Raw genomic sequence first — 57,671 nt, forward strand, 5'->3', positions numbered from 1 at the left:
GCCCGCTCGCCGGTGTCGGTCCCGTCCCGTTCGTCCCAGCCCGCACCCCGTCCGGCGCCGGCAGCTTCCGGCGGGTCGGACCTGGCCATGCTTTTTCAGGAATTTGACAAGTCGAGTGAAATGTGGCCGATGATCACCGACATGCGCATCAAGATGCTGGTGGTGGCGCGGTATGTCGATCTGTACCGTCAGTTCAACGTCGAGATCCGGAAGCCCGCCATTTATTACGTCAATCTCATCAACGCCATGTCCCGGAACAATCCCGAGATGCTGCGCCAGCCGTTCGACCAGCTCTTGAGGGTCGTGGCCATCGTTGAATACGATTATGACAGCGGGGAGAACAAGGACGCCTTGGCCAGGACGATCCTGACGGACGAAACTGCGTTCCGGGCGAATAAGCGACGGGTGGGGATGAAGTGATGAGCGAAAATCGAGAATTGGAAATGGAAGATGGAAAAGGGCATGATGGTGTGGACTTGAGGGTTGTCGCTTTTTTTTCGATTTTCCATCTTCTGTTTTCCATCTTCGTGTCTTTCACTCACGCCGGCGGGGCCGCGGCGCAGATGAAACAACAGAGGGGCCGCCAGCAGAGCATTCAGCAACAGCAGCAGATGATCCTTCAGAAACAGAAAATGGAAAAGGAGCTCCGGCAGAGAGCCCATGAGGAAGAGCGGAAAAAAGCGAGGGCAGATGCCAGGGCGGTGGACAGCGAGGTGGTTGAGGAAGCGGATCTGAAGGACATCCTGGCGTCCTTCGAAATGTCCAGCCGGGCCTGGCCGTTGGTGATCGACCGGGAAGCCAAGGCCGTGGTGGTCTCCTATTATATTGAACGGTTCCGCCGTCAGGGCGTGACGATCAACAAGTCGTCTTTTTTCTACGCGGACATGGTAGATTCCATGGTGCAGGCCACGCCGGACATGCTGACCCAGCCGCTGGAGAACATCATCCGGGTCCTGGCGGTTCTGGAATATGACTTTAACAACGGCCAGGACAAGGACGGGATGGCGTTCAAGGTCCTGGGGAACCGCGAGGCGGTCAAAGCCAACCGTCAGCGGCTGGGGTTATAACGCAAAGGAGCGGATGATGCGATTTTCCATGAATTTTTGCCTGATGGTTACGGTGGCGCTCCTGTCAGGGTGCCTGTATACGTTTCATCCCGCGTATGACCCTGCGGACGTTGTGTCTGATCCACAGGTGGCCGGGTCTTGGCTGGAGGTCAAGGAAGGGGATCTCCAGTGGACGTTTGAAGTTGTGGATGAGAAAACGTATCGGGTGACTGCGAGAGAGAAGGACGAGGAATCGCGTCCGTTCACCGGCCAGTTGTTCAAGCTCGGGAAGGACACGTTTTTGGACATGTTCCCTCAGGAACGCGAAGGTGAAAACTTTTTTCAGGATCAGGTCGTGGCTTTCCATACTGTTTACCGGTTGTGCCGGAACGGCGATGATTTGAAACTGCAGGCGCTGGATCCTGACTGGGGCAATAAAATGCTGGAAGAAAAGAAGATTGATGTGGAGTTCCTGCAGGTGGATGACCACATCAAGATTATCTCTTCTTCCCAAACCAAGAATCGTGAACTATTGTTGACGTATGCCGACGAGGCGTTCACCGGCAAGGTGGACATTGATTTCAAACGGGTGAAAAAAGAGTAACGCATTTGATCTGGAGGCTGTCTGCGATGAAGCCATGGGTGTTGGCCATTGACCAGGGAACGACCGGTTCCCGCGCCGTCCTCATGGACGCGTCGGGACGCGTGGTGGCGAGCGCGTATCAGGAATTCCGGCAGTATTATCCGAAACCCGGCTGGGTGGAACATGATGCCGAGGAAATATGGAAATCCTGTGTGAACGTCATCCGGGAGGCCCTTCGCCGTTCCGGCGGGGGCGCGGACCGGATCGCCGGCATCGGCATCACGAACCAGCGCGAGACGACCGTGGTCTGGGACCGGAAAACCTCCCGCCCCGTGAGCCGCGCGATCGTCTGGCAGTGCCGGCGGACTGCGGAGATGTGCCGTGAGAAACGTTTCCAGTCCCTGCGTCCGGTCCTTCGCCGCAAGACAGGGCTTGTTTTGGATCCGTATTTTTCCGGCACAAAAATCAAGTGGATGCTGGACCATGTCCCCGGCGTCAGGTCCCGGGCGTTGAAAGGGGACCTCTGCTTCGGGACGATCGACAGCTGGCTGATTTGGAAATTGACCGGAGGCCAGTCCCATGCGACCGACGTCACCAACGCCTCGCGCACGCTCATTTTCAATATCCGCAGTCTGGCCTGGGACAAGGAATTGCTCAAGGCCTTCGGGATTCCGGTTTCCTTGTTGCCGCAGGTGCGAAATTCCGGCAGTATTTTCGGCTGCACGGCCCGCGCGGCCGGGCTTCCCGACGGGATCCCTATTACCGGCGTCCTCGGCGACCAACAGGCGGCCCTTTACGGGCAGGGGTGTTTTGAACCCGGTTCGGTCAAGAATACTTACGGGACAGGATGCTTTCTGGTCCTCAACACCGGCCGGAAACCGGTTTATTCGAAGAAAGGATTGCTGACTACGCTGGCCAGCGACGATCTGGGCCGTCCGGTTTACGCGCTGGAGGGATCTGTGTTCGTCGCCGGGGCCGTGGTCCAATGGCTGCGCGACGAACTGAGGGTCATCCCGTCGTCCGCAGATTCGGAAAAAGCCGCGGCAGGTCTCGTTGATTCCAACGGCGTGTATTTTGTGCCTGCCTTTACCGGGCTCGGGGCTCCGTACTGGGACGCCGAGGCGCGCGGGATCATTTCCGGGCTGACACGCGGGGCCAACGTCCGCCACATCATCCGCGCGGCGCTGGAGTCCGTCGCGTATCAGACAAAGGATGTTTTTGATCTTATGCAGGAAGAATACGGCCGGCGGATCAGCGAACTGAACGTGGACGGCGGCGCCTGTCAAAATAATTTTCTCATGCAGTTTCAGGCCGACATGCTCAACTGCCGGATCGTCAGGCCCGCGATGGTGGAATCCACAGCCCGCGGCGCGGCGTTGCTGGCCGGCGTCACAGCCGGCGTGTGGGCCGGGAAAGAAGCTCTTTCGCGCCTGGTGCGGCCGGACAAGGTCTTTGCCCCCCGGATGTCCCCGACGGTCCGGCAGCGCCTGTATGACGGATGGAAGAAAGCCGTCCGGCAAGCCCGTTCCCGATGAATTCCATCGATACCTTCTCCGGTCCTTATGATTTTCTCGTCATCGGCGGCGGCATCAACGGCGCGGCGATCGCCAATGTCGCGTCCCGTCAGGGGATGAAGGTCGCGCTCGTGGAGAAAGGCGACTTCGCCAGCGGCACGTCCAGTAAGTCCAGCAAGCTGATCCACGGCGGGTTGAGGTATCTGGAAAATTTTGAGTTCGGCCTTGTCCGTGAAGCTCTTCACGAGCGTCTGATCCAGCTCAACGCCGCGCCCCATCTTGTCAAGCCGTTGTCCTTCCTGATTCCCGTTTATCGCGAAGACCCCCGATCCCTGTGGATGATGAAGGCGGGGGTTTGGCTTTATGACGCCCTGAGCGGGCGTTACCGCGTCGGCCGGCATCAGGCCCTGTCCGCTGAGGATATTTTGAGCAGGATCCCGGGGATCAAGCGGGAAGGGCTCATAGGCGGAGTCGAATATTTTGACGCGCAGACGGATGATGCCCGGCTGTGCCTGGAAAACGTTCTGGCGGCGCGGGCCGCAGGAGCGCACGCGGCCAATTACACGGAAGTGACCGGTTTTGTCAAGGAATCCGGGCGGGCCGTGGGCGTGAAGGCCAGGGATGTGTTGCAGAACAGAAATTTTGAGATCCGCGCCGGAAAAATCGTTTGTGCCGTCGGGCCATGGACGCCGGGCGTCTGGGGGATGGACAGCCCGGGCGGCGGGCAGAAGGTCAGGACCACCAAAGGCGCGCACATTATCTGCCGGCGCAAAGTCAGCGATTCAGCGCTGTTTGTCCAGACGCGGGACAACGGCCGCATTTTCTTCATTATTCCCTGGATGGGCCGGTCCCTGATCGGCACCACGGACACGGATTATCACGGGGATCCGGACCAGGTCGCGGTTGCCGAGGATGACATCGAGTATCTGCTCAAGGAAACCAACCGGCTTTTTCCGGAGACGCCGTTTGGCCGGACAGATGTCGTGGGGTCGTTCGCGGGCCTGCGGCCGCTGGCCTACCGCGCCGGCGCTCCGTCCAGGGTGTCCCGCCGGCACGCGTTTGAAGAGTCCCCGTCGGGAATTGTGTTCGTGACCGGCGGGAAATACACGACCTACCGGCGGATCGCCCTGGCGTGTGTCGCCCTTGTCGCCGGCCGGCGGACCGGGCCGGATTCGGATGATTACGCGGTCTACGGCGGCGGCAAAATCACGGAAAGCCCTTTGGAGGCGGCCCGAAAGTATGGTATAGATAGGGAAACTATTGAGCATGTGATGGGAAAGTACGGGACGCGCTACGCGGCTGTCCTGGATTTGACCCGGGAAGCCCCGGAGCTCAAAAACAGAATTTGTTCCTGCCATGAACATATCGGCGCCCAGGTCTTGTATTCGATCCGCGTCGAAATGGCCCGCTCCCCGAAAGACATCCTTTTCCGCCGGCTGGGGGTCGGATACGACGGTTGCGGGGAGATCGAGAAATACCGGCAAGTGATTGACCAGTATTTATCGTCATAAAAACAGAAAGTAAAACCTCGGAGGTTTGATTTTTTCAACCTCCGAGGTTGAAAAAGGTCCTTAGATGGTTGAAAAGCACCTTTTGAATAAAATGCTGGATATGGTCAAGCGGGGCGGGGAGATCGCCCTGTCTCTGATCGATGACAGCGCACCCAGCGTCAAGCCGGACCAGTCCATCCTGACCCGGGCGGACCTCGAGATTTCCGCTTTTATCCGTCATTCTCTGCAGCCGGAGATCGCGACCACCAAACACCTTTTGATTGATGAGGAAGACAAGAACCTGGCGCATTATTTCGACCAGGCGATCCTGGAGTCGTTCCCCTATGTTTGGGTCGTTGACCCCATCGACGGCACACGCAGCTTCGCCAACAAGATGCCCATGTTCGGCGTTTCTATCGGCCTCCTGAAAGATCTTCAGCCGTGGATGGGGGCGGTGTATTTTCCGATGCTGCACGAGTTGTTTTATTGCGACGGCCGGGACTCGTATTTTGTGAAGAGCGCCTTCACCGGCCAGGCGGCGGCGGTCCGCATCCGGCCGGTGGACCAGGAGATCACGGTCCAGTCCATCTTTTTCGGTTCGGACGATTATTTCAAGGATTATGAGTGGGATGAGCGGTTTTGCACGGTCATGCTGTCCAACAGCGCGGTGGTGGACCTTTGCTGGCCTGCGGTGGGCCGGGGTTGCGGGTCGTTTTTTAATTCCAACATCTGGGATTTTGCCGGCTCATGGCCGATTTGCCAGTCGGCGGGCCTGAAAATGCGGTCGTTCACCACGGGCAAGCTGCTGGACCGCATCGAAACAGGGCTGTTCATCGGGCAGGGAGATATGACCTGGCGCTGCAAGGATTTTTATATCTTGTCGTCGGAAAGAAATTATCCGTTGATCAAGGGCCAAATCCGCCCAAAACGATAATTGGGGGCCGGGCGGACCGGGATATCCCTTGACAAAAAAGTTTATGGTGATATATTGATGCAGGTTTCGAATTTATCTTGCCCACGGTATTATTCTCTGATTACCCCATGAAGGATGCGATTTTATATTTGGAAGACGGGACTGCGTTCCACGGCCAAAGTCTCGGCGTCACGGGAGAAACTGCAGGCGAAGTTGTCTTTAATACCGCGATGAGCGGTTATCAAGAGGTCCTCACCGACCCTTCCTACGCCGGCCAGATTGTCGTGATGACGTATCCCTTGATCGGGAACTACGGCGTCAACGACGAGGACGTGGAGTCTTCGAAAGTCCACGTCAAATCGTTCGTCGTCAAGGAATTCTGCCGCCGCCATTCCAATCACCGCGCCACCCGAAGCCTCGTCGAATACCTCAACGACAATAAGATCATCGCCCTGGAAGGCATCGACACCCGCGCCCTGACCCGTCATCTGCGGGTGTTCGGGGCCATGAAGGGATACATTTCCACGGAAGACTTTGACCCCAAGAGCCTGGCGGCCAAGATCGCGGCCGTGCCGTCCATGGAAGGCGCGGACTGGGTCAAGACCGTGACCGCCAAAGACAAATATGTGTGGCCCGCCGAAGGCCAATACCTCAACGCCCCGCGTTTCCGCGTGGCCGCGATCGACTGCGGGATCAAACTTAACATCCTGCGTATCCTGGCCAAGCTGGGCTGCGAGATCCACGTGTTCCCGGCCACGGCCGCGGCCGACGAGATCAAGGCCGTTCGTCCGGACGGGCTGTTTTTATCGAACGGTCCCGGCGATCCGGCGGTGGTCAACTACGTCATCGAGACCGTTCGCAAGATGTTCGGCGTTGTCCCGATCTTCGGCATCTGCCTCGGTCACCAGATCCTCGGGCTGGCCCTGGGCGGCAAGACCTACAAGCTCAGGTTCGGCCATCACGGCGTCAACCATCCGGTCAAGGACCTGCTGGACAACCGGATCGGCATCACGTCCCAGAATCACGGCTTCTGCGTGGACATCAACAGCTTGAAGTCCCAGGATGTGGAGATGATTGATGTCAACCTCAACGACCAGACCGTGGAAGGCCTTCGGCACAAAAAGTTTCCGATCCTCTCGGTCCAGCATCACCCCGAAGCGGCGCCGGGCCCGCACGACGCGCAGTATCTTTTTAAGCATTTTATTGAGATGATGAAAAAAAATAAAGAGTCAGAAGTCGGAAGTTAGAGGTCAGATGAAAGAAGTGGCTTCTGACTTCTGACAATCAAACCTATGCCGCGTCGAAATGACATCAAGAAAATCCTGATCGTTGGTTCCGGCCCCATCGTCATCGGCCAGGCCTGCGAATTCGATTACTCTGGGACCCAGGCCTGCAAGGCCCTGAAGGAAGAGGGGTTTGAGATCGTGCTGGTGAACTCCAACCCCGCCACCATCATGACCGACCCCGAATTCGCGGAGCACACCTACATTGAGCCGCTCACGCCGGAATACCTCGAGGCCATCATCAAAGAAGAGCGGCCGGACGCCATCCTGCCCACCGTCGGCGGCCAGACCGCGCTGAACCTTGCCATGAAACTTTCGGAGCGCGGTACGCTGGAGAAATACGGCGTGAAGATGCTCGGCGCCAATTACGAAGTCATCCGCAAGGCGGAGAACCGGGAAGAGTTCAAGAAGGCGGTGCTCCGGGTCGGCCTGGAAGTGCCGCGGAGCAGTTTTGCCTATAACCTGGACGACGCCCGGAAGGTCGCCCTCGAGATCGGGTTTCCCCTGATCATCCGCCCGTCATTTACCCTGGGCGGCACCGGCGGCGGGATCGTCCGCAACGACGAGGAACTGGAACGCATCGCCTCGCTCGGCATCGAAAGCAGCATGATCCATGAAATTTTAGTCGAGGAATCCATCGAGGGCTGGAAGGAGTACGAGCTGGAGGTCATGCGCGACAACAAGGACAACGTGGTGATCGTCTGCTCGATAGAGAATCTCGACCCCATGGGCGTTCATACCGGCGACAGCATCACGGTGGCTCCGGCCCAGACCCTGACGGACGCCGAATACCAGCAGATGCGCAACGCCTCCCTGGCCCTGATCCGCGAGATCGGCGTGGAAACCGGCGGGTCCAATATCCAGTTCGCGGTCAATCCCGAAGACGGCCGCATGGTCGTCATCGAGATGAATCCACGCGTGTCGCGCAGTTCCGCCCTGGCGAGCAAGGCGACCGGGTTTCCCATCGCCAAATTCGCCGCCAAGCTGGCCGTCGGGTATTCGCTGGACGAGATCCGCAACGACATCACCCGTGAGACGCCGGCGTCATTTGAACCGACCATTGATTACTGCGTTGTGAAGGCCCCGCGGTTCACTTTCGAGAAATTTCCAGAGGCGCAGGATATCCTCGGCGTCCAGATGAAATCCGTGGGCGAGACCATGGCCATCGGCCGGACCTTCAAAGAAGCCCTGCAGAAGGCCCTGCGCGGGCTTGAGATCGGCCACGTCGGCCTGGACAACAAGATCGATTTTCGCGACATCCCGGACGAGAAGATCCGCCTGCGTTTGAGCCAGCCCAACGCCTCCCGCATTTTTTACGTCAAATACGCCCTGCAGAAGGGGATGACGATCGAGGAGATCGCCGGGATCAGCAAGATCGACGTGTGGTTCCTGGCCCACATGGAGGAAATCTTTAATTTTGAGAACGCCTTTGTGAAGGCCTACCAAACAACCAAGATGATCGACCTCAAGTTAATGCGCCGGGCCAAGGAAATGGGATTCGGCGACGCCCAGTTGGCCCGCCTGATGGACATCCCGGAGACGGAAGTGCGCCGGATCCGCAAGGACATGGGCGTCATCGCGACCTTCAAAATGGTGGACACCTGTGCCGCCGAATTCGAGGCCTACACCCCGTATTTTTACAAAACGTATGAGACCGAAGACGAAGCCCTGGCCTATAACAAGAAACTCGACGCCGAGGCCAAGGGCCCGCGCCGGAAGATCATGATCCTCGGCGGCGGACCCAACCGCATCGGCCAGGGGATCGAGTTCGATTACTGCTGCTGCCACGCGTCTTTTGCCCTGCGCGGGATGGGATTCGAGACGATCATGGTCAACTCCAACCCGGAGACGGTCTCGACCGATTACGATACGTCCGACCGCCTTTACTTTGAGCCGCTCACCTTTGAAGATGTCATGGACATCATGGACGTCGAGAAGCCGGGCGGGGTCATTGTCCAGTTCGGCGGGCAGACGCCCCTGAACCTGGCGCGCCGGCTGTCCCAGGCGGGTGTTCCCATCATCGGCACGTCGGTGGATTCCATCGATCTGGCCGAAGACCGCAAGCAGTTTGCCGCTTTCATTCAGAAGCTCGGCATCAGCCAGCCGGAGAACGGGTCGGCCGTCAGCGTCGAGGAGGCGGTCGAGATCGCGACCCGCATCGGCTATCCGGTGCTGGCGCGGCCTTCGTTCGTTCTCGGCGGGCGGGCCATGCGCATCGTCTATGACAAGGAATCCCTGCTGGCGTTCATCAACGAAGCCAAGGACGTCTCGGAAGGCCATCCGGTCCTGATCGACAAATTCATCGAGTCCGCCATGGAGATGGACGTGGACGCGATCTGCGACGGAGAGGACGTCTACATCGGCGGCATCATGGAGCACATCGAGAACGCCGGGATCCATTCCGGCGATTCGGCCTGTGTTCTTCCCCCGCACACGATCAGCGAGGAGCTGGTCGGCCAGATCCGCCGCCACACCCGGGACATCGCGCTGGGGTTGAAGGTCATCGGGCTTCTCAATATCCAGTTCGCTATCAAGGGCAGCAAGATCTACGTCCTGGAGGTCAATCCCCGCGCGTCGCGCACGGCGCCGTTCGTGAGCAAGGCCACGGGCGTTCCCCTGGCCAAGATCGCCTCGCAGGTCATGGCCGGCAAGAAATTGAAGGATTTCGGCCTCCCGGAATATCTGGAGCCCCAGCATGTTTCCGTCAAGGAATCGGTCCTGCCGTTCTCGCGGTTCTCGGGCGTGGACATCGTCCTTGGCCCGGAGATGAAATCCACCGGCGAGGTCATGGGAGTGGCCGCGACCTTCGGCGAGGCCTTTGCCAAGTCCCAGATTTCGGCTAATCAGTCCCTGCCGAAATCCGGGAAGATTTTCATCAGCGCCAACGACGAGGACAAGCGCCACATCGTTTTTCTCGCCAAGCGGCTGGCAGACCTGGGATTTAAACTCGTGTCGACCCGGGGCACCGCCAAGGTCCTGTATTCCAGCGGTGTCGAGATCGAAGTGGTGGAAAAACACGGCGAGGGGAAAAACAATATATTGACATATATCAAAAAAAATGAGATAAATTTGATTATCAACACGCCGTCCGGGAAAAAGAGCCAATCGGACATGCGGACCATCCGCGCGGCGGCCATTTTGCACAATGTTCCCTGTATCACAACCCTTCAGGGCGCCTGGGCGGCGGTCAACGGAATTGAAGCTACGCTGGGCAAGGCCATTTCCGTTAAATCTCTTCAGAATTATTACCACCAGAAGACCAATTTGGTGTCATCGTAGTTAGAAAGGTTAAATCCTGTGTGCGGTATCATTGGCATTTCCGAGCATAAGGATGCGGCCAAGATTGCTTTTTTGGGATTGTACGCGCTTCAGCACCGGGGCGAGGAATCGGCGGGCATCGCCACCTTCGACGGCAAAGATATCCATGTCAGCAAAAACCCCGGCCTTGTCGCCGACGCCTTTGATGAGAGAAGCATCGAAGACTTGAAGGGCTCGGCCGCGATCGGGCATTGCCGCTATTCCACCACCGGCTCCAGCAATTTCAAAAACATCCAGCCGTTTCTCGTCATCCACAAGGGCCGGCCCCTGGCCGTCGCCCACAACGGCAACCTCACCAACACGGAAGCCCTGTATCGGCAGCTTGAGGACAGGGGTTCCATCTTTCAGACCTCCATGGACACCGAGCTGGTGATCCACCTGCTGGCCAAGGAAAAGAACGGCGAGTACAAAAAGTGGTTCACCGAGGCCTTGTCCCAGCTGGAGGGGGCGTTTTCCCTTATTTTTCTTGTCGGCGATACGATCGTCGGCGCCCGTGACCCGCACGGGTTCCGGCCTCTGTGCCTGGGGAAACTGGACGATGGGTATGTCCTGGCGAGCGAGACCTGCGCCTTTGACCTCATCAAAGCCAAATTTATCCGGGAGCTTGAGCCCGGTGAAATTGTCATCATCAAGAAGAAAAGAATCGAATCCTGCTTCCTTCCGTCCAAGCCCAAGAAAAAAGCTCACTGCATTTTTGAGAACATTTATTTCGCCCGGCCGGACAGCCATATTTTTGACGACAATATATATCAGGTCCGCAAGCGCCTGGGCGCCCAGCTGGCCGTGGAACATCCGACGGATGTGGATTTTGTCATGGCAATCCCGGATTCCGGCAATTACGCCGCCCTGGGGTATGCCCAGCAGCTGAAGCTCCCCTTTGAGGTCGGGATGATCCGCAACCATTACATCGGGCGGACGTTCATCCAGCCCAGCCAGTTCATGAGGGATTTCCGCGTGCGGGTCAAGCTCAACCCCATCCGCGACGTGCTCAAGGGCCAGCGGGTGGCCATCGTCGAGGATTCGATCGTGCGCGGAACCACCAGCCGCAGCCGCGTGCGGGCCCTGAGGAACGCCGGCGCCAAGGAAATCCACATGCGGATCAGCTGTCCCCCGATCCGGTATCCCTGTTTTTACGGCATTGATTTTCCAAGCCGCGCCGAACTGATCGCCGCCCACCGGACGGTCCAGGAGGTGGCAGATTTCATTGAGGTGGATTCATTGCAATATCTGAGCCTCGAGGGGATGCTGAAGGTCATGAAAGAACCCGGCGATTTCTGTCACGCCTGTTTCACCGGCGAGTATCCGGTCAAGATTCCGCGCAACACGAGCAAGTATCTCCTGGAGGAAAAGGGATCATGAGTAAGTTCATTTTCATCACCGGCGGCGTTGTTTCGAGCCTGGGAAAAGGGATCGCGGCGGCATCCATTGGGAAACTGCTGGAGACGAGGGGGCTGACCACGACCATCATCAAGTGCGATCCGTATCTGAACGTGGACCCCGGCACCATGAACCCGTTCCAGCACGGCGAGGTTTACGTTACCGACGACGGGGCCGAGACCGACCTGGACCTGGGGCACTACGAGCGTTTCACCAACTCCGTTCTGACCAGCGACAGCAACATCACGACCGGCAAGATCTATTATTCCGTCATCACCAAGGAGCGACGGGGCGATTATCTCGGCAAGACCGTCCAGATCATCCCGCACATCACCGACGAGATCAAACGCTGCATCACCAAGGTGTCCCGGGACCGCAGCGTGGACGTGACCATCGTGGAGATCGGGGGGACGGTCGGCGACATCGAAAGCCTGCCGTTCCTGGAGGCCATCCGCCAGATGCGCTGGGAATTGGGCAGCGGATACGCCCTCAATATCCACGTCACGCTCCTGCCCTTTATCAAGGCGGCCGGCGAGCACAAGACCAAGCCCACCCAGCACAGCGTCGGGCGCCTGCGCGAGATCGGGATCCAGCCGGACATCCTCATCTGCCGCACCGAAAAGCACATTTCCAAGGAACAGAAAGACAAGATCGCCCTGTTCTGCAATGTGGACAAGGAGGCGGTTGTCGAGGGCGTGGACGTGAAGCACATCTACGAAGTCCCGGTATTCTTTAAAAAAGAGGGCGTGGATGATTTGATCCTCAAAAAACTCAATCTTCACCGCGAGGACCGGGGCCTGGACGAATGGAATAATTTTGTCATCAAGCGGCTGAGGACCCCCGAGCACGAGGTGAAGATCTCGGTGGTGGGCAAATACATCGCCCTGCCGGACGCGTATAAATCCATTTACGAAGCCCTGGTGCACGGCGGGATCGCCAACAACGCCCGCGTGATCATCAACAAGGTGGACTCTGAGGAGATCCGGAGCCTGGACGATGTCACGCGCCACGTCAACGGATCGCACGGGATCCTGATTCCCGGCGGATTCGGGTCGCGCGGGATCGAGGGTAAGATCAAGACCGTCCAGTACGCCCGGGAGAGGCGCGTTCCCTATTTCGGGATCTGCCTGGGGATGCAGGTGGCCACGATCGAGTTCGCCCGCAATGTCTGCAGTTTGAAAGGGGCGAATTCCACGGAATTTGACAAAGAAACCCCTTATCCGGTCATCAGCTTGCTTGAGGAACAGAAGCATGTGCGCAACTTCGGCGCGACCATGCGTCTGGGCGAGTATGCCTGCCGCGTGTCCAAAAATTCCTTGAGCTTCCAGGCGTATAAAAAGGAAAATATCGGCGAGCGCCATCGGCACCGGTATGAGTTCAACGACAAGTACAAGAGGGCTTTTGAAAAAAGCGGTATGGTGTTTACCGGCATTCATACCGCCAAGGGGCTCGTGGAAATCGTCGAGCTCAAGGATCACCCGTGGTTCGTGGGTTGCCAGTTCCACCCGGAGTTCAAGTCCAAGCCGGACCGCGCCCATCCGTTGTTCAGGAACTTTGTGACCGCCGCCCTGGCGCATTCCCGATCCTCCCAAAAAAGTTCGTGAAAAAACATCCGCCGCGGATATAATAGATTAGCTTTCAACCCCTCTGAAGGAAGAATTTTGGTTGCTTTGGGATTTGCGCGCGGGTGGCGGCAATCGCGGTTGCCGGAAGGCAGATTCCCGCTGCCCTCGCAAATCGTTCGGCGGTCAAGCGCCGGTTTGCTCTAAAGATAATTGTGATTTTGCGCGCGGGTGGCGGAATTGGTAGACGCGCACGTTTGAGGGGCGTGTGCCGCAAGGCATGGAGGTTCAAGTCCTCTCCCGCGCATGATTTTAGCGGATAGCGTAGAGCGGTTAGCGTTTAGGAAGTATTGGGAGGGAACAACTATCCGCTGAACGCTTTACGCTGACCCTTTTGCATATGCCCAATCCCATCAAAGTCTCCGCCAGCATCCTGTGTTCGGATTTCACCAACCTTGGCGCCGAAATCCGTAAATGCGAACAAGCTGGCGTGGACATGATCCACGTCGATGTCATGGACGGCCAGTTCGTGCCCAACCTCACCATCGGCCCATTGATCGTTTCCGCGATCCGCCCCCTGACCCGTTTGCCCATTGAGGCCCACCTGATGGTTGAATACCCCTGGCGATTGATGGAGTCATTCATCGATGCCGGGGCGGACATCATTTCTCTGCAGGCCGAATGTTACGGCGAGCGCCGGGCCGCCTGCCGCGGGTTGGACCAGTATCCCAAAGAGGTGGACGCGATCAATGCCGCAAAAGTCCTGGGAGACGTCAACAAGATCCGGGCGCGGGGCAAAAAGGCTTTTCTGGTGCTTAACCCCGGGACTCCGGCGTCGTGCCTGGCCCCGGTCCTGGGGGACATTGACGGCGTCCTGGTGATGTCCGTCAATCCCGGTTTTGCCAAGCAGAAATTCATGCCTGCCGCGGTTCCCAAGATCCAGGAACTCCGCCGGGGATTCAAGGGCGACATCGCGGTGGACGGCGGGATCAACGCGGAAACAGCGCCGGCGGCCGTCAAGGCGGGGGCCAGCATTTTGGCCACGGCGAGCTATTTCTTCGGCGCCGGGGATCCGCAGGCAGCGGTCAAATTTTTGAAAGGGTTGAAGTAGGGCCGTTCCGGAGGGAATTCTTCGGAAAAGAGGGTTGCGGGACCGCGATGGGGAGTGCTATAGTTGAGGTAGGCGGACTTTCCCGCCCAGCCGCGAGTGAGGAGAAATATGTCCAGGAAAACGAAGGAAGCTCAAAGCATCGTAGAATACGTGATCTTGCTGGGCACGGTGACGGCCATTATCCTGTTGTCTTTCCAGTCTTTTATGCCTAAGGCCTATAATCAATCCGAATATTTCTTTAATCAAACCGCCCGCGGGGTCATGGGCGACCCTCCCCACAACGAAGTCGGGGGTCTGCGGACTTGGACAAAGACCAATTATCCCTGATCTTCGTTGTTGCTGTCCTGCCGTTTCCGCTTGTCTCTCACGTAAATGCTCTGCTGAAAACTTTTGGCGTATTTCTTCAGCTCCGCTCCGATTTCCGCGATCTGCGCCACATGGGTGATGGGCTGGTTGACGTTGCTGACGATGCCGATGGAGATGGAGATCAGCCCTGTCTTGATCTCGTTGCCCTGCCGGTCCTTCCCGATGATAAATCCATTTTTCCTGTCTTTTTCTGAGTAAAACTGCGGCGCGATTTTGTCCAGCTCATCGATGATCTGCTGGCAGGCCGGGTCCATCACGGCGTCATCCGTGATGAACACAAAATCATCCCCGCCGATATGGCCCACAAAGGCGTTCTCTCCGGCCTTTTCCCGCACGGCGGCGATCAGGATCCTGGCCACCTCGCGGATGATTTCGTCCCCTTTTTCGAATCCGTATTTGTCGTTGTAAATCTTGAATTTATCCAGGTCGGCATATCCGACGGCGAACGGCCTTTGGGAGGTGATGTGGTTCTGGATCTCCTCCATGATCGAGGTGTTGCCGGGCAGGTGGGTGAGCGGGTTGGCGTCGAGGCTGCGGATCGTCCGGCGCAGGATCATGCGGATTCGGGCCAGCAGGGCGTCCGGCTCGAACGGTTTGACGAGGTAGTCATCCGCGCCGGCCTCAATGCCTCCGACCATGTCCTTGACCTCGCCTTTGCCGGTCAGCATGATGATCGGGATGTGCTGGAGCAGGATGTCCTTTTTCATCGTGCGGCAAAAGTCCTTGCCGTTCATGACCGGCATCATGTAGTCGCAGATGATGAGGTTGGGGTTGCAGGAATGGACCATCTTCAGGCCCTCCTTTCCGTTGGAGGCCTGAAACACGTCGTAGTGTTCGGACAAGGTCAGGGCCAGGACATCCAGGATGTCCGAGTCGTCGTCAATGGTCAGGATGCGTTCTGTTCGCATGGGCGGTTTGAGGTCGTGTTTGTGGTTTGTTTATCCTCATGGACCCCAGCAGCCCTTGGCGCTTCGCAGGGCTGGCGGCTGGGGTTAATTCCGGCAGCAATTTATGTTCACTTCGTTCCATAAATTACGCCGTTATTAAATCTATCCCCTTTTCTCCGTCTGCGCAAGGGGTAATCTGAAATAAAAGGTCGAGCCGGCGCCGGGCTTGCTCGTCACCCCGATTTCCCCCTTGTGGACCTCGATGATCTTTTTGCACAGAGCCAGCCCGAGCCCGGTGCCTTTGACGTTCTGGTTGATCTCGTTTTCCACCCGGTAAAATTCATTGAACAATTTTTTGATGTCTTCCTCGCTGATCCCAATTCCCGTATCGGTCACCGAAAGGGTGACGATGTCACCGTCCTGGCGGGCCGTGACGGTGATGGTCCCGGCCGGGGGGGTGAACTTGACGGCGTTGCTCACCAGGTTGATCAGGACCCTCTCGATCTGGGTGGCGTCCATCTGGATCTCGGGGATTTCCGGAGCCGTTTCCGCTTTGAAGATGATATTTTTGTCTTTGAGATGGGGAGTGAGCAGGTCGTGCACGTTTTCAATGATCTTGGCCAGGGACTGGTGGGTGTATTGCATCTCCACGCGGCCGGACTCGATGCGGGACATGTCCAGAAGGTCATTGATAAGTTTGACCAGGTTGTCGGAATGTTTGTTGATCTTGTCGAGCCGTTCCTTGACGTTGTCGGGGATAGCGCCGATTTTTCCGGTCATCAACAGGGAGGCATAGCCCTTGATGGAGGTGAGCGGCGTGCGCAGCTCGTGCGAGACGGCGGAAATGAATTCGGATTTCATCTTGCTGATGTGCTGGACCTCCCCCAGGGCGGTGGCGAGCTCTTTGGTGCGCTCATGCACTTTCTGCTCGAGCACCTGGCTGGAACGGTAGGCCTTTTCGAAAAGCCGGGCGTTTTCCACGGCCTGGCCGATCTGGTCGGCCAGGATGGAAATGAGCTCTTCGTCCCCGGCGGTGATCACGTAGGCGTCGCTCAGGTTCCCGGCGAACAAGAGTCCCAGCATGTTTTTCTGGGCGAGGATGGGTGTGAGGATAAAATATTTGACGCCGAAAATCTTTGTCACGTCTTCCTTCACGTCCTTGGGCGCGTGGATGGAGGAATAGGTCTCCCCGCGGCGCAGGGTGGCTAACAGCGGCGTATCGGCTGTGAACTGGTCGATGATGTTTTTTGTTTCCATGTCGCTGAATCCCCGGTTGACGCGGTTGATCAGGCTGTCGTCCTCGTCGTAGGTCATGATGAGGAGCTTTTCAAAACCCAGCTCCCCCAACAGCGGCTGGTTGAGCCGTTGGAAGATTTCGCTTTCATCCAGGGTCGTGCTGACCAGCCGCGAGGTTTTTTGCAGGGCGTCCAGCCCGTTCAGGCGTTTGTCGAGTTCCTCTTGGGCCTTGTTGAGCTCCAGGTCGGTTTTGACGATGAGCTTGGCCTGTTCGTCCAATTCGTTGAACGAGTCCATCAGCTTTGTGAGGGCCGTCGTGAGGGTCTTGACTTTTTCGTTGCGTTCGATGGCAAACAGGATGAAGAGGACGGAAAGCAGAAGGAATCCGCCGCCTATAAAGTAGAGAAGGATTATGGGATTTTCGAGAGAGAGAGCATTCATCGGTTTTGCGTTATCCCAGGGCCATAAGAACAATGCTGCCGTTGTTGAGATACGTTTTAAAGGCGTTGTTTTCTGTCGGCCAGGAGAAGATCTCGCCGTAAGAATACATCCCGAAGACCGGGATTGATGGGCCGATCGCCTCGCGGACGGCCTGGATTTCCTCGGCCGCGGACCGGCCCAGGATTTTCAGCCGTGTCAGGGATTCAAAAATCAGGACAACGCTGGGTTTCCGGCCGTCCAACTGGGACTTGACCTCCAGGGCCGCCTGCTGGGCGGCCTGCACGCAGGTTTCCGTGTTGCCGATCATCACGTGCACGACCGAGCCGGGCGTGACGTTATCTTGACAGACAACGCTGCCGTCGTCAAGTGTGCCCGCGACGTTCCGGAGCATATATTCGCTTTTGTCGTCCAGATAAATCCCCAGCGGATAGCGTATGTTGATCTGTCCCAGCCTCGAGACGTTGAGCCCCTTGGCTTCCTGGTCGAAAAATTCCTCATAGAGATTCAGCGCGCTTTTGCCTTCGATGGTCTTGACCACGGGGCCCTCCGCGCTGTCCACGGTCCGCGGTTTTCCCAGCGGCTTCCAGCCATGCCGGCTGCTGGCGCCGAAGATCACGCGTCCTCCCAGCAGAAGCCCGGCCGCTCCTTTGAGAAAAAACTTGTCGAGGTGGAACTGATGGCTGTGGTGAAAGCGCATATCGTCGATGCTCCCCAGACCGTAGATGGGGAAGACCTGGCCGAATTTCTCTTTCACGCCGTCTGTGAAGGCGCCGATGCCCTTGGCCATGCCGTCGATAAAAAAGAGAAAAGCACGCCGTTGGTGGGTTTCGAATTCCGTCATGACGTTCTGTCCCAGGGCTGTGCCGGCGGAGCGCATATCCTGCAGGTCCATGTGACTCACGCTGCCGGTTTCGAAGGTGACGGTGTCGGAGTGGATCGCCAGCACGCCGATCCCGCGGGTCTCGGCCCGGTCCGCGAGGATGACCCCGCAGGTGGAACAGCCGACGATCTTTGTGTGGTCCAGATGTTCGTAAAGGGCGGGAACAAATTCCTCCGGATCATATTGGGCCGTGGCAAAAACGATGGCACAGTCGATTTTGGTCTGTTTCAGCTGGACCCGGGCCGCAAGGGCCGCTTCTTGAGCCGCTATCGCGGCTTCCTGATTGGCGCTGAACCCGATCCCGACATGAGTGGCCAAGGCGAAACTCCTTTAATTGGAAAGAGATATGACCAATACAAATATAGCACGGCGTGTGAAAAAGTGTCTATGATTAAGGGCATTTTTTGTCTCCGGGGAACGGCGAGCAGGGAGCGATAAAAGTAAAAGCCCATCTTGACGATGGGCTTATTATTTTTGGTAGCCCCAACCGGATTTGAACCGGTGTTTGAAGACTGAGAATCTCCCGTCCTGGACCAGGCTAGACGATGGGGCCGAATGGCTGTGGATAATATTACCATATTTCATTTCGGGGTCAACAAAAATTCTAAAGTGGGGATAGGGATTTGGGGCAGGGATGGTAGAATCTCATCAGGGGCCGCGGTGCTTATGGATGGTAACATCGCGTGGCCCGGGAGGCGCTTATGGGATTAACATTCGAGAAAGAGTTCCTGTGCCCTTGCTGCGGCGGCGGAAACAGCATTTGTTTGGAGGGTGGACAGGGGCGGACGTGCCAATTGGTCATCGACTGTGAAGTCTGCTGCCGCCCGCTTCGGATCGAGGTCAGGGCCACCGGGCGGGACTGTGAGATCGAAGTCCACGGGGAGAATGAGTAAAGAGGGCATGTCCCCGGCGGCGAATTTTCCTCCTTGCATTTCCCCCGATTCCGTAGGATAGTAATTCCTATGCGGTCCCCCATCGTTTTATCCTCGTTATTCTTATCCATCATCCTAACCGTTTCCGGCCCGGTTCGCGCCGACGACTGGCCTTCCCCCCGGGAGAAGGACGTCCTTTCCGAAAACGGGATGTTTGCGGTGAAAATGGTCCCGCCGAAGTTTCCGGAAAAGACGGCGGTGAAGCCGGTGGTGAGCGTATCGGAAATTGTCAACGGGAAAAAGACGCTCTTATGGGAAACGGCGTTGACCAATGAATGGGCACCGGTAGAATTTTTTGTTTCGGACAACGGCCGCTATGTGGCCACGCTCGACAATTGGCACAAGGTCGGATACGGGGACAACGTTGTGGCTTTTTACGGTCCGACGGGGCTGGCCCGGCAGTATTCGCTGGAGGAGATCGTCCCTCTGCCCGAAGGGAAGGGCTATGGGGATTTGTTCTCTCATTCCAAGTCGTCCCGATGGTGGACGGAAAAAAGCGTCAAGTTCTTTTCCGAATTCGATTCGGAAACGTATTTTTGCCTGTGGCTGGAATGGGACAACCGCTGGCTGGCGTGGGATCCCAAGGACGGGCGTCCGCTTGAGGTGAGCACCGCCATGCGGCCCGCCCTCGATGAAAAGGCCCGGCAGTGGGCGCTGGCGAAAATTGAGAAAAGCGGGGACATGGCCGAACCCTGGGAAATCCTGCCGGCTTATGAGTTTTTGGGAAAATTGCGCCGGCCGGAGGACGCGGCCCTGATCAAGCCGCTCTTGAACAGCAAACAGTTTTTCTTCGGGCTGACTGCGACCAATCAGGAGCTGACGCATTTTACCGCTTATTCGACCCTGCGCCGGCGGGCCGACCGCATCCTTGCGCTGTGGGACAAGCTGACAGACAGCGATTCCGGGGACGACGGTGTTTATTATTTTCTCGGCCAGGTGAAGGGACAGGTGGTTTTGGGACAGGTGCCCGAACCCGAAGGGGGAAAAGTTTTTGTGTATCTTGTCTCCACCGAAGACTCGTCCGGAAACTGGAAGTATGCGCCGGAACGGCTGGTGGCGGACTTGCGTTACGCGGGCACGTACAAGATCGGGGATACAATCCCGTTTGTCATCGAGGGTGTTGCTCCGGGATCCTACCGTCTGAAAGCCGTGTGGGACAGGGCTGAGCCGTATTGCGAGCGGGATGATTTTGCCTGCCCTGGCTCAAACGGAGATTTTGAAAGCGGCGAGAGCGCGCCGGTGGAGGTGACGGCCGGCGGGACGGTGAAAGACATTAGTTTGGATTGCGTGATCCCGGTGACCGGAGAACCGGGGGACTGACCCTGCCAAGGGATGGCTGGGATGGGGCAGGGTTACCCCTTTCAGCACAAAGCAGCGTGCTTCGCGACCCTGCGGGCGAAGGTTTATTGATGTAAGGATTGCGGGTTGTGCCATGCGATTTTTCAGCATGGCACGAAAGGGGTGTGGGGAAATCCTTTGACCCACGCCTGGGGGGTGCTCAGCGACCCCGCAACATTTCTGCGGGGGAGCGCCGAAGGGGGGCTTGCTTCCCTATCGGTTCAAAATGCTCCCCATTTTTGTTTGCCGGGAAGGTAGTTGCTCGGGCAGAGGAAGCGGAAAACGCTGGCGATCTGGCGGGCTTTTTCGAGTTTTTCTTTTTCTTCGGCGGTGATTTTGTCGAGCGTCGCTCCGAAGAGCTCCGTGAAGTACTGTTCCGCGGCCTCTCGGCGCTCCTGTTCGTTCTTAAATTGGCTGCGGATCATGGCCAGTTCCCCCACGTCGAGCCACACCCCTCCGCACTGGCCGCATTCGTCGATCTGGACAAGGCGTTTGACGCTGAAATAGAATTGCCGCATGACGATGCTTTTGCATTTGGGGCAGCGGCGCTGGCGGTCGAATTTGATCCGGATGCCGTCCTTGCGCTTGATCTCGAGCAGGGCTTCTCCTTTGCGCTCCTTGGGCTCGTCCACTTTCCGGAGCTCAAAGGCGTCAAACCATAATCCCCCGCATCCGTTTTCGCAGGTGTCCACCGTAATGTCATCGACCGTTTTGGGCGTGAGTTTGTTGGTGCATGAGGGGCAGATCATGACGGGCCTCCCTTGGGATAGGCAACAGGAATATTATAAAATAAATACGGCTGAAATGCTTTGAGTTTTTCCGGAAATTTTTTTACAATAGACCCAACCATAACGCGTTTGACAAGGAGGACGGACATGAGATATGGATTGGCGGTTTTTCTTTTGGCGCTTTTCCCCTTGACCGCGCAGGCCGCGATCAAGGAAGAAACGGTTGAATACAAGCAGGACGAAACGGTGCTGGAGGGATTTTTGGCATATGACGACGCGGTGGAAGGAAAGCGCCCGGCGGTTGTGATTGTGCACGACTGGATGGGGCCGGGGGATTTCTCTGAAGCGAAGGCGAGGGATCTGGCGCAGATGGGGTATCTCGCCCTGGCGGCCGATATTTACGGTCAAGGGGTGAGGCCCAAGGACGCTGAGGAGGCCGGGAAGCAGGCCGGAATGTACAAATCTGACCGCGCGTTGTTGCGCGAACGCGCCAAAGCCGCTTATGAGCTGTTGAAAGGGCACCCGCTGGCAGAAGAGGGAAAACTGGCTGCCATGGGTTATTGTTTCGGCGGCACCACGGTTTTGGAGATGGCCCGCGCCGGGCTTGACCTGGCCGGCGTTGTCAGTTTTCACGGCGGGCTGCAGACGCCCAGCCCGGCAGAGCCCGGGACCGTCACAGCGGGGATCCTGGTCCTGCACGGCGCCGACGATCCGCATGTCCCCGCCGAGGAAGTCGCGGCGTTTCAGGGAGAGATGACCGCGGCCGGGGCGGACTGGCAGTTGATGTCTTACAGCGGCGCGGTGCATGCCTTTACCAATCCGGCGGCCGGGAATGATAACTCCAAGGGCGCGGCCTACAACGAGAAGGCCGACCGCCGTTCGTGGGAAGCGATGCAGTTGTTTTTTAACGAGATATTTGAGTAAGGTTAGTTGATGGACGGTGTCTTTCATTGACCCCGCCTCTTGCTTCGCAAGAATCCGGCAACCCCAGCTGCCCTAACCGCTAACGCAGGGCAAGGCGGCTGGGGTCAATGGTTTGGCCCCTCTGGGCCAAACCACCCTGAGCGCAGTCGAATGGATTCGGCCACAAACTTATGTCGCCTGCGGCTCCATAAGTTGGGGCCTCATTGAAAAACCTCTTGTTTTTATTTTCTCGCCTAAGCTTTCATACTATAATGAAATTCTGCAAAACTTTTGAATCTGAACGGACATCTCTTACAAAGGGGTGAATCATGTCCTTGCTGAAAAGAATATTTATTCTAATCCTTATGGGGTCCTTGGCGGCTCCGATAGTTGCGCGGGCGGAAGACCCGGGCGCCGATCCCAGCCGGTTGACGATCAATGAAAAGATCGACGCGCTGGTCGCCAAATACGACGCCCTGCTCGAATCCAAGAATGCCGTTGACAAAAAACTGGCTGACATCAGCGCATCGGCAGAGACCTATCGAAAAGAATCGGCGGCCAAAAAACAGGAGCTCTCCGAAGCGCAAGACCGTTATTCCTCCCTCTTGAAAGAAAAGGAATCCCTCTCTCAGAAGATTGTTTCGTTGGAACAGCAGATCAAGAAAGTCCCTGGGGCCCCGGCGACCGATCCCGAAAAAGCCGCTTTGAAAGAAAAAATTTCCGCTCTCGAAGGCCAGCTCAAAGAGGTCAGGGCCGCCTCAACCGCAGTCCGGTCTTCTCCCCAGGAACAGCTGCTTGTTCGGGAGATCGAAACACTGAAAGAAGAATTGAATGCCAAGGGCATGTTCATCAAAGACGGGGAAAGCCAGATCATCATTCTGAGAAAAGAAAAAGAGTCCCTCCAGCAGAAACTTGACCAACTGGCCCGCGAGAAAGATGACATGAGCGCGCGGTTGACTTCGCTTGAAGGCCGGTCACGGCAGACGGAATCGGAGTCCTCCCGGAAAATCGACGAGGCCACGGTGCCTTTGCAGGAAAAGATTTCGGCCCTTCAGAGCGAACTCGAGCTCACACAGGGGGCCATGACCCAAAGGGTCGATGAGGCGAAAGCTCCTTTGCAGAAAACTGTTGATGAGCTGAACGCCCGGATCAAGCAGATGGAAAGCGCCTCCGACCAGAAGTCGGCGGACGCGACGAAGCCCTTGCAGAAGACGATCGATGAACTGAAGACCCGGATCAAAGAGATGGAGCTCGCGTCTGGCCAGAAATCTGCGGATGCGACCCGCCCCTTGCAGAAGACGATTGATGAACTGAACGCCCGGATCAAGCAGATGGAAAGCGCCTCTGACCAGAAGGCGGTGGACGCGGCGCGCCCTCTGCAGAAAAAAATCGATGAGTTGAGCGCCCGTATCCAAGAATTGGAGAGCTCTCCGGGGAAGAAGCCCGCGGAGATAACCCGCCCGTTGCAGGAGAAAATCAAGTCTCTCGAACAAGCTCTCGAGGAGAAAGACAAGACGATCGCCGTCAAGATCGAGGAGTCCCGCGCCGAGGTTAGGGCCGCCAATCAGGAACGCATCAAGTCTTTGGAGGCGCAGGTCAAAGAATTGCAGGGTTCGACCGCTTCCAGGATCGAGCAGGCCAAGGCGCCTCTGCAGGAGGAAATCCGCCAGCTGCAGGAGCGGGTGAAGACTGCCGACAGTTCTGTACCCGGGAAGATTGAGGAGGCCCAGAGACCGCTGCAGGACAAGGTCCGCGATTTGGAAGCGAAATGGAAAGCCGCCCAGGACGAGGCCCGCGCCAAGGACCAGACCATCGCCGGCCTGACGCGCGAAAAGGACCAGACGCAGAAAGACCTGGCGGCCACAATCAGAGATAACGACAATCTGGTGAAGCAGGTGGAGACGGCCCGGGACGAGAAGGCCGCGGCGGAATCTTCCATTCCGCAGAAGATCGCGGACGCGAAAACGCCACTTGAAAAAAAAATTCAGGGTCTTGAGGAGCAATTGAAGACCGCCAAGGCCAACACGCCGAAGGAAATCGAACAGGCCAAAGCGTCTTTGCAGCAGCGGATCGCGTCCCTGGAGCAGAAGTTGGGCGAGCAGGAAAAGCAGGCCGCTCTCAGGACGGAGCAGGCCCAGCGACCGCTTGAGGCCAAGGTCAATGCTTTGCAGGAAGAATTACGCAAAGAGAAGGACGCTGTTGCGCCCCGCATTCAGCAGGCGGAGAAGCCCCTGCAGGACAGGATCAATTTTCTGTTGAAGGAACTGGAGACCACGAAATCCTCGACGGCGGAGAAGATCAGGCAGGGCCAAAAGCCGCTGGAGGATAAGATCAAATCCCTGGAAGACCAGCTCAAGGATTCCCAGGAGTTCGCCAAGGCCAACGCCGAAGACGCCCGGGCCCAGGCCGTTGTCCCTCTCCAGGAAAAGATCGCCAAACTGGAAAGTGACTTGAGCGCTGTCAAATCCGCTCAATCGCAAAAGATCGAGGATGCCAGGCGCCCTCTGCAGGAACAGATCATCTCTTTGCAGGAACGTGTGAGGTCCACCGAAGCCGCGTCGTCCGGCAAAACTGAAGAGGCGCGCCAGCCCCTGCTGGACAGGATCGCCGCGCTGGAGCAGAAATTGAAGGCTGCCGACGGGGCGCAGGGCGCGAAGATCGAGCAGGCCAAGGAGCCGCTTGTTAAAGAGGTTCGTTTTCATGAAGAAAAAGCCAAGGCCAGCGCGGAAGAATTGAAACAGAAAGAAACGGAACTGCGCGAGGTTGCGGCCGCCAAGGCCAGACTGGAGAAGGACCTGGCCGCGTCGCAAAAAACAAACCAGTCTCTGAGCGGCCAGCTCGCGGCGGCGAACGGCGAGTTTAAAGACCTCAAGTCGTCGTTCAATGCCAAAGTGGAGGCAGCACGAAAAAAAGAGCGTACGGAGCTGGAAGGGAAAATCGCGTCTTTGCAGGCGCAGGTGAACGATGCCGAGTCCGCGGCCGCCCGGCAGGTTGCCGAGGCCCAAAAACCGCTGCAGGACAGGATCCAGTCGCTGGAATCCCAGCTGGCGTCGGCGCAGAAAACCGCTGAACAAAAAGTGGCGCAGGCCCAATCCCCCCTGCAGCAGAAGATCGCCGAATTGGAGGGGCAGTTGAAATCCAAGGACGCGTCGCTGTCCGCCGAGGTTGCCAAGGCCAAGTCGCCTTTGCAGGACAAGATCGGCGCGCTGGAAAAAGATCTGCAGGAATCCCGTTCGTCTGTCGCGGCCAGGATCGAAGAAGCCGGCCAGCCGCTGAAAAAAGAGATTGCCGGTCTTCAGGCCCAGTTGAAGGACAAGGATGCCGCGCGCGAGACCGAGATCCTCCAGGCCAAGGCCCCCTTGCAGGACCAGATCAATTATCTTGTAAAGAAAGTGGAATCACATGAGACTGTGATGAAAGAGAGGATCAGCCAGGAGAAGGCGCCGCTTCAGCAGAAAATTTCGGCCCTGGAATCTGAATTGAAAGCCGCTGAGGTGGCCACGGCCAAGAAAGTCGATGCCGCCGAAGCCGTGCTTGAGCAGAAAATCGCCGTTCTGGCAAAAGATTTGCAGGAGGCGCGGGGCGCCACGGACCGCAAAGTGACCCAGGCCGTTTCTCCGTTGCAGGAGAAAATCAAATCCCAGGACGCGGCTTTGAAGTCTTCACAGGAAGCGATCCAGGGCAAAGACCGGGAGATCTCGGATCTTTCCCGCCAACGCGACGGGCTTAACAAGGAGCTGGCGGACGCGGGGAGCGTGAACGCCGCTTTGCAAAGCGACATCAAGTCCGCCGAAGACAGGTTGAAGGCCCAGGAGAGCTCCGTCGGGGAAAAGATCGCCAAAGCCCAGCAGCCGTTGCAGGAGAAAATCCAGACGCTTGAAGGAAAGCTCAAGGCGGCCGACGCGGCTCAAAACGAAGCCGTCGCGCGGGCCAAGGCCGCTTTGCAGGAAGATCTCCGCAAGCTGAATGAGGAATTGGGCGCCGAGAAGGCATCGGTCGCGAAAAAGATCGACGCGGCCAAGGCGCCTTTGCAGGACAAGGTCGCCGCGTTGGAAAGCGATTTGAGGGACGCACAATCCGCAATGGTCGTGAAAGTCGAGGAGGCCAAGAGCCCTCTTCAGCAGAAAATCGCTGCCCTGGAAAACGACCTGAAGTCTTCGGAGGCGTCCGTTGGGAAAAAAATCGAGACAGCCAAGACCCCGCTTCAGCAGAAGATCGCGGCCCTGGAAAGCGAGCTGAAGGCAGCCGAGGCGTCGGTCGGACAGAAGATCGATGCCGCCAAGACCCCGCTGCAAAAGGACATCGCAGACCTTCAGGCCCGGCTCAAGGCATCGGAGGCGTCGGCCGACCAGAAGGTCGCCCAGGCCAGGGCGCCCCTTCAGGAAAAAATCGGATCGCTGGAGAATAATCTGAAATCGGTCCATGATTCCATCCCGGGCGAAGTGGCTGCGGCGAAAAAGCCGTTGCAGGCCCAGATCGCGGAACTGGAAGGCCGCCTGAAGTCCAAGGACCAGGAGGCCGCGGCCAAGGTGGAAGACGCCAAGGCCCCGCTCACGAAGCAGATCGCGGATATGGAAAAGAAACTGCAAGAGACCGAGAGATCCATCGAGTCCCGGATCCTCCAGGCCAAGGCCCCGTTGCAGGAGAAAATCAGTTTTCTTCTCGAAGAGTTGAAGACCGTGCGCGCCTCGATTTCCAGAGAAGTGGATCTGGCGAAAGCCCCTCTTCAGCAGAAGATCGGAGAACTGGAAAAGCAGGTGAAGGACACGGAATCCTCTGTGGCCCGCCGCGTGGACGGGGCCAAGGCCCCGCTGCAGGCCAAGGTTCAGGAACTGGAAAATACGCGGAACTCGCTTTCGGCCCTTGCCGACGAGAAAGAGGCCCGGATTAAGACCCTGACCCAGGAGCGCGACCAGTCCCGCCAGGACACGGCTTCCGCGCGCCAGCAGAACACGGCGCTGGACCAGACGGTCAAGTCCCTCCAGGACAATCTCAAGAAAACCGAAAGTTCCATCAACGACAGGATCGCCAAATCCAACGCTCCCTTGCAGGACAAGATCGCGGCGCTGGAAAAGACATTGAAAGACACCGAGGCCTCTGTGGAGACCCGGATCGCTCAAGCCAGGGCCCCGCTGGAGGCGGACATCCGCAAGTATCAGCAGGAATTGAAAGACAAGGACGCCGCGAGCGACCGCAGGGTCGCCGAAGCCACCAAAGGCCTGCAGACCAAGACAACGGAACTGCAGAACCAGCTGGCCTCTCAGGAAAAATCCGGCACGGACAAGCAAACAAAGATCGACCAGTTGCTCAAAAAGGTCGAGGAGTTGAACATCAATTTATCATCGGCCAATCTTGACAAGAAAATGATCGGCGAACAGCTTGAGACCGTCAAGACCCAGTTGAGGACGACCCAGAGCTCGATGGAACAGAAGTTCGCCCGCGAGAAACAGTCCCTGTCCAAAGACTTCTTTGATGAAAAACAGCAGATGGACAAACGGATCCGTGAATTGACGGAAGAGGTCATCGCCCTGGAGAATAAAGTCAAAGAGAAAGACGGCGTCGTTAAAAAATTGACCGAAGAGCGCGACGAGCTGGCCGCGGATTATTTCCAGATGCTGGATGAGAACGAGCCCCAGGAGGGCAAGGTCAAGGCAATCGAGAAAAGCGTCGGCAAGGCCAAATCCGCTGCGCAGGAACAGGGCCCGGCCGTGAGCCAGGCCGACGTCCCCGGGCAGCCGAAGGCCCAGGATTAAGGGAAATGGGCTTGGCCTTTGCGGTTTTTTAAGACTGGCCCCCGTTGTGAGCGTGCCGGAATGACAAACAGCCGTGATGAGCAGTTCATGCGCCAGGCGATCCTGTGGGCCCGGCGGGGAATCCGTCAGGGACAGACGCCTTTCGGGGCCTGCATTGTCAAGGACGGGCGCGTCGTCAGCCGGGCGCACAACCGTGTCTGGAAAAAAACGGACATCACCGCGCACGCCGAAATCGAGGCCATCCGCCGCGCCTGCAAAAAATTGAAGACGGTGCGTTTGACCGGGTGCGTGATCTATTCGACCTGCGAACCCTGCCCGATGTGTTTCAGCGCCTGCCATTGGGCGGATATCGCAAAGATCGTTTATGGCGCCGATATCAACGACGCGCGGAAGGCGGGTTTCCGGGAGCTGTCCATCTCCAGCCGGTGGATGCGCAGGAAGGGCCGAAGCCGTACGGCGGTTGTCCCGGGGTGCCTGCGGCAGGACAATCGCGGGCTTTTCAGCGAATGGCGCCGGCGAAGGAACCGAAGGGCGTATTGACCGTTTGAAAGCGAGGAACCTATGACAAAGCAGCGGTTGGCGTATGTCTCCTGGTTTGGGATTTTCTTTTTTGCCCTGGGGCTGGTGTGGCTGTCGGTGATCTACCGGCGCGTAGAGCCTTTTCTGCCGGGCGCGCACCGGGACGCCCGCCCTGCCTCTGTCGTCCAAGACTATCGGACGCTCCCGGAGGAGATGTCCGAAACTTTACAAAGAACAACGGCGATCGATCGCGTTGTGGCGGCCCAAGGCGACACGCCCTCGTCTCACAAGCCGTATGTGACGCAATTCTGGGGCCTGGCCGTTGTGGAATTGCTTTGTTGTTTTGTTTATGTCTTTTGCGGCGTCGCCGTCCTGCGGGGTTATCCTTTTGCGCGGTGGGGTGTTTTGGTGACGGGGTATCTGGATTTTGTTTATAAAATGATGGTTGTCGTTTACATGGAGCAGTGGGCGATCCCGATCCAAAGGGGGATCGGCCAGAACATCCTGGGCGGTTACTATGCCCCGGACATGCGGCTGGATTCCCAGATCTCGCTGTATTTGTCCGGGCTGAAGGCGTATCAACCGGACGGCGCGATTTATGTTTTTATTTATTTGTCTTACCTGTTCCTGGTGTTTTATGTTTTCACCCGCGCCGAGGTGAAAAATCATTTTGAAAAAGGGGAGGTCTGACGTGAGAAAAATATTTTTGGCGGCCCTGGCGGTCCTGGCCGCGGGCTGCGTGACGATCGAAACGGAAACCGTGTCAACCGGCACTTTTCCAAAAGACCTGAAAGCGATCTCCCATCTCCGGCAGGCCCGCACCGGCATGACGGTCCAGGAAGTGAGAAGTCTTCTGGACGAGCAGGTCATCATCGGTTATGAGCAGGCGCCGGACGGTCAATCGTATGTGCCGGTGACCCTCAACAACCCTTACCGGATTGAGACCGTGCAAAAAGGCGGCTTGACATACGAGATTTATTATTATTTCTCCGGCGTCAAGCAGCCCGATGGCCTGGTCGCGGACGACGAGCTTGTCCCCCTGGTCTTTGAAGACGGCAAGCTTGTCGGCAAGGGATGGCCGTATCTGAACCACACGGTCCGGGGTTCGGCCTGACGCCCTATGGCCGCGCGAAAAATCCGTCAATTTGCCCTGGAGACGTTCGTCTCCCATTATCAGGAACAACGCCCCATTGATTGGGATGCGCAGTTCGTCCTACCCGGACCGCTGGAGGTGGAGATCGGCTTTGGACTCGGCGAATATTTGATTCGCATGGCGCAGGAACGCCCGCATTCCCGCCTGGTGGGGATCGAGCAGGACTGGACGCGGGTCAAGAAGGCCTTGAACCGGATTTTTGAAATCCGTCGGAAGGATCCGGCCGCGGATTTCGGCCGTAACATCCGGATCCTTCAGGTGGACGCGCGCGTGGCGTTTGAGCGGCTGTTTGTCCCGAAATCCATCGCGAGGATTTACGCGCTTTTCCCCTGTCCCTGGCCGAAAAAGGGCCACGTGAAGCACAGGTTGTTCGCGCGGGATTTTTTGAGGCTCTTGAACAGCCGGATTTCCGACGCGGGCCGCCTGCAGATCGTGACGGATTTCCGGCCTTATGCCGACTGGGTTCTGGACGAATCGCGGGAAACGGGTTTTGAGGTGGCTGCGGGCGTCACCGGCCCGCGTTTTGACACAAAATTCGAGCGCAAATGGCGCGAGCAAGGGCAGGATGAATTCATCGAGCTGGATTTTGTCAAGCGGGCGCACATGGATGTCGCGCTGGCCAGGGACGAGGAATTGAGCGTTCATTTCATCGAGCGGTTTGACCCGGACCATTTTGCCTTTGAGGACGTGGTAGGGGAAACGTCTGTGATCGGCAAGGAGTTCCTGTATGACAAAGTCCGGGGACGGGGCGTGGTGCACCTGATTATCGCCGAAAAAAGCGCGACCCAGCATCTGTGGGTGACGATCAGCAAGGCCGGCGCCCAGTGGTGCGTGGCCAAGGCCGAGGGGCACACGGTCCTGCCGACCCAGGGTGTCGCCTGGGCTTTGCAGCTTGTCTGCGAGGCGGCGGCGAGGAGCGCTGGCCAGGCTGAAAAAACATAAAGGACAATCATTGTGATGAAATTCTGGAAATTTTGCGGGATTTGCGTTGTTGCTGCGGCGGTAATGGCCATGGCTGGAGGACATGGCCAGGCGGCGGTCAAGTCCAAGAGATCCAAATCCAATTACGAGGTCTCCGCCCGGTCAGCTATCTTTTCCAACAGCAGCAAGAAAAAAAGATATTATGGCAAGAACGTCCACACGAAAGTCCAGCCGGCGAGCACCACCAAGGTGATGACGGCCCTGCTGGTCCTTGAAAATCTTTCTATGGATCAGGTTGTCACCATCGGTCCGCGGCCTCCGACGGCCCAGCCATCGAAGATCTACCTGAAACCAGGGGAGAAGTTCAAGGTCCGGGACCTGCTGTATGCCCTCCTGCTCGGTTCCGCCAATGACGTGAGCATCGCCCTGGCCGAGGCCGTGGCCGGTTCCGAGCCGAAATTTGTCCATATGATGAACGCCCGCGCGCGCCAGATCGGCGCCAAGCACACGCGGTTCGCCAACGCGAGCGGCTTGCCGAGCAAAAAGGTCAGTCAGTACACGACGGCTTACGACATGTACCTGATTTTTCGCGAGACCATCAAAAATAATTTTTTTCGTGACACCATTAAACTTAAATATAAAACGATTTATTCCCGGGCCGGCCGTCAGGTCAAGCTGAAGAGCCACAACAAAATGCTTTTCCAGGGCTGGAACAAAAACATTTACGGCAAGACAGGTTACACGCGTGCGGCCCAGGCGTGCTTTGTGGGCTATCTGATGAAAGGTAATGATGTGTGCATCGTGGCCGTGTTCGGCTGCCAGCGCCGATGGCAGGACATCAAGCACATCGTTTCCCGGTATGGGGGGATTTCCCTCTGACAGGCGGCATACAGCGGAAGCATCTTTTTCTGGATAATGATAATTTTATGATATACTTAATAAAGTTTTGACCCGATCTATCCTATTGTTTTCATTTCACAATAGCGAATCGCAGGACATTATTTTAACAGTCAGAAAGGGAGGACTATATGCAGGACAAAGACCGGATTTTTACCTTGGCCCTTGTGGTGACCATTGCCATCTTTCTGGGAGTCGGCATTGCCGTCAAACAGAGCAATGATCCGGTGTTGCGGCGTATTGTCGAACAGCAGGACAAGATCCTGGGCCAGCAGGACGAAATCTATCAGATGCTGACGGGCGGTTCCGGGAAGGCCGGACAAGGCCGGGGGAATGTGGAGATGCGCCTGGCTTCCCTGGAAAAAAAGATCGACGGTTTGTTGGCCGCGGTCCGCATGCCGTCGCGGCCGTCCGCTCCGCCTCCGGACCTGGAGGAGTATACCCGGGTGCACAAGGTCGACATTGGGGCGTCCCAGGTGAAGGGCAATCCGGATGCCAAGGTCACGATCGTGGAATTTGCGGACTTTCAGTGTCCTTTCTGCGGCCGTTTTCACCCGGTCGTGGATGAGGTCCTGGCCGCTTATCCCAACGACGTCAAATATGTTCTGAAGCACTATCCGTTGAGCTTTCACCCGATGGCCCGTCCCGCGTCCAAAGCGGCGCTGGCGGCCGGCGAGCAGGGAAAATTCTTTGAAATGTCCGACCTGCTTTTGAAAAACGGCAACGCCTTGTCCGAGGAGAAATTCAAGAGTTTTGCCGGAGATCTGGGGCTGGACGTTGACAAGTTCATGAAGGACTACAAGGACAGGGATGCGGAATGGGAGAAGATCATCCAGGCCGACATGGAGCTTGCCCAGAAGGTGGATGTCCAGGGGACGCCGACATATTATATCAACGGCCGGAAGACCATGGCCCGCGATATGGCCACTTATAAGAAGGAAATCGACGAGATTCTTGGCAAGAATTAGTCCGGCGCCTTTTGGAGACCCGGATTTTTCACGGGCCGGCGGACGTGATAAGGCTTTACAGGGCGGAATTTTTTTGTTATCATAGGCGCTTTCCATTTAACGGGAAAGGGCGGATAACGGCAGCAAGCCCTTCTTTTTGATGCAGCGGAGGAGCAGAGAGTATGGCCAGAAAAGGCGGAATCACAAGCAAGTTTTACCGGGAAACACGGGGTGTCAAGGTCAGCGGAGGCCAGTTTGTCACGACAGGCACCGTCCTGACGCGTGAAGGCGACCGCTGGAAGCCGGGGATCAACGTCATGGGGCGGATGCATCTCACGGCTGCCTGTGACGGCGAGGTTTACTTCACCAAGAAGAGGGGTAACTACAAGAAGGCCGTGACCTACATCCATGTCCGCCCGGTTGTGCAGAAGAAAAAGTAATTTTAAGCAGCAGGTATGAGGGCCCTCCCCCCAGGAATCCATGTGCGGAATCATCGGATACGTTGGATACAGAGAAGCCGCTCCGATCCTGATTGACGGCTTGAAAAAGCTTGAATACCGCGGATACGATTCCAGCGGTGTGGGCGTGATCTCCTCCGAAAGCGGGGAGATCGTTGTCCGCAAGGCGCCTGGAAAAATCAGGAACCTCGAAGAATTCATTGATTCGCAACGGCTTCCTTCGGCCCAGGTCGGCATTTCCCACACCCGCTGGGCCACGCACGGCGCCCCCAGCCGCGTCAACGCCCATCCTCACGGGGACAATTCCCGGCGCATCCTCGTCGTTCATAACGGCATCATCGAAAATTACCAGGAACTCAAGAGCGAGCTTCAGAAACACGGGGCCGAGTTCGTTTCGGAAACCGACACGGAAGTCATCGCCCACCTTATTTCCCGTCATTATCACGGAGATTTTTTCGCCGCGGTCAAGAACGCGATCCGCCAGCTCAAGGGCGCGTTTGCCATCGGCGTGCTCTGCAAAGACGAACCAGGAACGGTGATCGCCGCCCGAGTGGGGTCGCCCCTTATCCTGGGCCTCGGCAAAAATGAAAATTTCATCGCCTCGGACGTGCCCGCCATCCTCGACTATACCCGCCGCGTGATTTATCTGAAAGACGGCGAGATGGCCGTGATCAAAAAAAATAAAATTGAACTTTTTACGTTTGCCGGCAAAAAAGTCAAGGCCCAGCCGACCACCGTGACTTTCAGCGTGGACGCGGTGCAGAAGCAGGGGTTCGCGCATTTTATGCTGAAAGAGATCCATGAGCAGCCGGACGTGATCGCCCAGATGCTGAAAACCCGTGTCCGGAACAACCATATCCGGCTTGACGGGATGGGGCTTTCCGACAAACAGCTGAAAGGGATCCGCAAGATTTTTGTTGTTGCGTGCGGGACAGCTTACCACGCCGGGATGGTCGGTAAATACGTCATTGAGAAGCTGGCCGGGATCCCGGTCAGCATCGACGTTTCGAGCGAGTTCCGCTACCGCGATCCGATCGTGGATAAAAAGACGCTGGTCGTGGCGATCAGCCAGTCCGGGGAAACCGCCGACACGCTGGCCGCGGTCAAGGAAGCCAGGGCCAAGGGAGCCAAGGTGGTTTCGGTCTGCAACGTCGTCGGATCTTCGCTGGCCCGGGAATCGGACGGCATCCTGTATACTCATGCCGGGCCGGAGGTCGGAGTGGCCTCCACCAAGGCCTACACAGCCCAGGTCTGCATGCTTTGCCTCATGGCCCTGAAGCTGGGCGCGATCACGAAGTCGGTCCCGGACAAGGAGCGCCGTAGGATCCTGGATCAACTGAAAAAAATTCCCGCGCTTTACCGCATTATTCTTAAGGACAAGCACGAAGTTGCCAGGATCGGCAAGGAAAACCACCATTTCGGGTGTTTCCTGTTCCTGGGCCGCAATGTCAATTTCCCGTCGGCGCTGGAAGGCGCCTTAAAATTGAAGGAAATCTCTTATGTCCCGGCCGAGGGTTATGCCGCCGGAGAAATGAAGCACGGCCCCATCGCCCTGATCGACGAGTACCGCGCTGTCGTCTGCATCGCGCCGCAATCGGCGGTCTACGAGAAGATGATCTCCAATATCCAGGAGATCCGCGCCCGCAAGGGGAAGATCATCGCGATCGCCACCCGGGGAGACAAGATCATCCGCCAGCACGCGAATCACGTGATCGATGTCCCCCCGACCGACGAAATCCTCACGCCCCTGCTGGCCGCCCTGCCCCTGCAGTTGATCGCCTATTACATCGCTGTTGAGCGCAGCTGTGACGTGGACCAGCCGAGAAATCTGGCGAAATCGGTGACGGTGGAATAAAAAATGTCACAAAGTCACATGACACAAGGTCACAGTCACAGTGGCCGATGATTTATTAGCGTGTGACTTGTGACGTGTGTCCGTGCGTACTCTCCCAAAATCCTATATGCTCTACATCGTCTCCACCCCTATCGGCAATCTTAAAGACATCACCCTCCGCGCGATTGAAGTCCTCAAGAGCGTTCATCTGATCGCCGCCGAAGACACGCGCCACACCCGCATCCTCACCCAGCATTACCAGATCGAAACGCCGACCACCAGTTTCTTTGAGCATAACCAGTTGAAAAAAGCCGATTATCTTTTGGGGCTTTTGAAAGAAGGGAAGGATGTCGCGCTTGTGACCGACGCGGGAACTCCGGGCATCAGCGATCCGGGCTTTCCCCTGATCCGCCTGGTCCGGGAGAACGGAATCCCCGTCACAACGGTTCCAGGCCCGACGGCGCTGATCGCGGCGTTGACCCTTTCGGGGTTGCCCATGAACCGGTTTGTGTTCGAAGGGTTTCTGCCGGTCAAGACCGCGGCAAGACGCAAGCGGCTGGAAGAGCTGAAAGGGGAACGCCGGACGGTGATCTTTTATGAGTCCCCTTACCGGGTGGGCAAATGCCTGGAAGATATCCGCGACGTCCTGGGCGACCCGGAGGTGGTGTGTGTGCGGGAGATCACGAAAAAATTTGAGGAAGTGAAGAAGGGCCGGGCCTCCGAGTTGATCAAGGCCTTTGACGCCGGCAGTCCCAGGGGCGAGTTTGTGATTGTGTTGAATTTAGCCGGCCGCATTGATGAGGGGACTGAAGAGGAGTGATTATTTGAGAAAAATAAAGGCCCGGGCATGTTGTCAACTGCCCGGGCCTTTGATGCCTTATCGTTTCTCCCCGGTTACTTGTTTTCCAGGGCTTTGATCCTTTCCTGCAAACGCTGATTTTCCGCTTTCAACTCTTCCATTTTGGCATTCAATTCTTTGATAGCTTCCACAACAACGGCATTGATGCCGGCCGGTTCGACGTACTTGAATCCGTCGGCATTGGTTCCGACCCATTCCGGGAAAACCGGCTCAACTTCCTGGGCGATGAACCCGCGCTGCATCTCCGTGTGATTGCCGTGCTCTGCGGGATCTTTCCATTCGAAGGACACGCCCCTTAAGGAGAGGACTTTCTCCAGCGATCCCCGCAACGGCTGGATATTCGTTTTCAACCTCTCATCGGACAGGAGAGACCAGGTCCCGGTGGGGTTGGCCGCCGTCCCGTTGACGGCAAGGTTGAATCCGGCTGGATTGGCCGTATTGATCGCCACGCTCCCTGCGTTGCCGTAGGGGAAGATGAAAAAGGTGTTTGGGGTGTTGATGGGAGTCCCGGGCGCAGCGCCGGAATTTCCCCAAACAAACGTTCCTGTGGCGAGGTTGTTGGTCTGCATATACCTCCCGCCGGCCCAGGCATAGTCCGCCCCGGCGATGTTATTCTGCCCTCCGGGAACAGAGGCGTAAGCGCCGGAAGAGACATTGGCCCGGCCGCCCGCGACGGTGGAATTATCACCGGAGGCGACGTTGCCCTGGCCGCCGCCGACTGAGGAATAAGCTCCGGAAGCTGTCGCGTTGATAGAGACGGGGGCGACCTGCGGCCCGCCGCCGGCAACGGTGGAATAGTCCCCGCTGGCGATATTGACGGACCCGCCGGCGATGGTGGAGGCCTCGCCGCTGGCATCATTTTCCTGCCCGCCGCCGATCGTTGCATAGTTGGCCCTGGCCTGGCTGTTGTTCCCGCCGGCCACTGTGGCATACATGGCCGTGGCGAAGTTGAAATCCCCGCCGCCGACCGTTGACCAACTGCCGGTCGCCTGGCTGCCCTGTCCGCCGCTGACCGTGGACGCGTTTCCGGAAGCGATGTTGGAAAGGCCGCCGGAGATCGTGGCGTACATATGAGACGCTGTATTGCTTTTCCCGCCGCCGATGGTTGCGAATCCGCGGGTCACAGAATTCAGGTTTCCTCCGGCAATCGTCCCGGAGCCTTCCCAGTCAGGTTCAACCGGGTCTGGAGTGGCCACGGTGTTTTCCTCGCCGCCGCCGATTGCCGCGTGACTTCCCTGCGCGAAATTGTGATAACCGCCTGAGACCGTTGCATGACCTTTGGACGCCAGATTATACCGTCCTCCGGCAATGACCGTATAGCTCCCGGAAGCGACGCAGGGGTTGGTGATCTGTCCGAGAAAGAGGTTGGCCGATTCCGGGCCGCAGCTGCCGATGGTGGCGTAGCTGGCTCCAGCGGCGACATTGTTGCCCGCGCCTCCGGCAACGGAAGAGAGGCCCCCGTCGATTGTGTTGTAAGCCCCGCCGCCTATAAAATTGGTGCCGCCCGTGATGATGTTTTGCGCCCCGCCGGCGATGGTGCTGGACGAAGAACCGGACGCAATGGTGTTGCGGCTGCCGCCGCTGATCGCCGATCCAAAGGCCGTGACCTTGTTCTCCAGCCCTCCCGCGATAACAGCGTAGTAATTGCCGGACACCCCGTCACCGATCAGGTGGTCCGTCCCGCCGCTGATGACGGAGTAATCCGCGTTGATGACGTTTCGAGCGCCGCTCCCGATGAAGTTCTGGGATCCGTTGGAAACATTTTGCCAGCCGCCGGCAATCACGCTGAAAGCCCCGAAATCCCCGGTCCAGGTCCCGAAACGGTTCGTTTGGTTGCCCTGCCCGCTCAGGATGGCCGACCACATCGGAAGCGCCTGGTTGTCCTGCCCGAAGACAATCGTATAGTCACCGATATTGGCATTATTCCATTGATCCCCGGACACCTCTCCCGCGCGCAAAGCCGCTTTGTAGGGATACCAGATGAACCGGGTCCCGGCCCCTGCCGTGGATAAGGTGTTGCCGCTGCTTTTGGTCCCCTTGGCGATGATCCCGCCGTCCGTGTCCAGGGTCAGCATGAATTCCGGCGTCTGGGTGCCGACGGCGACCTTTTTAAGGCCCGGATTCGCTGTATCGCTCAGGGTGATGTTATTGGAAAATTCTTTCCAGACCCCCTGCAGGGAATTCCACTCCTGGGTGACCCCGTTGGAAACGCAGGAAATGATCCGTTGGGACGTGATGTCGTAATAAATCGTGCCGATGGTGCTGGCGTTGCAGTCCCCGGCGGGCAGGGTCGCCCGGGGGGCAAACCGGACCCGGTCATAGGCGCCGGACGGGGCCGGGTAGTAAGTGGTGGCCTTGAACTGTCCAGCCTCGACTCCGGAACAGCTCAGGACGAAGAACAGCAGGGGAAGGATGATTCTTTTCATAACAATGACCTCCTTAGAAATTGGCTACGCAGCACTCTCACGATCAAGGCGGTTTATCCGCACAAGGGCAGGGCCCTCAGTTTGTTCCCTTCCAAAATTTTAAGATCAGCCACAATCTGTTCCGGTCCCTCCACGCGGGTGTTCGTGGAATCTCTTACCGCAGAGCGTCGACCCTGGACTTCAGGCGCTCAATTTCCCCGCGCTGATTTTCCAGTTCGTTGTTCTGCTTCTGGATTTGCTCGCGTTGCTGTTCAATCAGCCTCTGCTGCTCCTGAACGACTTTCGTGACCACGGCCATGATGTCGACGGTGTTGAGGGTCCTATGGTCTTCAGGGGCAAGCAGCTCCGGGACATCTTCCGCGATAAAGCCGGCGCGTAATTTTTCCTGGTCGCTTTTGTAGCGGAATGTGACCGGCTGGAGCTGTGTCAGTGTTTTGACGGCTTTTTCCGTGGATAAGGTTTCAATATCATTTTTTAATGTGCGGCTGGACGTCGGATGGAACTGCCCGTCTGTGCCGATATAGGCCCCGCTGGCAAACTCCATGACGGCCCCGGGGATCGAGGGGTTGACGACACCGACCCCAACCTTGGCATAACCGCTGGCTGACAGATTGCCGTTATAGATCACAAAGGCGTTTGCAGTCGTAATGGCAGGAGCTGGTAACGAGGAATACCCGAAGGCAACGGTGTTGTCCGCTGTGTTTTGCAGGGTCACCCCGTTCCCGTATGCGAATGAGTAATCCGAGTCCACGGAGACGGATTTTCCCATAGCCACAGATGAAGGCCCGCCAGCATAATTTGAACCATTGGCAACAAAAGCATTCGTACCTAATGGGCCGATTAAATTGTTGTTTCCATTAGCAATTGCCGAGTATTGGGCTCCGGCGGAGATGGTGTTGGCGTATCCGCCGAGGATGCTGCTGTGAAGTCCAAAGGCGCGATTGCCCTGACCGCCGACGACAACAGAATAGTCTGCGCCAGCGGTAGGATCAAGGCGGCCCCACGACGGGTGGTTTGATTCATATCCGCCGCCGCCGACAAACGCGTAGTTGCCCGGGGCCCGGTTGCTGAACCCCCCGCCGATAACAGAATAATTTCCGTTAATGATGTTATAATATCCGTTTCCGATGAAACCATAAGTGCCGTTCGCCTGATTGCCTTCAGCGGCTGATGCGCCGCCACCTCCGATGACGGAGTAGTTCCCGGTGGCGTGATTGCCGAACCCTCCCAGAATGGCGCTGTATTGACCGGAAGCCGTGTTGGAAATGCCTCCGCCGATGGTCGCGTCATCCCCTGTGACAGTGTTGCCGCGGCCGCCGGAAATTGTTGAAAAATTACCGGATGCCGTGTTGGGGATATTGGTGGAATAGGGCGGGCCTGCCGGGACGAGATAGCGCCCGCCGCCGGAGATTGTCGCCCCTTCGCCGCTGGCGGTGCTTCCGTTCCCGCCGCCAACAACGGCATACCTGCCGCTGGCCCGGTTTGCAAATCCGCCGCCGATCGCGGCGTAATCCCCTCCGGGGGTGGGAACGGAGTCTTCCACATTGGTTGTGTTATTTTTCCCGCCGGCGATGGTGGCGGAATCCCCGCTTGTCGTATTGCCTTGCCCGCCGCCGATCGTGGCGTCGGTCATTGTCTTTATGGTGTTTCCCAGCCCGCCGCCGATGGTGGAGCGATCTGTATATATCTCATTGGCCTGCCCGCCGGCGATGGTCGTATAGCTACTGTTGATAATTTTATTTCCACTGCCGCCGCCGATTATCCCGGCTGCCGACGTCGAGACGCTGTTGGATTCCCCGCCACCGATCGTGACGGAATTACCCTCGATGGAATTATGCTTACCGCCGCCGATGGTGGAGGCCTCTTGCCAGATGATTTTGTTGTCCCATCCGCCGCCGATTACGCCGTACCAGACAGCGGCCCCACCCGGATTTTTGTCCGTCATCACGTTGGATGTCCCCCCGCCGATGAAGTTGTCGTTGGAGAAGACCGTTCCGGCGTAATTGAACCTCCCGCCGGCAACCGTGCTGAAGACCGGCGCCACGTTGCTCTGCCCGCCGCCGATGGTGGCATACCCCCGGCCGTCCGAGCAGTAATACCCCTGGCACCAGCTGTAAGTGGTGTTGTCCGTCCCGCCGCTGATGGTCGAGTAGGTCCCGTTGGGGAGATTGTTGGATCCAAAAGCGACCGTGTAATTATGGATATTGGTTTCATCCCACTGGCTGGAGTTGACATACCCGGCCCGGATTGCAGCCTTTTTGGGGTACCAGAGGAACCGCGTTCCCCAGCCGGAGGTGGTGAGGGTGGTGCCGGCCCCCAAAGCCCCCTTGGCCAGGATCCCGCCGTCCGCATCCAGCGTCAGCATCATTTCCGGCGTCTGGGTGCCGATCGCAACTTTTTTCAGGCTGGGATTGGCCGTATCTCCTAATGTGATGTTTTCCCCCATTTGTTTCCAGACGCCCGGCAGGGAATTCCATTCCTGACTGCCGCCATTGGGAACGCAGGAAACAAGACGCTGCGAGGTGGTGTCGTAATAGATGGTCCCGACGGTGCCTGCGTTGCAATCTCCCGCAGGCAGGGTGGCGCGGGGTGAAAAGCGGAGCCGGTCGTAGACTCCGGAGGGAGCAGGGTAATACGTGGTGGCCTTGAACTGCCCGGCTTCGATCCAGGAGCAGGCTGTCACGACATACAAGGCAGTTAAAAATATTTTTTTCATGGTAACGCCCCCTTGTTTTTTAAACGGATAGCTAAAAAAGAAAAACCCTATCTTGAACATGAGGCTCAAAGAATAGGGTTGCTTGAAATGTCTCCACATGCACCGGCAACTGGCTGTCCCTTCGGGCTCGAACCGGAGACCGGGGGACCCTATAGCTTTGTGCCCTACCCTTGCGGGTAGTTTACTTTGAAACGGCGCTTGCATATTATGAGCTATTTTTTATCACCTTAAGTATAAAATATTATTGGGAAGGGGACAATAGAAAGGTCAAAATTTGAGAAAGCGCTTTCTCGCAGATCCCTGGACGGCTTCATTTTCGGTTTCCCTGGAACAGGGTGGGGCCGGCAATCTTGGCTTGACAAGACAAACACCGGGTGGTATAGTTTGGACAAGTTGGCACCTTTAACTCGGTCCTGTGAGACCGGCAAGGAACATTCATGAAGTTTGTCGCGACAAACGAGGGATGTATAAAAGCGCTCGTCTTCGGAACGCCCGAGAAGACGGGCTTTTTTATTTATAAGCACATGACTTGCGGAGCCGTAGGCGAACGCAAGTCATAGGTGCGCGTTAACCCCGCCGACTTCTTGCGTCAGCAAGAGGCGGGGTAATGAGGCCCCCGAAGCTTAATAGGAACGAATCTCATGACCGCCCCCGCCAAAATCATGGACAAGGAGAACATCCAAAGGGCCATATTGCGCATTGCCCACGAAATTCTTGAGAAGAACAAGGGGATCGAGGACCTCTGCCTGATCGGGATCCGCACCCGCGGCGCGGTTCTGGCCGAGAGGATCAACGCCTGTATCGCCCAGATCGAAGGCAAGCCGATCCCAGCCGGCATCCTGGATATCACCCTGTACCGTGACGATCTGACTTTGATTTCCTCCCAGCCGGTTGTCCATGAAACGAAAATCGAATTTGATATTACGGATAAAAAAGTCGTGCTTGTGGACGACGTTCTGTTCACGGGCCGCACGATCCGCGCGGCGCTCGACGCCATCATCGATTTCGGCCGCCCGGCCCGGATCCAGCTGGCGGTCCTCATCGACCGCGGCCACCGGGAACTGCCGATCCGCGCGGACTTTGTCGGGAAGAACATCCCGACGGCCATTGATGAGAACGTTAAAGTGGTCCTGTCGGAAAGCGACCACGGGGAATCGGACAGGGTGATCGTGGAGCAGCGGGACAACCCCCATAGCCCTTAGCGAGGCGGATCTATGACCGAGTGGAAACGACACGACCTTTTGGACCTTCAGGATTTCAGCCGGGAAGAGATCGAGCTTGTTCTTCAGACCGCCAAGTCGTTCAAGGAGGTTTCCACCCGCGACGTCAAGAAAGTCCCGGCCCTGCGCGGCAAGACGGTGGTCATGCTGTTCTTTGAGCCGTCCACCCGGACCCGCACGTCGTTCGAGCTGGCCGCCAAGCGTTTATCCGCCGACACGATCAGCATCGCTTCCGGGACCAGCTCGACGTCCAAGGGGGAGTCCATTCTGGACACGGCCCGCAATCTTGAGGCGATGAACGTGGACATGATCGTGGTGCGGCACCAGTCTCCCGGTGTCCCGAAATTCTTGGCGGACAACCTCAAGGCTTCGGTCATCAACGCCGGAGACGGCTGCCGGGCCCATCCCACGCAGGCGCTTCTGGACCTGTTCACGATCCGCGAGAAACTCGGCCGGATCGAAGGGCTCAACGTCGGGATCGTGGGGGACATTCTGCACTCGCGCGTGGCCAGGTCGAACATCTTCGGCCTCACGAAAATGGGGGCGAAGGTCACGGTCTGCGGTCCGTCCACGCTGATGCCCATGGACATCGAGAAGCTCGGCGTGCAGATGACGTACGATCTGAACCGGGTGATCGCCCAGAGCGACGTCCTGATGCTCCTGCGGCTCCAGAAGGAGCGCCAGCAGGACAAATTTCTGCCGTCGATCCGGGAATACGCCAAGATGTTCGGTGTCAGCCGCGAGAAGCTCAAACAGGCGAAACAGGGCATTGTGATCATGCACCCCGGCCCGACGAACCGCGGGGTGGAGTTGTCCGCGGACGTGGCCGACGGCGAGCTTTCCGTCATCCTGGACCAGGTCACCAACGGGGTGGCGATCCGGATGGCAATCCTGTATTTGTTGTTAGGAACGAAAGAAAATAATCCCGCAGAAGGGTAGAAGAGGGGACGCAACGCATGCCGCTGCTTATCAAGAACGCCATCATCGTCAACGCGGACAGAATGGCCGATCGTCCGCAGGATATCCTTTTGGAGAACGGAGTCATTGTCAAGATCGCCCCATCGCTTTCGTCCGGGAACGGCGTCCAGGTCCTGGATGCCGGCGGGAAACTGGCTTTCCCCGGACTGATCGACATCCATGTGCACCTGCGGGAACCCGGCCGCGAGGACAAAGAAACGATCGAAACAGGATCGCGTGCCGCTGCCAAGGGCGGGTTTACCACCATCATGTGCATGCCCAATACGACGCCTGTCATCGACAACGCCATGATCGTCGAAGGGGTCATCAAGGAAGCCAAGAAAGTCGGCCTTGTTAACGTTGTCCCAATCGGCGCCATTACCCGCGGGCAGAGGAACGAGGAACTGACCGACATGTTCGAGCTCAAGCAGGCCGGCTGCGTCGCGCTTTCCGATGACGGACGTTCGGTCCTCAACAGTCAGCTCATGCGCATGGCCATGGAATACGCGAAGATGTCCGGGCTTATTCTGATCGAGCACTGCCAGGACTCGCTTTTGACGAGCGGCGGGGTGATGAACGAGGGCTATCATTCGATGGTCCTGGGGATCAAGGGTGATCCCGGCATCTCGGAAACGGTGATCGTGTCCAGGGACATTGAGCTGGCCCATTATCTGAAGACGCGCGTCCATCTGGCGCACATGAGCCTTAAGCGGTCGGTGGAGCTGATCCGTTTCGCCAAGAGCCAGGGGATCCAGGTCACCGCCGAGGCGTGCCCGCACCACTTTACCCTCACCGACGAAGCGGTGAATTCCTTTGATCCCAATACGAAGGTCAATCCGCCCCTGCGCACGCAAGAGGACGTCGCGGCCATTAAAGAGGCCTTGCGTGACGGCACGATCGACTGCATTGTGACCGACCACGCGCCCCACACGGCGGAAGACAAGGAAGTGGGCTTTGATCATGCGCCCTTTGGGATGATCGGGTTGGAAACCTCGGTCGGTTTGACCATGACCGAACTGGTCCATAAAAAGGTCTTAACATTGACGCAAATGGCTGATAAAATGTCTGCATCTCCGGCGCGGATCATGGGGCTTGCCGGCAAAGGCCGGATTGAAGAGGGCAGGGATGCCGATGTCACCATCATTGATCCGGAGCGCGAGTGGGTCTTTCTCAAAGAGGAGATCGTCTCCAAATCCCAAAATTCCCCATTCCTCGATTGGAAACTGAAAGGGCGGGTTGAGGCGACGGTGTACGGCGGAAAAGTTGTGTATCAGGCGACAGCGTAATAAATAAATCTTGATTTCTATTGTTACCGCGCCCGCCCCGATTTTTCAGGATGGATTAAAGGAATCGGGACAGGGCGTAAATTTTTTGGGATGGTGGCGCCGCGTTGCGGTGGCGATGAGGTTGGGGAATTTGAAATTAAGAAGCGCCCGCCCCTGCTTGCTGGAAAATGGAAATGGAAGCAGGGACTGGGCGCAAATTTTTCTGGATGACTGCGCCGCTTTGCGGCGCTTTGATAGGATTATGGTCATTTGCGCCCGTACTCGTCTTGTCGAAAAATTTATTGTAGCGAGTACCGCGCAAATTCTTTCTGAATGTTGGCGCCCATGGCGCCTTGTTTTTTAGCGGTAAATTTGCGCCCGTAGCCTAACGGATAGGGCAACAGCCTCCGGAGCTGTTTGTGTGGGTTCAATTCCCACCGGGCGCGCCAGACTTCGTTCAATTGCTTTCGCGTTGAACTTCGCCTGGTTTTGTCCCGCAAGTTTTCAAGGCGAAGTTCAACGCGGTTTTAGCGAACGAAGTCTGTTGCCAGGCGCAATCCCGCACGAAAGTAGCGGGGCGAAGACTGGCAAAAATTTTTGGGTGGGTCTTTTTTACTACCAGATATAGTGATTTATCCACATCATTTTCACAAGATGTGGATAAATGTTTGGTGGGGCATATAGCCCTTAATGTATGCATATATTTCTAATAAGTGGTTTGAAAAACCAATAATTGTAATATGTTTAGCTGCAAGTGGAGTTATCATGATTAAATATAATAAACATAAAATTAGAACTCAAAAAATAACTGTGTCTGTTATTGGAGGGCACGATTCAGAAAGCAAGGTGGAGCATTTAGCCCATAATATTGGCTATATTATAGCTAAAATGGGCTGTATATTAGTATGTGGCGGATTAGGTGGAGTAATGATGCATGCTTCTAAGGGAGCCAAGGAGGCTGGCGGGCTAACTATAGGATTGCTCCCAGGGAAAGACAAGAATGACGCTAATCCATTTATTGATATAGCTTTACCAACATCTATAGGCTATGCGCGAAACGCGATTGTCGCTTGCTCGGCTGATATTATTGTTGCCCTTCCCGGCAGTCACGGAACGAACTCCGAAATTTGTTACGGTCTTGTGTGGGGCCGTCCGGTCATTGATTTGGGAGGGTGGGGGATCAAGGGCATGATCAAGGTTAAGGACATCCATCAAGCACAAAAAGCCATCAAAGCGTGCATCCGAAAGATCCAAATGCAGAGGGCATGATTGTCCGCCGGTTCTCTTTATCCCAACCGCTCATGGCCCTGGCGGCCCTTTGCCTTTTGGGCTTTTTGATTTACGGGAATTCTCTCCAGGGCGAGTTCTGCTCCGACGATTATAAAACTATCGTTAATAATCCCGCCGTTAAACGCCTGCATGACCTCCCCGGACTCTGGGTTGCGTTCAATACCCGCTTCCTGGCCGGGATCAGTTTTGCCGTCAATTATCATTTTCATGGATTAAATGTGCAGGGATACCACGCGGTCAATGTGTTTTGGCACGTGGGGGCGTCCTTTTTGGTGTTTTGGCTGGTCCGCCTGATGCTGCAGGCCCTGGGGACGCGTTCCCAGGGTCCTCAAACGGCATCGGACCTGATCCCCTCGACGAAAAGGAATCTTTGAACAGCGGGAGATAAGCCTTGCAGGGATTAAAACAGCGTCAGATATCGTTCCTGGGGCCTACCGTGGTTTTTTTGACCATCGGGCTGGCGATCTATGGCCATGTCCTGCACGGGGAGTTTGTGTCCGATGATTACCAGGCCATTGTGGATAACAAGGCTGTCCAAAACGGCGACCTGTGGGGGATTTGGCTCACTTTTAACACGCGGTTTTTGACCGGGCTGACATTTTGGCTCAACGCCCGCTGGGGGCAGATGGATACCTACGGGTTTCATCTGGTCAACATCCTGCTGCACGTCGTCAATGCGTTTTTAGTTCATGCTTTTGTGACGGCGACTTTTCAGACGCCCGCCATGAGGAGAGAGGGGCTCGCGGAGTCCGTCTCCCGCCCGGTTGCCTTTTTTGCGGCCCTGATCTTCCTCTGCCATCCCGTCCAGACAGAGGCTGCCGCGTTCATCACCCAGCGGACTTCGTTATTGGCGACGTTTTTTTACTTGGCGACTTGTCTCTTGTATATCCGGGGCCGGGCATCCGGCCGCGGGATGTTTTTCTTTGTGTCCTGGGGGACGATGCTGTGGGGCGTTTTTTCCAAGGAATTGACGCTCACACTGCCTTTTGTTCTTCTGCTTTATGAATTTTATTTCTTTGGGTTTCAAGGCCTGGGATGGAAAAGGTCCGCCCGGATTTTTTTCCCCTATTTTTTGCTGCTGGCCCTGGTCCCGGCCGTCCTCTGGCTGGATAATGACCCGTCATCGGTTTTGGAATTGAAGTCGCAAATGTCCACGGGCGGATTCCGTTGGCAGTATGTTCTGACAGAGGCCAATGTCTGGCGGACGTATCTGCGGCTGGTGATCTTGCCGGTCAACCTGAACCATGACTACGATTACCCTGTCGCCAAAACCCTTTGGGACCCGGGGACGATGTTCTCCCTGGCGCTTCTTGCCGTCATCGCCGTCTGGGCCGCGGCCCAGTTCTCCCGACGGAGGCTGGTGAGTTTCGGAATTTTCTGGTTTTTTCTCACCGTCACGGTCGAGACCCTGGTCGTTTGTTTTGTCCACCGGCAGATGCTGTATGAGCATTGGCTGTATCTTCCGATGGCCGGCGCGGCCGTCGTGCTTTCGTTCCTGGCGATGGAATTGCCCCGCAGCCCGAAGGCAGGGAAACTGGTCCTCACGGCCCTGGTCGTGGTTTTCAGCATGATGTCTTATCAGCGCAATCTGGTTTGGCGGGAAGAAGTCGCGTTTTGGCAGGATGCTGTGCAAAAATCTCCCAGGAAGCCGTCGGCGCACTTTGCCCTTGGGACGGCCTATTACCGTAAGGATGAGTTTGAAAAAGCGTATTACCATTTGAAGAAAGCCCTGGCCCTGCATGACAGCAGGACAAAAAAGGGGGAGATCGGGATCGATTACCTGCTGATGACCGGCTTGCACAACAACCTGGGGATCATTTATTTTCTGTATGGGGATGATGATATGGCTGTGGCGTCTTTTCAGGAGGCTGTACAGTGGGACCCTGAGAATGGCCGCCCGTATAACAATTTGGCCTTGTTGTATTTTAATCTTGGGGATTGCGCGAAAACCATCGATAATTTTCAATTGGCCGTTCAAAAAATGGGTGAGTACGGGGAAGCTGTTTTCCGGATCGGGCAGTGCCAGCTGCGGCTGGGGGATGAGGCCGGCGGGCGGGAGAATCTCCCCAAAGCGGTTGAGCTGCTTATTAAGGAAGGGCGTTTGGACGAGGCGCGGCAGGTCCAAAAAGCCTTTCCGGCCCAGGTCTCGCCTGAAAAGAAATAACTCTGTCATGCCTGAACTTCCGGAAATTGAAACGATCGCCAATGATTTACGCGACAAGATCGTTGGCGATACCATTCGGGACGTTGAGATCCTGGACAAGCGGGTGATCTGCGGGATGTCCGTCCGTTGTTTTGGCCGGGATCTGGCCGGACGCCGCATTACGGCGGTCTTCCGGCTGGGCAAGGCCGTTGTGCTGGGCCTGGGAGGCGGGGCCCGATACCTTGTGGTCCAGCCGATGATGACAGGCCAGCTGATCGTCAAACCGGCAAAGAAAATTACCTCAGCAACGCGCTTAATATTTAAACTTTCCAACCGCGGTTATTTACACTATAATGATGTGCGTTTATTCGGACGGCTTCAGATCGTGCGCAAACCGGAAGATGTCCCGTACCTGCGCCGGCTGGGGCCGGATCCGCTGAGCAAAGATTTCAGTAAAGACGGGTTGGCGCAAGCCCTTGAGGCCAGGGCGTTACCGATAAAATCCTGGCTGATGAACTCCCGGGCTGTCGCGGGAATTGGGAACATTTACGCTTCCGAGATCCTGTTCAGGTGCGGGATCCATCCCCGCCGGCAGGCGCGGCTCTTAACCCCCAAAGAAATCAAGCGATTACACTCCTCGGTGATAACCGTTCTGAAAGAAGCGATACGGTGGCGGGGCGTGTCCATGCGGGATTACCGCGACGCAGACGGGAATAAGGGGAGTTACATGAGCCGGATCCGGGTTTATGGCCGGGCCGGGGCTCCTTGCCCGCGATGCCGGGGGCGTATTGAGCGGATCATTCTCAGCGGGCGAAGCACGTTTTTTTGTGGTGTTTGCCAAATATAAATTTCATCCGCAAGATGAAAAGACGCATCCAGGTCGACAACGCGATTCTTTTTTTTATCATCGTCCTTACGGGTTTGCTGGCCTCTCCTGGCGATATTCCTGGAAACCCTCCAGGAAAACATCGTGTTCGGAGGGACTTCCGTTGTGCAGACAAGCACGATTTACCTGGCCGCGCCGGGCGTTTTTATCGTCATCTTTTGGTTTTATTACTGTAACTCCTGATCCTCCTATGGCAAAACTGCAGAATATTTTTCCGGTGATTTCCAACGAAAAACTGTGCGACCGGTTTTACCGGCTGTGCATCGACGCCAAGCCGATCCTTAAAAAGATCCGTCCGGGGCAGTTTGTCCATGTCCGGGTGAAGGGCGGGCTGGAGCCTTTTTTCCGGCGGCCCTTCAGCGTATACCGCGCCAAGAAGTGTCTGGAGCTTTTCTATGAGCCGGTCGGACCGGGGACCAAGATCATGGCTTCTTACAAGCCCGGGGACGCGGTGGATGTGCTGGGCCCGTTGGGTACGCCGTTCGCTTTGCCGCCCAAGGGCGTCAAGAACGTCGTCATGGTGGCCGGCGGGATCGGGATCGCGCCATTTTTGATCTTGTCGGATGTTCTCAAAGGCAGGAGATACCGCATGACCCTGTTGTACGGCGGCCGCACCAAAGGCCATGTGTACCCGATGAGGGAGTTCCGGCAGAACGGCTGCGAGATCCATGTGGCGACGGACGACGGCAGCGCCGGCGTCAAGGGAAGGGTCTCCAAATTGTTCTCCAAGATCATCCCCGACCCCAAGAAGACATTCCTTTACACCTGCGGCCCGGCGCCGATGATGGCCGCGGTGCAGGACTTCGCCCGCGAGCACGGTTTGCCCGGCCAGGCGGCCTGTGAGGAAGTCATGGCCTGCGCTCTCGGCGCCTGCCTGGGATGCTCGATCAAGACGACCGCCGGTTACCGGACGGTGTGTTACGACGGGCCGGTGTTTGATTTGCAAGACGTGCTTTTTCACGATTGATTCTAAGGAGGGATTGATGGAAAAACGAACCCCGAAGGCTTTTTTGTTTCTGATGGTGATGGTGGCCATCGTGGGAGGCATACCGGCGTCGGCTGCGATAATCCGAACAGAGATGACGAGCGTCCGGACCGGCGGAACAGTGACCGTGAACCTGTTGGGCGTCGATTATCAGTTAAAAGTGGCCCGGGTGTCAGGGACGGATCAGGTCGACGTCGAATATCCGGATCTTTTGACGGGGCAGGGGGCCGGGGACCCTGGCGCGTGCAAGCCTTCGCGAAAGAAGACATATATGATGACCGCGGTCATCGGTTCCTGCTTGGCGACCAATACGTGTGATGGCAGCCAGAGGGTGTGTTTTCAAAGCATTGCGGCCGATGGGGAAAATGTCGATTTGCTTTTGGAATATTTTGATCAATAAAAAAGAGGGGACATGGTTTTTTTCAGTTATTTATTGATCGGCCTGCTCGGCGGGGTTTTCAGCGGGGCCTTCGGCATCGGCGGGGGGACGATCATGGTCCCGGCCCTGGTCCTGCTGATGGGGATGGGCCAGCACCAGGCCCAGGGCACGACCCTGGCGGTCCTGATGGTTCCGGTGAGCATCCTGGCCGTGTTGCAGTATTACCATGCCGGGCACGTGAAAGTGGCCGCGGCCATGACCATGGCGTTGGGGTTTGTCTTCGGGGCGCTGGCCGGGGCGTATGTGATCCAGAATGTTTCGGACGCGAATCTCAAGCGCGCTTTTGGATTGTTTCTGGTGGCGGTCGGGGCCAAGATGATTTTTTCGAAATAGTGTGATCGCCGTCACAGCGTTGTCTTGAAAACAGCTGTATAATTTTGGGAATTCTTTGATGGATATCTCCGTTCAAATCGCCGGTGTCCGCTTCGCCAACCCCGTGACCGTGGCTTCGGGCACGTTCGGGCACGCGGAAAAATATTATTCGCTTGAGGAGGTCAAGAAGCTCGGGGCCATCGTGCCCAAGACCGTGACCCTCAAGCCGCAGGAAGGCAACCCGCCGGTGCGTATCTGCGAAACGCCGTCGGGCATGATCAACGCCATCGGCATCGAGAACCCCGGCGCGGACGGATTTATCGCCAACAAACTGCCGCGTCTGAGAAAGATCGGCGTGCCGCTCATCATCAGCGTGCTGGGGCACACGGAAGACGAATTTGTCGCGCTGGTCGGAAAATTCAACACCCAGGACGGGATCTCGGCGGTGGAATTGAATCTGTCCTGCCCCAATCTGGGGCATAAGACCCTGGTGGCGCAGGACCCTTACGCCACGGCCCGGCTGGTCAAGCGGCTCAAGGGGATCTCGCGGTACCCTCTGATCGCCAAACTGTCTCCCAACGTCACGGACATTTCCGAGGTCGCCGCGGCGGCCGAGAGCGCGGGCGCGGACGCGGTGAGTCTGGTCAACACCTTCACCGCCATGGCGATCGATATTGAGAAACGGCGGTCCCGCATCGGCAATTTCACCGGCGGACTGTCGGGTCCGGCCATCCGGCCGATCGCGGTTCACATGGTTCATTCCGTGGCCAAACGGGTCAAGATCCCGGTGATCGGCATGGGCGGGATCATGACGGCGCAGGACGCGCTGGAATTCCTGATGGCCGGGGCCACGATGGTCGCGGTCGGCACGGCCAATTTCATCAATCCCCGCGCGCCCCTGGAAGTCCTGGCCGGCATCAAGGACTATATGAAAAAGCACAAATTTCAGAGCATCAAGCAGATTATCGGAAGCTTGGACGCGGCCCGCAAGGCCGCATAGGGATTTTTCTTAATCATTATTGACCTGCGCACAGCTCATCGTTCGATATTATTTTGAAAGCGCAGGTCGAGAGACTGACCACCTCAAAAGCCTTTTCCTTTTGCGAAAGTCAGTAGAAAGGAGTTTCAGGAATGAACACGTCACACTCACGCGCAACAACAGGTTTGAAAAATTGGGGGGGGCGGCTGATGTCGGCCCTGGCGCTGGCCTTTGTTCCGGGCCTGGCGCTGGCCGGCGAGGCCGACCTGGTCATCCCGGACCTGTCATCCGTCACCTTTTTGAACACCGACGGCCGCACGGTTTTGCTCTGGGGGCTGCTGATCTGCGCCTTCGGATTCCTGTTCGGCTTCATCCAGTTTCTCCAGATCCGAAAGATGCCGGTGCACAAATCCATGAGCGAGATTTCCGAGCTCATCTATGAGACCTGCAAAACGTATTTGATCACCCAGGGCAAATTCATCCTGATCCTGGAGGCCCTGGTGGCCGTGATCATGATCGGGTACTTCGGGTGGCTGCGTCATTTCGAATTCGGGCGGGTGGCCCTGATTTTGATTTGCAGCTTGATCGGGATCGGGGGCAGTTACGCGGTCGCCTGGTTCGGCATGCGGATCAACACCCTGGCCAATTCCCGCACCGCGTTCGCCAGTTTGAAAGGGCTTCCTTTGCCCATCTATGAGATCCCCCTGCAGGCCGGGATGAGCATCGGCATGCTGTTGATCAGCATCGAACTTTTTGTCATGCTCTGCATCCTGCTGTTCATTGATCCTCATCTGGCCGGGGCCTGTTTTATCGGGTTTGCCATCGGCGAATCGCTGGGCGCTTCGGTGCTCCGCATCGCCGGCGGGATCTTCACCAAGATCGCCGACATCGGGTCGGACCTGATGAAGATCGTGTTCAATATCAAGGAAGACGACGCCCGCAACCCCGGCGTCATCGCCGACTGCACCGGTGACAATGCCGGCGACTCTGTCGGCCCGACGGCGGACGGTTTCGAGACCTACGGCGTGACCGGCGTCGCGCTGATCTCTTTTATCCTGCTCGCGGTCAAGGACCCGATGGTCCAGGTCCAGCTTCTGGTCTGGATCTTTGTCATGCGCCTGGTCATGATCATCGCCAGCGGCGGGTCTTATCTGATCAACCACACGATCCACAGGGACAAATACAAGAACGCGTCCCATATCGATTTTGAACAGCCGCTGACCGCCCTGGTCTGGATCACCTCCGGGGTGTCCGTGGCGCTGACGTATGTCGCGTCTTATCTGCTGCTGGGCAACCTCGCGGACCCGAGCATCTGGTGGAAACTGGCCACGATCATCACCTGCGGGACCCTGGCCGGGGCCATCATCCCGGAGCTGGTGAAGATTTTCACATCCACCAACTCGGCGCACGTCCAGAACATCCTGCATTCCTCCAGAAGCGGCGGGGCCTCGTTGAATATTCTCGCCGGTTTTGTGACCGGAAACTTCAGCGCTTACTGGATGGGGCTGGCGATCCTGTTCTTGATGGGCATTGCCTATCTCGTCAGCGGCACCGGGCTGGAAGCCATGATGATCGCTCCGGCGGTGTTTGCCTTCGGTCTGGTGGCTTTCGGGTTTCTGGGCATGGGGCCGGTCACGATCGCCGTGGATTCCTACGGTCCCGTGGCGGACAACGCCCAGTCGATCTATGAGTTGTCCCTGATCGAGACCATCCCGAACATCAAGGAGCAGATTGAGAAAGATTACGGCTTCTCGCCGGATTTCAAGAACGGCAAGCATTTCCTGGAGGCCAACGACGGCGCCGGGAACACCTTCAAGGCTTCGGCCAAGCCGGTCTTGATCGGCACCGCGGTTGTCGGGGCCACCACGATGATCTTTTCCATCATCCTGATCCTCACCCACGGCCTGGAACAGAACATCGACAAGTTGTCCATTCTCAACCCGTTGTTTTTCTTCGGGCTCATGCTCGGCGGGGCTGTGATTTACTGGTTCACCGGCGCTTCGACCCTGGCGGTCACGGCCGGGGCCCATCACGCGGTCGAGTTCATCAAGAAGAACATCAAGCTGGAAACGACCGACAAGGCCTCGATTGCCGACAGCAAGAAGGTCGTTGAGATCTGCACCCAGTTCGCGCAGAAAGGGATGATCAATCTCTTCCTGACGGTGTTTTTCAGTACCCTGGCCTTTGCGTGCCTTGACCCGTACTTTTTTATCGGGTATTTGATCTCCATCGCGATCTTCGGGCTTTACCAGGCGATCTTCATGGCCAACGCCGGCGGCGCCTGGGACAACGCCAAGAAGGTTGTGGAAGTGGACCTGAAGGAGAAGGGCACGCCGTTGCACGCGGCCACGGTTGTCGGAGACACGGTGGGCGACCCGTTCAAGGATACGTCCTCGGTTTCTTTGAATCCCGTTATCAAGTTCACGACCCTGTTCGGGCTTTTGGCGATCGAGATCGCCATCGAATTGAGCCGCGGCCAGTCCCTGACGTTCGCGGTGATTTTCTTCGCGGTGTCGCTGGTGTTCGTGACCAAGTCGTTTTATGACATGAGGATCAAGGAAAGCCATTCATAAACGGTTGAATGTTCTCATGCCCGCCCCGGGGGTGAATCGGCCCCTGGGGTGGGTCCCATGAGGATGGATCTATGGAATTATCCAAGATGAAGAAACCGCGGTTGATCGTTGCCATGGACGTCGGCACCCTGGCCGAGGTCCGGGAGATCACGGATTCCCTGGCCGGTCTGGTGGACGCCTATAAGGTGGGGAGCGAGCTGTTCACGGCCTGCGGGCCTGCCGCTGTCCGTTTTATCCAGGCCAAAGGCAAAGATGTCTTTCTTGATTTAAAATATCATGATATCCCCAACACCGTGGCCAGCGCCGTGAAAATGGCGGTGGGCTTGAGTTCGGCTGTCGAGCGGACGATGGACATTCCGCCCGGCGCAGGAAAGCCGAAAGGCCTTCTGATGTTTACGGTTCACACCTCCGGCGGGTTGGAAATGATGCAGGCCGCGGTCGCGGCTGCCCAGGAATCAGCGGAGAAACTGGACATTCCCAAGCCCCTGGTTGTGGGCGTCACAGTCTTGACAAGCGAGGAGAAACGGGATAACATACTCGCTCTTGTCCTGGAACGCGCCCTGCTGGCCCGGAGGGCCGGGCTGGACGGGGTGGTGGCTTCCTGCGAGGAGGCCAAGTTTATCCGAAAGGAATTCGGTCCGGATTTTGTGATCGTGACCCCAGGGATCCGTCCCGAGGGCAGCGATGCCCAGGACCAGAAGCGGGTGGCAACGCCGCGCGAAGCGGTCCTGAGCGGCAGCAACTTTCTGGTTGTCGGCCGCCCGATCCTCAAAGCCCCCAATCCCAAGCAAGCCGCGAAGCAGATTCTCGAGGCCATCAATTCACTCTAAGCGGGAGACATCCATGAGCACCCAGATCCAGGAATTGATCGACAAGATCAAAACAGAGGGAATCCAGGAAGCCCAGGGAAAAGCCAGGGACATCGAATCTGAGGCCCGCCGCAGGGCCGATGAGATCGTGGCCCAGGCTCAGAAAAAGGCCGGGGACATTGTTGCCAAGGCCCAAAGCGAAACGCAGCGGCTGCAGGAAGCTTCCCGCGCCGCCCTCCAGCAGGCCTCCCGGGACGCCTTGTTAAGTCTGCGCCGCGAAATACAGTCCATCCTCAATAAAATCATCCTCAATGACCTTCACCAGGCCTTGGCCCCGGAACATCTGACTGAGATCATCGCCGTGACCATTAAAAACTATCTTCAGCAGAACGCGGGCGCCGGCGATCTGACCGTGATCCTCAGCGAAAAGGACCTTCAGCAGCTGAAAGACGGATTTTTGGCACGCCTGAAAGAGCAGGTCAAGCAGCCGATCCATCTTCTGTCGGCGCAGGATGTCGGCGCGGGGTTCCTGATCAGTTTTGACGGCGGCAAATCGAGTTTTGATTTCACGGACAAGAGCCTGGCGGAATTTTTAAGCCGTGCCCTGAACCAGGAGCTCGCGGCCCTTGTGAAGGATTCCGTCGCCTAACCTCATTTCGTTTTCCTTAGAGATCTATGAGCCGTGCTTATTATTATGTGGTCGCCAGCCTGCCCATGCTGGAATTCGGGGCCAGGCCGCCCTTGACGGGCGAAGCCTTTTTGGCGGAATGCCGGCGGTTGACGGATCCCCGGGATTTTGACCTGATCCAGAAGGCCTACCGGGACGACCCGGCCGCGTCTTCAACGGAAAACACATTCTGGCAGGACTGGGCCGCTTTTTCCCGTGAACTGCGCAACCAGCTTGTTGTGGCGCGTGCCCGGAACCTGGGCAAAGACGCGGCCCCCTACCTGAAGGAGACTTCAGCCCGGGACATGGTTGTCAATCTCGTCGGTGAAGCCCTGAAGGCTCCGGATCCCTGGACAGCGGAAAAGATCCTTGACCGGGGACGCTGGCTCAGGCTGGACGAACTGTCGCAAGGGCATCATTTTGACCTGGAAATGTTGATCGCTTACGCCGTCAGGCTGCGGATCCTGGAGCGCCATCAGGCCGTGGCGTCCTCCCGCGGCGCGGAGATTTATGAGGGATACAAAAACGCCGTCTTAACATCAAATTCGTAACAAAGGAACAGGTCCGTGGAAAAGACAAGATCAGGCAGGGTCGTCGCAGTCAACGGCAACATGGTGGCCGCTGAATTTGAAGACCGCGTCATGCAGAACGAAGTCGCTTATGTGGTCGTCGGCAAGGAGCACCTCAAGTCCGAGGTCATCCGGGTCAAGGGCAAGCGCGCCGACCTGCAGGTCTTCGAAGACACCACGGGCATCCGCATCGGCGACCGCGTGGATTTTACCAACGAGCTGTTGAGCGTGGAGCTGGGGCCGGGCCTTTTGACGCAGGTGTTTGACGGACTGCAGAATCCCCTGCCGGAACTGGCCAAACAGCACGGCGTTTTCCTCAAGCGCGGCGCGTACATCACGCCTTTGGCGGACGCGCAGGAATGGCATTTCACCCCGACGGTCAAGCCGGGACAGAAGGTCCGCGCCGGAGACCAGCTCGGCATCGTCCCGGAAAAAATGTTCAAGCACTGGATCATGGTCCCGTTCGGGCTGGCCGGCGAGCTGGAGGTCACGAACGTTGTCAAAGAAGGCCATTACGCGATGAAAGCCACCGTGGCCATGCTGAAGGATAGCGAGGGGAGAGAGCATCCTGTCCGCATGAAACAGACCTGGCCGGTGAAGGTTCCGATCAGGGCCTATGCCCAGAAACTCAAGCCGACCCAGCCGCTGGTCACCAAGATCCGCATCATCGACACGCTTGTCCCTGTGGCCGTCGGAGGGACCTTCTGCACCCCGGGCCCGTTCGGCGCCGGGAAAACGGTCCTGCAGCATTTGCTGTCGCGCCACGCGGAAGTGGATGTCGTGGTTGTGGCGGCCTGCGGCGAGCGCGCCGGCGAGGTTGTTGAGCTTTTGACGGAATTCCCGCACCTGACCGATCCGCGGACCGGCCGCACCCTGATGGACCGCACGGTCATCATTTGCAACACCAGCTCCATGCCCGTGGCCGCGCGCGAGTCCAGCGTCTACACCGCGGTCACGATCGCGGAATATTACCGCCAGATGGGCTTGAATGTCCTTTTGCTGGCCGACTCGACATCGCGCTGGGCCCAGGCCATGCGCGAGATGTCCGGCCGTCTGGAAGAGATCCCCGGCGAAGAAGCGTTTCCGGCGTACCTGGAAACCCGGATCGCGTCGTTTTATGAAAGGGCCGGACTGGTGAAGCTGCGCAGCGGCGAGACAGGATCGGTCACCATCGGCGGGGCGGTAAGCCCGGCCGGCGGGAACTTCGAAGAACCCGTGACCCAGGCGACCCTGAAGGTCGTGGGCGCGTTCCACGGGCTTTCGCGCGACCGCGCCAATGCCCGCCGTTATCCGGCCATCGATCCCCTGGACAGCTGGAGCAAATACACGAGTTTTATCGACGCGCCGAAAGCCGAGGCGGGGCGGGCCATCCTGCACAAGAGCCATAACGTCGACCAGATGATGAAGGTCGTCGGCGAGGAAGGCACGTCCATCGACGAATTTGTGGCTTATCTCAAGGGTGAGTTCCTGGACGCGGTGTATCTCCAGCAGAACGCCTTTGACAAGACCGACGAAGCCACCCCGGCGGACCGGCAGAGGTATGTCTATGATCTGTTGGGGAAGATCATCGGGCAGGAATTCCGGTTCGACGCCAAAGACGCGGCCCGGCGTTTCTTTCAGGACCTGCGTCAGATATTCATCAACTGGAACTCCACCGGGTTCCAGAGCCCGGAATTCCGCGAGATCGAGCGGCAGATCACGGAGAAAATTTCAGCCGGCCAAACGGCCGCCGCGTAAAACACGAATCCATCATTTTTAAAACAAGGAACGGCCATGCACAAAGTTTACAATGAGATCATCCAAATCGCCGGCGACGTCATCACCGTCGAGGCGGAAGGCGTGACGTATAAAGAGCTGGCGGAGATCCGCACCCGGGCCGGGATGTCGCTCGCCCAGGTCATCCGCATGGACGGCCGGCGGGTGTCCCTGCAGGTGCTGGCCGGCAGCCGCGGAATATCCACGGACGACAAGGTGCGCTTCCTCAAGCACCCGATGCGCGTGTCGTTCTCGGAAAATTTGATGGGCCGGATATTCACGGGCAACGGCGACCCGCGCGACAGCGGCCCGGCCCTGAAAGACAACATGATCGACATCGGCGGCCCGTCCGTCAACCCGTCCAACCGCATCGTCCCCAGAAACATGATCCGCACCGGGATCCCGATGATCGACGTCTTCAATTCCCTGGT

50 protein-coding genes, 3 tRNA genes and 1 riboswitch (2 of these 54 cut by a window edge) are annotated in these 57,671 nt (G+C 57.3%); of the genes, 46 read left to right on the forward strand and 7 right to left on the reverse strand.

Annotated elements, in window-relative coordinates; genetic code table 11:
* From Q8Q08_06045 to Q8Q08_06105, 13 genes are all read left to right on the forward strand, one after another.
* Positions 1-420, forward strand: the 3' portion of a protein-coding gene (locus Q8Q08_06045; GenBank protein ID MDP2653580.1) for a hypothetical protein. Its footprint begins 279 nt before the window's first position; only the last 420 of its 699 coding nucleotides appear in the window; the start codon falls outside the window, past its left edge; its stop codon occupies positions 418-420.
* Entirely contained in the window at positions 420-1,067 is a 648-nt protein-coding gene (locus Q8Q08_06050; protein MDP2653581.1) for a hypothetical protein, read from the forward strand. Before Q8Q08_06045 ends, Q8Q08_06050 begins: the two co-directional genes overlap by 1 nt.
* A gap of 13 nt (positions 1,068-1,080) precedes the next feature.
* Positions 1,081-1,650 carry a hypothetical protein gene (locus Q8Q08_06055; GenBank protein MDP2653582.1) on the forward strand — a complete coding sequence of 190 codons (570 nt, stop codon included), beginning with the start codon at positions 1,081-1,083 and terminating at the stop codon, positions 1,648-1,650.
* Between the two features lie 26 nt (positions 1,651-1,676).
* Positions 1,677-3,164 carry a glycerol kinase GlpK gene (gene glpK, locus Q8Q08_06060; protein MDP2653583.1) on the forward strand — a complete coding sequence of 496 codons (1,488 nt, stop codon included), beginning with the start codon at positions 1,677-1,679 and terminating at the stop codon, positions 3,162-3,164.
* Positions 3,161-4,654 (forward strand): glycerol-3-phosphate dehydrogenase/oxidase, encoded by a 1,494-nt coding sequence (locus Q8Q08_06065; GenBank protein ID MDP2653584.1) that lies wholly within the window; start codon positions 3,161-3,163, stop codon positions 4,652-4,654. Before glpK ends, Q8Q08_06065 begins: the two co-directional genes overlap by 4 nt.
* Before the next feature lie 64 nt (positions 4,655-4,718).
* Positions 4,719-5,567: an inositol monophosphatase family protein gene (locus Q8Q08_06070; GenBank protein MDP2653585.1), complete on the forward strand. Its 849-nt coding sequence runs from the start codon at positions 4,719-4,721 to the stop codon at positions 5,565-5,567.
* Positions 5,568-5,674: 107 nt separating this feature from the next.
* On the forward strand, positions 5,675-6,793 hold the full coding sequence (gene carA, locus Q8Q08_06075; GenBank protein MDP2653586.1) for a glutamine-hydrolyzing carbamoyl-phosphate synthase small subunit: 1,119 nt from the start codon (positions 5,675-5,677) through the stop codon (positions 6,791-6,793).
* A gap of 45 nt (positions 6,794-6,838) precedes the next feature.
* Positions 6,839-10,108, forward strand: a complete 3,270-nt coding sequence (carB, locus tag Q8Q08_06080; protein ID MDP2653587.1) for a carbamoyl-phosphate synthase large subunit — start codon at positions 6,839-6,841, stop codon at positions 10,106-10,108.
* An 18-nt stretch (positions 10,109-10,126) separates the two neighbouring features.
* On the forward strand, positions 10,127-11,506 hold the full coding sequence (gene purF, locus Q8Q08_06085) for an amidophosphoribosyltransferase (protein MDP2653588.1): 1,380 nt from the start codon (positions 10,127-10,129) through the stop codon (positions 11,504-11,506).
* Positions 11,503-13,128 (forward strand): CTP synthase, encoded by a 1,626-nt coding sequence (locus tag Q8Q08_06090; GenBank protein ID MDP2653589.1) that lies wholly within the window; start codon positions 11,503-11,505, stop codon positions 13,126-13,128. Before purF ends, Q8Q08_06090 begins: the two co-directional genes overlap by 4 nt.
* A gap of 183 nt (positions 13,129-13,311) precedes the next feature.
* Positions 13,312-13,393: transfer RNA gene (locus Q8Q08_06095), tRNA-Leu, on the forward strand.
* 93 nt (positions 13,394-13,486) lie between these two features.
* The gene (locus Q8Q08_06100) at positions 13,487-14,197 is read left to right on the forward strand and encodes a ribulose-phosphate 3-epimerase (protein MDP2653590.1); all 711 of its coding nucleotides are present in this window, start codon (positions 13,487-13,489) and stop codon (positions 14,195-14,197) included.
* Positions 14,198-14,305: 108 nt separating this feature from the next.
* A complete protein-coding gene (locus Q8Q08_06105) occupies positions 14,306-14,524 on the forward strand; it encodes a hypothetical protein (protein ID MDP2653591.1) in 219 nt (72 codons plus the stop codon).
* Here the strand turns inward: Q8Q08_06105 and Q8Q08_06110 are convergent.
* The 4 genes from Q8Q08_06110 to Q8Q08_06125 all read right to left on the reverse strand — a co-directional run bounded on the left by Q8Q08_06110 (position 14,515) and on the right by Q8Q08_06125 (position 18,560).
* Entirely contained in the window at positions 14,515-15,471 is a 957-nt protein-coding gene (locus tag Q8Q08_06110) for a response regulator (protein ID MDP2653592.1), read from the reverse strand. The two genes, Q8Q08_06105 and Q8Q08_06110, sit on opposite strands and share 10 nt — an antisense overlap.
* A 141-nt stretch (positions 15,472-15,612) precedes the next feature.
* Positions 15,613-17,127 carry a GAF domain-containing sensor histidine kinase gene (locus Q8Q08_06115; protein ID MDP2653593.1) on the reverse strand — a complete coding sequence of 505 codons (1,515 nt, stop codon included), beginning with the start codon at positions 17,125-17,127 and terminating at the stop codon, positions 15,613-15,615.
* Positions 17,128-17,137: 10 nt separating this feature from the next.
* Positions 17,138-18,325 carry an FIST N-terminal domain-containing protein gene (locus Q8Q08_06120; protein ID MDP2653594.1) on the reverse strand — a complete coding sequence of 396 codons (1,188 nt, stop codon included), beginning with the start codon at positions 18,323-18,325 and terminating at the stop codon, positions 17,138-17,140.
* A gap of 157 nt (positions 18,326-18,482) precedes the next feature.
* Positions 18,483-18,560, reverse strand: a tRNA-Glu gene (locus tag Q8Q08_06125).
* A 148-nt stretch (positions 18,561-18,708) separates the two neighbouring features.
* Between Q8Q08_06125 and Q8Q08_06130 the strand changes: the two genes are divergently transcribed.
* Together Q8Q08_06130 and Q8Q08_06135 are read left to right on the forward strand one after the other, a co-directional pair.
* On the forward strand, positions 18,709-18,900 hold the full coding sequence (locus Q8Q08_06130) for a CPXCG motif-containing cysteine-rich protein (GenBank protein ID MDP2653595.1): 192 nt from the start codon (positions 18,709-18,711) through the stop codon (positions 18,898-18,900).
* Positions 18,901-18,969: 69 nt separating this feature from the next.
* Positions 18,970-20,259, forward strand: a complete 1,290-nt coding sequence (locus Q8Q08_06135) for a hypothetical protein (protein ID MDP2653596.1) — start codon at positions 18,970-18,972, stop codon at positions 20,257-20,259.
* A 239-nt stretch (positions 20,260-20,498) separates the two neighbouring features.
* Here Q8Q08_06135 and Q8Q08_06140 read toward each other — a convergent pair whose 3' ends face one another.
* Positions 20,499-21,026: a zf-TFIIB domain-containing protein gene (locus Q8Q08_06140; GenBank protein ID MDP2653597.1), complete on the reverse strand. Its 528-nt coding sequence runs from the start codon at positions 21,024-21,026 to the stop codon at positions 20,499-20,501.
* A 126-nt stretch (positions 21,027-21,152) separates the two neighbouring features.
* Here Q8Q08_06140 and Q8Q08_06145 point away from each other — a divergent pair, with 126 nt between their 5' ends.
* The 11 genes from Q8Q08_06145 to rsmI all read left to right on the forward strand — a co-directional run bounded on the left by Q8Q08_06145 (position 21,153) and on the right by rsmI (position 35,210).
* Positions 21,153-21,929, forward strand: a complete 777-nt coding sequence (locus Q8Q08_06145; protein ID MDP2653598.1) for a dienelactone hydrolase family protein — start codon at positions 21,153-21,155, stop codon at positions 21,927-21,929.
* Positions 21,930-22,273: 344 nt separating this feature from the next.
* Entirely contained in the window at positions 22,274-27,661 is a 5,388-nt protein-coding gene (locus Q8Q08_06150) for a hypothetical protein (protein ID MDP2653599.1), read from the forward strand.
* A 60-nt stretch (positions 27,662-27,721) separates the two neighbouring features.
* Entirely contained in the window at positions 27,722-28,201 is a 480-nt protein-coding gene (locus Q8Q08_06155) for a nucleoside deaminase (GenBank protein MDP2653600.1), read from the forward strand.
* Between the two features lie 21 nt (positions 28,202-28,222).
* A complete protein-coding gene (locus tag Q8Q08_06160; GenBank protein MDP2653601.1) occupies positions 28,223-28,870 on the forward strand; it encodes a hypothetical protein in 648 nt (215 codons plus the stop codon).
* 1 nt (position 28,871) lies between these two features.
* Positions 28,872-29,294: a hypothetical protein gene (locus Q8Q08_06165; protein MDP2653602.1), complete on the forward strand. Its 423-nt coding sequence runs from the start codon at positions 28,872-28,874 to the stop codon at positions 29,292-29,294.
* 6 nt (positions 29,295-29,300) lie between these two features.
* The gene (locus Q8Q08_06170; GenBank protein MDP2653603.1) at positions 29,301-30,275 is read left to right on the forward strand and encodes a hypothetical protein; all 975 of its coding nucleotides are present in this window, start codon (positions 29,301-29,303) and stop codon (positions 30,273-30,275) included.
* 15 nt (positions 30,276-30,290) lie between these two features.
* Positions 30,291-31,133, forward strand: coding sequence for a serine hydrolase (locus Q8Q08_06175; GenBank protein MDP2653604.1), 843 nt, complete (start codon positions 30,291-30,293; stop codon positions 31,131-31,133).
* A 149-nt stretch (positions 31,134-31,282) separates the two neighbouring features.
* A complete protein-coding gene (locus Q8Q08_06180; protein ID MDP2653605.1) occupies positions 31,283-32,119 on the forward strand; it encodes a thioredoxin domain-containing protein in 837 nt (278 codons plus the stop codon).
* 161 nt (positions 32,120-32,280) lie between these two features.
* The gene (locus tag Q8Q08_06185) at positions 32,281-32,538 is read left to right on the forward strand and encodes a 50S ribosomal protein L27 (GenBank protein MDP2653606.1); all 258 of its coding nucleotides are present in this window, start codon (positions 32,281-32,283) and stop codon (positions 32,536-32,538) included.
* A 40-nt stretch (positions 32,539-32,578) separates the two neighbouring features.
* Positions 32,579-34,411, forward strand: coding sequence for a glutamine--fructose-6-phosphate transaminase (isomerizing) (glmS, locus tag Q8Q08_06190; GenBank protein MDP2653607.1), 1,833 nt, complete (start codon positions 32,579-32,581; stop codon positions 34,409-34,411).
* A gap of 106 nt (positions 34,412-34,517) precedes the next feature.
* The gene (gene rsmI / locus Q8Q08_06195; GenBank protein MDP2653608.1) at positions 34,518-35,210 is read left to right on the forward strand and encodes a 16S rRNA (cytidine(1402)-2'-O)-methyltransferase; all 693 of its coding nucleotides are present in this window, start codon (positions 34,518-34,520) and stop codon (positions 35,208-35,210) included.
* Between the two features lie 74 nt (positions 35,211-35,284).
* Here the strand turns inward: rsmI and Q8Q08_06200 are convergent, their stop codons facing one another.
* Both Q8Q08_06200 and Q8Q08_06205 read right to left on the reverse strand, forming a co-directional pair.
* Positions 35,285-37,675 carry a tail fiber domain-containing protein gene (locus Q8Q08_06200; protein MDP2653609.1) on the reverse strand — a complete coding sequence of 797 codons (2,391 nt, stop codon included), beginning with the start codon at positions 37,673-37,675 and terminating at the stop codon, positions 35,285-35,287.
* Positions 37,676-37,829: 154 nt separating this feature from the next.
* Positions 37,830-40,391, reverse strand: a complete 2,562-nt coding sequence (locus tag Q8Q08_06205; protein MDP2653610.1) for a tail fiber domain-containing protein — start codon at positions 40,389-40,391, stop codon at positions 37,830-37,832.
* A 101-nt stretch (positions 40,392-40,492) separates the two neighbouring features.
* A riboswitch (cyclic di-GMP riboswitch) is annotated at positions 40,493-40,587 on the reverse strand.
* 445 nt (positions 40,588-41,032) lie between these two features.
* Here Q8Q08_06205 and pyrR point away from each other — a divergent pair.
* The 20 genes from pyrR to Q8Q08_06305 form a co-directional block, all read left to right on the forward strand.
* Positions 41,033-41,593 (forward strand): bifunctional pyr operon transcriptional regulator/uracil phosphoribosyltransferase PyrR, encoded by a 561-nt coding sequence (gene pyrR / locus Q8Q08_06210; protein MDP2653611.1) that lies wholly within the window; start codon positions 41,033-41,035, stop codon positions 41,591-41,593.
* Positions 41,594-41,605: 12 nt separating this feature from the next.
* A complete protein-coding gene (locus tag Q8Q08_06215) occupies positions 41,606-42,550 on the forward strand; it encodes an aspartate carbamoyltransferase catalytic subunit (GenBank protein ID MDP2653612.1) in 945 nt (314 codons plus the stop codon).
* 17 nt (positions 42,551-42,567) lie between these two features.
* Entirely contained in the window at positions 42,568-43,854 is a 1,287-nt protein-coding gene (locus tag Q8Q08_06220) for a dihydroorotase (GenBank protein ID MDP2653613.1), read from the forward strand.
* Between the two features lie 10 nt (positions 43,855-43,864).
* A complete protein-coding gene (locus tag Q8Q08_06225; protein MDP2653614.1) occupies positions 43,865-44,197 on the forward strand; it encodes a hypothetical protein in 333 nt (110 codons plus the stop codon).
* Positions 44,198-44,207: 10 nt separating this feature from the next.
* Positions 44,208-44,282 (forward strand) — tRNA-Arg (locus Q8Q08_06230).
* A 316-nt stretch (positions 44,283-44,598) separates the two neighbouring features.
* Positions 44,599-45,102, forward strand: a complete 504-nt coding sequence (locus Q8Q08_06235) for a TIGR00725 family protein (GenBank protein ID MDP2653615.1) — start codon at positions 44,599-44,601, stop codon at positions 45,100-45,102.
* Positions 45,099-45,497, forward strand: coding sequence for a hypothetical protein (locus tag Q8Q08_06240; protein ID MDP2653616.1), 399 nt, complete (start codon positions 45,099-45,101; stop codon positions 45,495-45,497). Before Q8Q08_06235 ends, Q8Q08_06240 begins: the two co-directional genes overlap by 4 nt.
* A gap of 17 nt (positions 45,498-45,514) precedes the next feature.
* Entirely contained in the window at positions 45,515-47,287 is a 1,773-nt protein-coding gene (locus Q8Q08_06245) for a tetratricopeptide repeat protein (protein MDP2653617.1), read from the forward strand.
* A 7-nt stretch (positions 47,288-47,294) separates the two neighbouring features.
* Complete coding sequence (gene mutM, locus Q8Q08_06250; protein ID MDP2653618.1) at positions 47,295-48,113, forward strand: bifunctional DNA-formamidopyrimidine glycosylase/DNA-(apurinic or apyrimidinic site) lyase; 819 nt, start codon at positions 47,295-47,297, stop codon at positions 48,111-48,113.
* 14 nt (positions 48,114-48,127) lie between these two features.
* Positions 48,128-48,328, forward strand: a complete 201-nt coding sequence (locus Q8Q08_06255; protein MDP2653619.1) for a hypothetical protein — start codon at positions 48,128-48,130, stop codon at positions 48,326-48,328.
* Positions 48,329-48,342: 14 nt separating this feature from the next.
* Complete coding sequence (locus Q8Q08_06260) at positions 48,343-49,119, forward strand: dihydroorotate dehydrogenase electron transfer subunit (protein ID MDP2653620.1); 777 nt, start codon at positions 48,343-48,345, stop codon at positions 49,117-49,119.
* A 16-nt stretch (positions 49,120-49,135) separates the two neighbouring features.
* Positions 49,136-49,537 carry a hypothetical protein gene (locus Q8Q08_06265; GenBank protein MDP2653621.1) on the forward strand — a complete coding sequence of 134 codons (402 nt, stop codon included), beginning with the start codon at positions 49,136-49,138 and terminating at the stop codon, positions 49,535-49,537.
* 12 nt (positions 49,538-49,549) lie between these two features.
* The gene (locus Q8Q08_06270) at positions 49,550-49,909 is read left to right on the forward strand and encodes a sulfite exporter TauE/SafE family protein (GenBank protein ID MDP2653622.1); all 360 of its coding nucleotides are present in this window, start codon (positions 49,550-49,552) and stop codon (positions 49,907-49,909) included.
* 58 nt (positions 49,910-49,967) lie between these two features.
* Positions 49,968-50,888 carry a dihydroorotate dehydrogenase gene (locus tag Q8Q08_06275; GenBank protein ID MDP2653623.1) on the forward strand — a complete coding sequence of 307 codons (921 nt, stop codon included), beginning with the start codon at positions 49,968-49,970 and terminating at the stop codon, positions 50,886-50,888.
* Positions 50,889-51,076: 188 nt separating this feature from the next.
* Positions 51,077-53,440 carry a sodium-translocating pyrophosphatase gene (locus Q8Q08_06280; GenBank protein ID MDP2653624.1) on the forward strand — a complete coding sequence of 788 codons (2,364 nt, stop codon included), beginning with the start codon at positions 51,077-51,079 and terminating at the stop codon, positions 53,438-53,440.
* Positions 53,441-53,511: 71 nt separating this feature from the next.
* A complete protein-coding gene (gene pyrF, locus Q8Q08_06285; protein MDP2653625.1) occupies positions 53,512-54,270 on the forward strand; it encodes an orotidine-5'-phosphate decarboxylase in 759 nt (252 codons plus the stop codon).
* A 13-nt stretch (positions 54,271-54,283) separates the two neighbouring features.
* The gene (locus Q8Q08_06290; protein MDP2653626.1) at positions 54,284-54,898 is read left to right on the forward strand and encodes a V-type ATP synthase subunit E family protein; all 615 of its coding nucleotides are present in this window, start codon (positions 54,284-54,286) and stop codon (positions 54,896-54,898) included.
* A gap of 26 nt (positions 54,899-54,924) precedes the next feature.
* On the forward strand, positions 54,925-55,467 hold the full coding sequence (locus Q8Q08_06295) for a DUF2764 family protein (GenBank protein MDP2653627.1): 543 nt from the start codon (positions 54,925-54,927) through the stop codon (positions 55,465-55,467).
* A 15-nt stretch (positions 55,468-55,482) separates the two neighbouring features.
* Positions 55,483-57,222, forward strand: coding sequence for a V-type ATP synthase subunit A (locus tag Q8Q08_06300; protein MDP2653628.1), 1,740 nt, complete (start codon positions 55,483-55,485; stop codon positions 57,220-57,222).
* 36 nt (positions 57,223-57,258) lie between these two features.
* On the forward strand, positions 57,259-57,671 hold the start of the coding sequence (locus Q8Q08_06305; GenBank protein MDP2653629.1) for a V-type ATP synthase subunit B. It continues 904 nt past the right edge of the window; 413 of the gene's 1,317 nt are visible here — the first part of the coding sequence; the start codon lies at positions 57,259-57,261; its stop codon lies off the right edge, out of view.

This window comes from Candidatus Omnitrophota bacterium (genome assembly GCA_030688425.1).
Taxonomy (GTDB): Bacteria; Omnitrophota; Gorgyraeia; order Zapsychrales; family JANLHA01; genus JAUYIB01.

What these genes read in the sequence shown, in the direction of transcription:
- Q8Q08_06255 (MDP2653619.1), top strand. Translation starts at nt 48,128, where the DNA reads ATGAAAAGACGCATCCAGGTCGACAACGCGATTCTTTTTTTTATCATC.
- Q8Q08_06100 (MDP2653590.1), top strand. Translation starts at nt 13,487, where the DNA reads ATGCCCAATCCCATCAAAGTCTCCGCCAGCATCCTGTGTTCGGATTTC.
- Q8Q08_06050 (MDP2653581.1), top strand. Translation starts at nt 420, where the DNA reads ATGAGCGAAAATCGAGAATTGGAAATGGAAGATGGAAAAGGGCATGAT.
- Q8Q08_06160 (MDP2653601.1), top strand. Translation starts at nt 28,223, where the DNA reads ATGACAAAGCAGCGGTTGGCGTATGTCTCCTGGTTTGGGATTTTCTTT.
- Q8Q08_06110 (MDP2653592.1), bottom strand. Translation starts at nt 15,471, where the DNA reads ATGCGAACAGAACGCATCCTGACCATTGACGACGACTCGGACATCCTG.
- Q8Q08_06180 (MDP2653605.1), top strand. Translation starts at nt 31,283, where the DNA reads ATGCAGGACAAAGACCGGATTTTTACCTTGGCCCTTGTGGTGACCATT.
- pyrF (MDP2653625.1), top strand. Translation starts at nt 53,512, where the DNA reads ATGGAATTATCCAAGATGAAGAAACCGCGGTTGATCGTTGCCATGGAC.
- Q8Q08_06065 (MDP2653584.1), top strand. Translation starts at nt 3,161, where the DNA reads ATGAATTCCATCGATACCTTCTCCGGTCCTTATGATTTTCTCGTCATC.
- glmS (MDP2653607.1), top strand. Translation starts at nt 32,579, where the DNA reads ATGTGCGGAATCATCGGATACGTTGGATACAGAGAAGCCGCTCCGATC.
- Q8Q08_06130 (MDP2653595.1), top strand. Translation starts at nt 18,709, where the DNA reads ATGGGATTAACATTCGAGAAAGAGTTCCTGTGCCCTTGCTGCGGCGGC.
- pyrR (MDP2653611.1), top strand. Translation starts at nt 41,033, where the DNA reads ATGACCGCCCCCGCCAAAATCATGGACAAGGAGAACATCCAAAGGGCC.
- Q8Q08_06140 (MDP2653597.1), bottom strand. Translation starts at nt 21,026, where the DNA reads ATGATCTGCCCCTCATGCACCAACAAACTCACGCCCAAAACGGTCGAT.
- Q8Q08_06055 (MDP2653582.1), top strand. Translation starts at nt 1,081, where the DNA reads ATGATGCGATTTTCCATGAATTTTTGCCTGATGGTTACGGTGGCGCTC.
- Q8Q08_06215 (MDP2653612.1), top strand. Translation starts at nt 41,606, where the DNA reads ATGACCGAGTGGAAACGACACGACCTTTTGGACCTTCAGGATTTCAGC.
- Q8Q08_06150 (MDP2653599.1), top strand. Translation starts at nt 22,274, where the DNA reads ATGGGGTCCTTGGCGGCTCCGATAGTTGCGCGGGCGGAAGACCCGGGC.
- Q8Q08_06145 (MDP2653598.1), top strand. Translation starts at nt 21,153, where the DNA reads ATGAGATATGGATTGGCGGTTTTTCTTTTGGCGCTTTTCCCCTTGACC.
- Q8Q08_06235 (MDP2653615.1), top strand. Translation starts at nt 44,599, where the DNA reads ATGATTAAATATAATAAACATAAAATTAGAACTCAAAAAATAACTGTG.
- Q8Q08_06260 (MDP2653620.1), top strand. Translation starts at nt 48,343, where the DNA reads ATGGCAAAACTGCAGAATATTTTTCCGGTGATTTCCAACGAAAAACTG.
- Q8Q08_06185 (MDP2653606.1), top strand. Translation starts at nt 32,281, where the DNA reads ATGGCCAGAAAAGGCGGAATCACAAGCAAGTTTTACCGGGAAACACGG.
- Q8Q08_06155 (MDP2653600.1), top strand. Translation starts at nt 27,722, where the DNA reads ATGACAAACAGCCGTGATGAGCAGTTCATGCGCCAGGCGATCCTGTGG.
- Q8Q08_06240 (MDP2653616.1), top strand. Translation starts at nt 45,099, where the DNA reads ATGATTGTCCGCCGGTTCTCTTTATCCCAACCGCTCATGGCCCTGGCG.
- Q8Q08_06200 (MDP2653609.1), bottom strand. Translation starts at nt 37,675, where the DNA reads ATGAAAAGAATCATCCTTCCCCTGCTGTTCTTCGTCCTGAGCTGTTCC.
- mutM (MDP2653618.1), top strand. Translation starts at nt 47,295, where the DNA reads ATGCCTGAACTTCCGGAAATTGAAACGATCGCCAATGATTTACGCGAC.
- Q8Q08_06280 (MDP2653624.1), top strand. Translation starts at nt 51,077, where the DNA reads ATGTCGGCCCTGGCGCTGGCCTTTGTTCCGGGCCTGGCGCTGGCCGGC.
- Q8Q08_06220 (MDP2653613.1), top strand. Translation starts at nt 42,568, where the DNA reads ATGCCGCTGCTTATCAAGAACGCCATCATCGTCAACGCGGACAGAATG.
- Q8Q08_06275 (MDP2653623.1), top strand. Translation starts at nt 49,968, where the DNA reads ATGGATATCTCCGTTCAAATCGCCGGTGTCCGCTTCGCCAACCCCGTG.
- carA (MDP2653586.1), top strand. Translation starts at nt 5,675, where the DNA reads ATGAAGGATGCGATTTTATATTTGGAAGACGGGACTGCGTTCCACGGC.
- Q8Q08_06135 (MDP2653596.1), top strand. Translation starts at nt 18,970, where the DNA reads ATGCGGTCCCCCATCGTTTTATCCTCGTTATTCTTATCCATCATCCTA.
- carB (MDP2653587.1), top strand. Translation starts at nt 6,839, where the DNA reads ATGCCGCGTCGAAATGACATCAAGAAAATCCTGATCGTTGGTTCCGGC.
- glpK (MDP2653583.1), top strand. Translation starts at nt 1,677, where the DNA reads ATGAAGCCATGGGTGTTGGCCATTGACCAGGGAACGACCGGTTCCCGC.
- Q8Q08_06265 (MDP2653621.1), top strand. Translation starts at nt 49,136, where the DNA reads ATGGAAAAACGAACCCCGAAGGCTTTTTTGTTTCTGATGGTGATGGTG.
- Q8Q08_06070 (MDP2653585.1), top strand. Translation starts at nt 4,719, where the DNA reads ATGGTTGAAAAGCACCTTTTGAATAAAATGCTGGATATGGTCAAGCGG.
- Q8Q08_06270 (MDP2653622.1), top strand. Translation starts at nt 49,550, where the DNA reads ATGGTTTTTTTCAGTTATTTATTGATCGGCCTGCTCGGCGGGGTTTTC.
- Q8Q08_06090 (MDP2653589.1), top strand. Translation starts at nt 11,503, where the DNA reads ATGAGTAAGTTCATTTTCATCACCGGCGGCGTTGTTTCGAGCCTGGGA.
- Q8Q08_06105 (MDP2653591.1), top strand. Translation starts at nt 14,306, where the DNA reads ATGTCCAGGAAAACGAAGGAAGCTCAAAGCATCGTAGAATACGTGATC.
- rsmI (MDP2653608.1), top strand. Translation starts at nt 34,518, where the DNA reads ATGCTCTACATCGTCTCCACCCCTATCGGCAATCTTAAAGACATCACC.
- Q8Q08_06115 (MDP2653593.1), bottom strand. Translation starts at nt 17,127, where the DNA reads ATGAATGCTCTCTCTCTCGAAAATCCCATAATCCTTCTCTACTTTATA.
- Q8Q08_06175 (MDP2653604.1), top strand. Translation starts at nt 30,291, where the DNA reads ATGAAATTCTGGAAATTTTGCGGGATTTGCGTTGTTGCTGCGGCGGTA.
- Q8Q08_06295 (MDP2653627.1), top strand. Translation starts at nt 54,925, where the DNA reads ATGAGCCGTGCTTATTATTATGTGGTCGCCAGCCTGCCCATGCTGGAA.
- Q8Q08_06205 (MDP2653610.1), bottom strand. Translation starts at nt 40,391, where the DNA reads ATGAAAAAAATATTTTTAACTGCCTTGTATGTCGTGACAGCCTGCTCC.
- Q8Q08_06290 (MDP2653626.1), top strand. Translation starts at nt 54,284, where the DNA reads ATGAGCACCCAGATCCAGGAATTGATCGACAAGATCAAAACAGAGGGA.
- Q8Q08_06170 (MDP2653603.1), top strand. Translation starts at nt 29,301, where the DNA reads ATGGCCGCGCGAAAAATCCGTCAATTTGCCCTGGAGACGTTCGTCTCC.